Source organism: Streptomyces sp. NPDC053513, from assembly GCF_044544765.1.
In the GTDB taxonomy this organism is placed as follows: Bacteria; Actinomycetota; Actinomycetes; order Streptomycetales; family Streptomycetaceae; genus Streptomyces; species Streptomyces litmocidini.
The window spans coordinates 229,594-278,134 of sequence record NZ_JBITXP010000008.1; the positions used below are offsets into that span (position 1 = coordinate 229,594).

Consider the following 48,541-nt stretch of genomic DNA (forward strand, 5'->3'; position numbering starts at 1 on the left):
GGCCCCCCCCCGCGCGGCCCCCCGGGGGGGGGGCCCCCCCCGGGGCCGGGGGGGGGGGGCGCCCCGGGGGGGGGGCGGGGGCGGGGGCGGCGGCCGGGGGGGGGGGGGGCCGCGGGCGCCCCCCGCCCGGAGGTGGGCCGGGGCTCAGGGGCAGCTGATGCGGGTGTCGCCCGCGTCGGTGGTGCAGGTGTCGGTGCCGGGGCCGCCGTTGGCGGTGTCGTTGCCGGAGACCCCGTCGGTGGTGGTGAGGCGGTCGTTGCCGTAGTAACCGGTCAGGGTGTCGTTGCCCGGCCCGCCGTTCATGGTGTCGTCGCCGAAGCCGCCGTCGAGGTTGTCGTTGCCGTAGTTGCCGTGGACGGTGTCGTTGCCGGAGTTCGCGCGGATGGTGTCGTTGCCGCCGAGACCGCAGATGACGTCGTTGCCGGAGCCGCCGTTCAGGGTGTCCGCGCCACTGGTGCCGATGATCGTGCAGCCGCGGGCGTTGTTCACCGAGGTGGTCGCGGTGGCGGTGTTGGGGGTCGACGGGTCGGGCTGGGTGGCGGTGACGCCGGCCGTGTTCGTGAGCGTGCCGGTGGTCCGGGGTTCGGCCGTCACCGTGACCGTCGCGCTCGCACCGGGGGCGAGGGAGCCGAGGGCGCAGTCGGCCGTCGTGGCGGTGGTCGTGCAGGTGCCCTGCGAGGGGACCGCCGAGACGAGGGCCGCTCCGCCGCCGGAGAGCGTGTCCGTGAGCGTGGCCCCGGTCGCGGTGGCGGTGGAGGACGCCGCGTTGGTGACGGTCACGGTGTAGGTGGCGCGGTCGCCGATGCTCACGGTCGTCGTACCGGACTTCGTCACCGACAGGTCGGCGTACGGCGGGGGCGGGGTCGTGCCGCCGCCCTGATAGCGGGCGAGGGCGAACTGGTGGCCCGCCCCGTAGCCGGCCGCGACGATCTTGCCGTCGGGCTGGACGAGCACCCCGCGGGCCTCGTCGAAGTCGTTGAAGCCGGTGACCACGAAGCCGTCGCCGCCGAAGCCGGTGTCGACGGTGCCGTTCGGCTGGAAGCGGACCAGGCCGAAGTCGTTGGCCTCGGAGCTGTCGGGGTCGTCGGCCTGGCCGGCGAGCACGATCTTGCCGTCCTGCTGGAGCGCCATGGCGTTCGCGAAGCCGCCGTCGCCCGGGAAGGCGACCGAGGTGCGTCCGTCGCCGCTGAAGGTGGTGTCGGGACTGCCGTCGGCGTTGTAGCGGAGCAGTGCGTAACCGGCGCCGCCGGCGCCCGCGGCGAGGATCTTGCCGTCGGACTGCACCGCGGCGGCGCTGCCGAACTCGGTGCCGCCGAAGTCGGCGGTGACCATGCCGTCGCCGCTGAAGGTGGTGTCGAGGGTGCCGTTGGGGTTGTAGCGGACCACGCCGATGTCGAAGGCGGTGCTGCCCACGTAGCCGACGGAGACGATCTTGCCGTCCGGCTGGAGGGCCATGCTCCGGGCGATGCCGCCGGCGTCCTGGGGCGAGGTGGGCGTGAAGCCGGCGACCACGGCCCCGTCGCCGCCGAGGGTGGGGTCGAGGTTCCCGCCGGTGGTGAGGCGGACCAGCGCGAATCCGCCGTCGGCGCCCTTGCCCGCGGCGACGATCCGGCCGTCGGGCTGCACGGCGACGTCGGCGCCGTCCGCCGAGCCGCCGAACTCGTCGACCCGCACCAGGCCGCCGTTGCCGAAGCCCGTGTCCAGGCTGCCGTCGGTGTTGTAGCGGGCCACGGAGAAGAAGCAGCAGCCCCCGCCCTCCTCCGCGACGACCTCGGTGGTGCCCGCCACGACGATCTTGCCGTCCGAGGGCTGGATCGCCACCGCGTTGGCCGAGTGGAAGCCGGCGCCGAAGTCGCTGGTCACGATGCCGTCGCCGTTGAAGGTCGGGTCCAGGGCTCCGTTGGTGCCGTAACGGGCGAGCGCGAAGCCCGCCTCGCTCATCCCCACCACGACCAGTTTGCCGTCGGCCTGCCGCGCGACGTCGTTGCCCTCCGCGGAACCGGTGATGGGGGTCGTCACCCGGCCGTCGGACCCGAAGGCCGGGTCGAGGTCGCCGGGTGCCGCGAGGGCGGCGCCGGGCAGCGCCAGGACGAGCGCGAGCCCGAGCGCGACCGGCACCCCGGCCCTCCTGACCGGTCCGCCGCGCCGTGCCGCGGGTCTGAGGAGTGCGTGGGTCATGGGTGGACGAACCTCCGTCTTCGCAGGTGAACAGGGAACGGGCGACAGCTTCGGCCCCGTCCCCTCCGTGCCCGCGCGGACCGTGCCGTGCTGCGCCCCACTGGCCCCGGGGAACCACCCCCTAGAGGGAGCGCGCGGGGGCGGGCGCCCCCGGCTCGGGGCGTGCCCCGCCCACCGCGTACCCTCGCCACCGACGGTTGCGGGACAGACGGTGGGCGGGGTACGGACGATGACTGAGGCGCCCGGACGGGGTACGGAGTCGGGCGACGGGGCGCGGACCGCGACCGTGCGCGTCTTCGTCGCGCTCGCCCCGCCCGACGACGCGAAGGACGAGCTGGCGCGCGAGCTGGGCCCCGCGTACGAGGCGTACCCGCGCATGCGGTGGAACCGGATCGAGGACTGGCACATCACCCTGGCGTTCCTCGGGGAGCTCCCGGTGGAGACCGTTCCCCTGCTGCGGCCGCCGCTGGCGGGGATCGCGGCGGCCCGGCGCCCCGTGGAGCTGGCGCTGCGCGGGGGCGGGCACTTCGACGACCGGGTGCTGTGGAGCGGGATCGACGGCGACCTCGACGGTCTGCACGGGCTCGCCGCCGAGGTGCGGGCCGTCGTGAAGGAGTGCGGCATCCCCTTCGAGGACCGGCCGTTGCGTCCCCATCTGACGCTCGCCCGGGCCCGCCGCGACGATCCGACGTCGGTCCTGGAGGCCGCCGCCGGGCTCGCCGGCTTCACCGGCCGCCGATGGGCGGCCGAGCGCCTCCATCTCGTCGGCAGCAACTACGGTCGCGGCCCGGGCCCGATCCGTTACCGCGACATCGAGGCGTGGGAGTTCGCACAGCGGTAGCCCGATCGTCTGCGGGCGGGCGGTAGCCGGTCCGGGCGGCTGGGCGTCGGCGGGCAGGCGGCGACGGCCGGGGCGGTGCACGGTCAGCGGCCGTACAGGCTGCGGCAGAGGTCGGCCGCGCCCATGGGGGCCTGGATGTCCTCGGCCTGGTGGCAGAGGCGGCGCATCTCGGGCGGCCGTGCGTCCGTCCGAGGCCGCGGGCGGACCGGGGCGGGCCGGTTCCTGTGCGAGGAGCGGGGCGCGGTCCTCGTCCCGGAGCTCCTGTGCGCGGGCTTCCCGGGCCTGTCCGCCGTGGTGTGCGGCCGGTGCGGGGCCGTCCCGCGAGTGCCGGGACGGCGGGCGGCCGGTTCCTCGGCAGCGGGGACGGCGGCCTTCCGGGCGGGGGGCCGGGCCGGCCGGGGGTCGGTGGTGGTGAGGGCCTCGCGAGGGGCGGGCTCCGTGGGCGCGGGCCAGGCCGGGAGCGGGGCGGGCGGCCGGTCCGCGGCCGGTGCGAGCCCGCCGGGACGGGCCGGTGGCCCCGGTGCGGAACCGTGCGGGACGGCCACGCATCCGGTGGTGAGGAGCGCGACGAGCAGCAGGAGCGTGGTGCGGCGGGCGTGCATGGAGTCACGGTGCCCGAGCCCCGGCCTGCGCGGACGGCGCCGCGGCCCGAGTCCACCGTGACGAGTGAACCGCCGCCGTGCGTGGACGGGGTGGTGCCCGCCGTCGGCGGTGACTCCCGCAGCGGCGTCAGCGGCCTCGCGTACGAGGGGCGTTCGGCGGACGGGGGCGGGGTGAGCGCCCTGGTCGTGCACGACGACAAGAGGCCCGAACAGCCGCGGCCGTCCCGGATCGCCCACACCGAGGGCTCCACCGTCGTCACCCCGCTCGTCCGGGACGGCCCGGAGCGGGGCGGGGCGGCCCGCCACGCCGTACGCGGCGTCCTCGGCGTTCACCCCGTGGGGGCAGCCCTTGTCCGGTGCCGTCTCGCGGCGGAGCTACCGGGCCGCACACCCGACGGGCGACGGCACGCGGCACGTCTCCGACATCGCGGTGACCGACTCCGGCCGGATCCTGGTCGGTTCGACGGGGACGCGGGAGACGGCGGGCCGTTCGTCTCCGCGGTGAGCGAGGCGGGCCGGGTGGCCCTCTCGGCGACGCGAGCCGGGTGGCCCTCTCGGCGACGGGCGGCCGGCCGACCCCCTCGGCGACGGGCCGGGGGCGGATCACGTGGGCGGCCTCCCCGACCGTGCTCGGCCCGTTCCCCGGCCGCAAGGTCGCGGCGCGGCCGGGCCGGGGTGTTCATCGGGCCGTGAGGACGCTCGCCAGCGCGTCGGCGGTGGCCGGATGGGCGGCGAGGAGCGCGGCTCCGGTTCCGGCCCGGGCCGATGTGTCCGGCGTGGTCCAGCCGTCCGCGCCGCCCAGGAGCTCCGCGAGGGCGTCGCAGGTCGCCGGGTGGGCGGGGAGGAGCGCCACGCCCCGGGGGGCGCCGGCCGCCGGGAGGGCGCGCGGGCCGGCCGGCCGGTGGTGCCACGGCGGGACCCAGGCGTCCAGGGCCGCGAGCCGGGCGGGGAAGACCCGTCCCGCCTCGCGGATGAGCAGCGGGGCGAGTTCCGCGGCGTTCGAGCGGAGGGTCGTGATGAGGACCGGGAGCCACGGCAGCAGTACGGCGTCCGGCAGGCGCCCGAAGGCGTTCGACACGGCCTCCACCACCACGTCCGCGAGGCCCGGCACCGGCTCCAGGGCGTGTACGAAGCCGCTGAGGTGGCGCGGATAGGAGGGCACGGTCAGGGGGTTGGCGAGGAGTTCGTCGCAGCGGGCCCGCAGCTCGTCCCGGGAGAGCGTGCCCAGCTGGACCTGTGCCGCCCACAGCAGGGCCGTCTTCGCCGGGTCCCGCGGGTGCGCCTGGGCGACGGCCAGTTCCAGCTGCGTCCTGTCGCAGCCCAGCGAGAGCGCCAGGCTCTCCATGCCGAACAGGAAGCCCAGCATCGCCGCCACCTGTCCCACCGTGGCGTCCTCGTCGCGGAAGGCCGTCGGCAGCAGCGTGCAGTAGTGCGCGTACCCGGCCCTGACGAACGACTCGATCCACGACGGGAGCACCGGTTCGCTGGTGCGGTGGTACGCGAGGAGTCCGCGCACCCGGCGCAGGACCTCCGGCGCCCCGTCGACCGTCCGCTCGCTCGCCAGGACCTCCAGGGCGCGGGTGCCGAGCTCGTCGGCGAGGCGCCGGCCGCCCAGGTACAGCGTGGCGTCCTCGACGGCCGCGAGGACCTCGGCGGTCGTCGCCCGCGGCCCGTAGGCGGTGCGGCGCAGGCGCTGCTCCAGGACCTGTTCGAGGCTCACGCCCTCGTAGCCGAGCTCGATGAGCGCCCGCTGGTGGGTGCCGAGGGCGAGGTCCCAGGACTCCTGGATCGACCGCTCGCCGAGCCGCCGCTCCCCCATGACGGGCCGGGCGGCGCCGGGCGGCAGCAGGCGGCGCAGCATCCACAGGACGTCCGAGCAGGCCCTCAGCTCCGGCCGGGAGGTCATGTCGAGCAGGGCCCGGCGCACCCCGCGCTGCTGGAGGTTCAGTTCCAGGGGCGCCAGCCGGTCGTGGACGTCGCGGGCGAGCGGCGGCAGCGCCTCGTAGCCGACCTGGCCGATCCGGTCGCCGCCCATCATGATCTCGACGAGGCGGCGCACGTCCCGGCGTCCGGGCACGCCGTCCTTCTCGATGCAGGTGACCGCGGCGTCCTGGAAGTCGTACGGCGTGGGCTTGGCCCGGTCCCGCATCCCGGCGAGCAGGATCGACGTCTCGAAGACGGCGATCGCGTCGGCGGTGGAGGCCAGGTAGCCGTTGCGCCGGGCGGCGCGGACGATGTCCACGGACCAGCCGAGGAGTTCGGTCTCGTCCAGGGTGTCGAGGACGGGCGGCTGCCGGAGGAAGCCGGAGAGGCAGTCCTCGGCCGGTGCCGCGGCGGGGAGGGCGGCGGGCGGGACGGGGGGTTTCGTCGCCGTCTTCTTCGTGCCGGCCTGTCCTTCCAGACGGTACGGCTTCACCCGGGTGCGCCTGAGGTTCTTCGTCCACTGCGTCGCGGCGATCGACACGGAGCCGGAGGCGAGGCCGAACTGGGTCTCGATGGCCGCGTTGCTGGAGGGGATCAGACCGTACTGCCAGGTCGTGGCGGTGCGCGGCGGAATCGTGAAGGTGTCGCTGCCGCGCACGCCGAACTCGTCGACGCGGCTGGCGGCGTGGAAGGCGCCGCAGACGTACAGGCAGTCCGCCGGGTCGCTGCCGGTGGCCGCCAGGTGCTCGCGCATCCGGGTCCACATGTGGCGCTCGCGGTCCTCGTCGACGCGGACGCGGTCGCCGTCCCCCGGCGCGAGCCGCCGGAACAGGCTGCCGATGAGGAACATGACCTGGCGGTAGGTGTCGTGGTCGCTGTCGCCGAGGGGCACCTCGACGTACTGGTGCCACCATTCCGACCAGTGCCGCACCTTGCCGTGGCGCAGCAGGTGCTCCTCCAGTTCGGCGAAGCGCGGGCGCAGGTCGCCGATCTCGACACCGACGGCCTCGCCGTGGAGCGCGGCCCCGGTCTCGGCGCCGGTCGCCGTTCCGACCGCGTCGTCCTGTGCCGGGTCGTCGGTGCGGTCGTGCCGCGTGTCCCACTGGAAGACGTGGTCGGAGGAGCGGTCGACGAGGACCAGTTCGACTCCGGGGGTGTCGAGGGCGTACGCGATGGCCTGGTACTCGGCGGAGGCCTCCGTGATCGGGGCCACCACCGACAGCGGCGCCCAGTCGGGCGGGAAGCCGTCGATGTCGCCGGCGAACGCCTGCACCGCCACCGGCAGTCGGCAGTTGCGCAGCTCGGTCAGGAGCGGCGCCATGTCCTCGCACAGCTCCAGGTAGACGACCTTGGGCTGCTTCTCGCGCAGCCGGCGGGCCATGGCGAGGGCGGAGGCCGGCGAGTGGTGGCAGACGGGGAAGATCTCCAGCGGTTCCGCCACGGCGCGGTCGACGTCGTCGACCAGTCCGAGGAGGATGTCCTCCAGGGCGTCCGGCCCACCGGCGAACTCCGCCGCCGCCTCGTGCAGTTGACCGCGCAGCGCGGTGAACGGGGTCCCGGTCACGACAGCTTCGCGATCGCTTCGCGGCCGCCCTCGAGGAACTCGGGCCAGGCCCCGCCCTCCTCCTTGCCGCGCGGTTCGACGACGCCGTGCAGGTACTTGTTGAGGATGGCCAGGTCCTCCGGCTCGCGCCGGGCGAGCGTGCCGACCAGGGAGGCCGCGAGGGTGCGGGCGGTCAGGGTCCGCTCGCCGAAGAAGTTGCCGTGCAGGATCGAGTCCTCCAGGACGCCGATCTGTTCGGCCGTCGAGAGGGCGGACTCCAGCTTCTCGTCGTCGCTACCGGCCGCGGCGGCGGAGGCCCGCAGGTCGGCGAAGCTCTGGAGGAGGACGTCGAGGAGGGTGGGCGGCACGTCCAGTTCGATGGCGTGCCGGCGCAGCAGCTCCTCGGTGCGGAAGCGGACGATCTCGGCCTCGCTCTTCTTGTTCGTCACGACCGGGATGCGGACGAAGTTGAAGCGGCGCTTGAGCGCGGAGGAGAGGTCGTTGACGCCGCGGTCGCGGCTGTTGGCGGTGGCGATGACGGAGAAGCCGGGCTTGGCGAAGACGATGTTCCCGCCGTCGGCGCCGTCGAGCTCGGGGACCGAGATGTACTTCTCGGAGAGGATCGAGATGAGCGCGTCCTGGACGTCGCTGGTGGAGCGGGTCAGCTCCTCGAAGCGGCCGATGGTGCCGGTCTCCATCGCGGTCATGATCGGCGAGGGGATCATCGACTCGCGGGACTGGCCCTTGGCGATGACCATCGACACGTTCCAGGAGTACTTGATGTGGTCCTCGGTCGTGCCGGCCGTGCCCTGGACCACCTGGGTGGAGTTGCGGCTGATCGCGGCGGCGAGGAGTTCGGCGAGCCAGCTCTTGCCGGTGCCGGGGTCACCGATGAGGAGCAGCCCGCGGTCGGAGGCGAGGGTGACGATGGAGCGCTCGACGAAGCTGCGGTCGCCGAACCACTTCTGCGCCACCTCCCGGTCCAGGCCGTCGGCGCGCTCGGAGCCGAGGACGAACAGGCGGACCATCTTCGGGGACAGGCGCCAGGAGAAGGGCTTGGGGTTGTCGTCGATCGATTCCAGCCAGTCGAGTTCCTCGGCGTACTTGATCTCGGCGGGGGCGCGGAGCAGGTCGGACATGTGCGAAGCCTTTCGGTCTCAGGTGAGGAAGGTCTTGAGTTCGTGCACGAGCTTGTCGATGTGGCCGGAGATCACGGGGGTGCCGAGCGCCTTGAACCGCTCCCGGAACCAGGGGTTGACCTCCTGCCGGCCGGAGCTGGTCACCGAGCCCACGGGGATGAACCGCACCCCGGAGCGGTGGACCTCCTCGATGCCCTCGAACAGCGGCTGCGAGCGGTCGAACTCGTAGAAGTCGGAGATCCAGACCATCACGGTGTTCTTCGGCTCGGCGATCTTCGGCCGGGCCATGGCCATCGCCACGGGCCCGTCGTTGCCGCCGCCGAGGTTGGTACGCAGGAGCACGTCGAAGGGGTCGCGCACCCAGGGCGTGAGGTCGATCGCGCGGGTGTCGTACGCGATGAGGTGGACGTCCACCTTGGGCAGCCCGGCGAAGATCGAGGCGAGGACGGTGCAGTTGACCATCGAGTCGACCATGGAGCCGGACTGGTCCACGACGACGATCAGCCGCTGGGGCGTGGTGCGGCGGACGGTGTGCCGGTAGTAGAGGCGGTCGACGTAGAGCCGCTCTTCCTCCGGGCTCCAGTTGGTCAGGTTCTTCCAGATGGTGCGGTCGAGGTCCAGGTTCCGGAAGACCCGCTTGGGCGGGACCGAGCGGTCCAGCTCGCCGGCGGTGGCCTTCTCGACCTGGGTGCGGAGCACTTCGGCGACCTCGTCGACGTACCGCCTGATCAGCGCCTTGGCGTTGGCCAGCGCCACTCCGGAGAGGTTGCCCTTGTCCCGCAGCAGTTGCTCGATCAGGGACATGCTGGGCGTGAGCCGGGCGGCCAGCGCGGGATCGGCCAGCACTTCCCGCAGGTGCATGCGGTGGACGAGGTCGGCCTCGATGGCGCCGAGCTCGGCTCCGAGGCCGCCGCCGGTGAGGCCCGCTCCCGCCGCCCGCCCGCCGCGCGGTCCGCCGGGCGGGGACCCGAGCGCGCGCTCCAGCCGGTCGGCGTCCGCCTGCCAGCGGGCCAGCTGCCCGGCGGAGACGGTGCCGGAGCCGGTGGCGAAGACGTTCAGCAGCAGCTTCGACGCGAGCGCGGCGCGCCGCACCTCGGCGGCCCGGTCGCGCGCGCCGTCCGGGTCGGGCTCCGGGGCCATCAGTCCGTCGAACTCGTCGGCCAGCTCCGGGTGGCGCTGGACGACGGAGTCCACGGAGACGCCCGGGTCGAGCAGCGCGGACGGCAGCCCGACGTCCTCGACGACGGCGAGGCTCGCCGCCTCCAGGGCGGCCTGCTCCTCGGGGTCGAAGAGCCGGGCGAGCAGCCGCCAGTAGAGGACCTGACGCCGGTTGTCGTGGGGGTCGGGGCCGGGCGGGAAGGTCGCTTCGGTCATGAGCGCAGCAGCCTTCCCGCTCGCTCGCGCAGGACGGCGACCGCGTCCGTGGCCGCCTTCTCCGCACGCGCTCCGGCCTTGTCGGCGGTGCCGCCGGCCCACGCGCCCGCGTGGACCGCGGCGGTCTTCTTCCGGACGGTCGTCTCGACGGCGAGCGGCTGGAGGAGGAACCGCCCGGAGTCCCAGCGGAGCAGGCCCAGGCACGCGCCGGACGCGGCGATCACCTCCGGGGTGAGCGGGCCCGCGGCCGGTACGCGGTCGGCGTCGACGGCCAGCCGGTGGCCGGCGACGGCGAACGTCACCGCTCCGTCGTCCTCGCGCTCCGCCGCGTACCCCTCCAGGAGGACGGGCGCCGCGATCCGGACCGGGTGGCGGTCGAGCGGGGCGGCGACCGGGTCGGTCGCGCCGGCGAGGGCGACCCGGGCCGTGGCGAAGGGGTCGGCGGGCTCCCCCGCGCGGGCGCGCCCGTCGTCCCAGAGGAGGTCGCCCTCGGCGGTGAGGGGCATGGCGTCGAGCTCCATGGCGCGGCCCTCGCTCACGGCGGTGAGGAGCGACATGCGGGGTCGCAGCAGCTGCCAGAGTCCGGCGCCGACGACGGTGTCCGGCTTGGGCGCGGACACCGCCGCCCGGACCAGGCGCGGCGGCGCCCCGTCGGCCGGTTCGAACACCGCGTGCACCTGGGCCTGTACGGCGGTGGCGTGCTCCTGGACGTCGACGCCGAGCGGCAGCAGACGGCCGGTCGCGGGGGAACGGGTGGGCGTGCGGGCGGCTCCCGGCAGGGTCAGCAGCAGGGCGCGCGACCACAGGTCGGCCCAGCGGCGCACCGGGATCCTCTCCAGGCCGGCCCCGGGGCAGGATGCGGCGAGTTCGGCGGAGAAGCCGTCGAGGAGCGCCGCCTGGCGGCGGAGCGCCGGGTCCCGCAGCAGCGCGGAGACGACGGGTGCGGCGCCGCCGACGAGTTCGTGGTCGAGGCCCCGCCAGCCCGTGCGGGCGAGGTCGCAGAGCCAGGCGCGGGCGGCGGCGAGCACGTTCGCGGCGGGCTCCTCCTCTCCTTCGGCCGGCGGTGCGGTCTCCTCCGCGACCGGGCGGCCGGTGACGTCGGCGACGCGGGCCGTCAGGGCGTCGTGGACGGAGCCCATGAGCGCGGTGCGGGCGGCGGCGAGCGCGACGAAGTGGTCCTCTCCGGCGGCGCCGGCCGCGGTCTTCTCGGCGGCCTCGGCGACGAGGGAGGCGAGCGGTGTGCCGGCGAGGGCGTCCGCGAGGGCGGCGAGGCCGTCGGTCTGCGCGGGCCGCGGGCGGAGCAGGCCGGCGACGAGCGCGTCGTCGAAGGCGTCCACGGCGGCCAGCGCCTCGTCGAGTCCGTCGACGGGGTCGTCGAGCAGGTCCGTGCGCATCAGGCGACCGCCCTCGTCGGCGGGAACCACTGCATCTCGGGCAGCGGCGCGGTGACCGGCTCCAGTTCGAGGTAGGCGAGGTGCCTGAGGAACCGGCTGAAGACGGGGGCGGCGGCCGAGGTGTCGCCCTGTGCGGGGCGCGTGGCGGTCATCGTCGAGAGGAGCGTCGGGGCGTCGGCCTCCCCGGCGGGCGTGTCGGCCTTCAGGTAACGGGCGACGCGCTGCGCTCCGTACTGGAGGACGGCCTCGGTGACGAGGGCGCGGATGTGGTTGCAGAACGAGCCGCGCGCGCCGCCGCAGGGGCGGTTGTTGTTGGTGCTGCACGCGAACGCGTACGTCCCCGCGACGATCGAGGACACGTACACGCGCCCGATGTCGGACCCGCTGGACACCACGCCCTGCACGCGTCCGTCGGCCAGCTCGACGAACGGCACCTTGGCAAGTTTCCGCGGTCGCGCGGGCGGTACCACCCGCGCCGCGCTCGACCTCTCCCAGACCGGCAACGCACTTCTCCCATGCACGTCAAAGGGGATGTTCACGCCGGAGCGGCGGAACATCGACAACGTATCCCCGCCCACTGACAACGCCTCGGGGACGGCGTCGCGCGAGGCTTCCGACGGGTCGTCACGACCGGGCCCGGAGCCGGTTTCCGGGCCGTCCGGGGAGCGGGGGGCCGGCGAGCAGGGGGGCCGGGGAGCGGGGGCCCCTGGGAGCGGGGGGCCGGGCGCTCGGGTGCCCGGCCCCCGGAGGTCCTAGTAGGGCTTCACCAGGACGTGGGCGGCTCCCGGGACGCCGATCTCCAGGAGCGCGTCCTCCTCGGGGGTCGTGGGCGCGCCCATCTCCTGCTTGAGGACCGCCCGGGACATGGCCTGCACCCACAGGGCGCGGGGCCGGCGGCGCGCCTCCCAGGCCTCCAGGGCCTCGGGGACCGAGCCCGCCGCGTCCAGGGACTCGGCGAGGACGAGGGCGTCCTCGACGGCCATCGCCGCTCCCTGCGCGAGGTGCGGGGTGGAGGCGTGGGCGGCGTCGCCGGCCAGCACCACCCGGCCCACGTGCCACGGTTCCTCGACCGTCACCTGGGAGATGCGGGAGTACACCACGGCCGCGGGGTCGGTGACCGCGCGGAGCGCCTCGGCGACGGGGCCGGAGAAGACCGCGAGCCGCTCGGCGAGCTGCTCGTGGGCGCGCCCGGGGTCCGGCCGGTGGTCCTCGGCCTCGGCGAACACGGCGCCCAGGTACATCAGTTCGTCCGTGATCGGGGTGAGCAGGGCCTTCGCCTCCCGGCCCGCCGTGGCCATGACCACGCCCCGGACGTCGGGGTGCCGGGGCACGGTCACGCGCCAGTTGGCGAATCCGGTGTACGCGGGCGCGTACCGGTCGCCGTAGAGGCGGGTCCGGAGCGGGGAGCCGATGCCGTCGAAGCCGACGACCAGGTCCCAGCGGTCGCCGGAGCCGTCGGAGAGCGCGACGGTGACGCCCGTGCCGTCGTCGTCGAGTCCGGTGACGGTCACTCCGAGGCGGACCTTGGCGCCGGCGGCGACGGCGGCGTCGCCGAGGACCCCGGCGAGGGCGGGCCGCGGAATGCCGTTGGCGGCCGGCAGGCCGTCCATGCGGGGCTGGGGTATCCGCGCCAGCGTGTTCCCCGCCGGGTCGGCGATCGTCAGGACCTCCCAGGCGAATCCCGCCGCGAGGCAGTCGTCGAGCACTCCGAGCTCCCGCATCACATGCAGGGCGTTGGACGGCTGGATGATGCCCACGCCGAGGGCGTCGAGCTCCTCGCGGATCTCGGCCACCTCCACGGTGTGGCCGCGCCGGGCCAGAGCGGTGGCGAGGGTGAGGCCGCCGATGCCTCCGCCGTGGATCAGGACGCGCAGGGGTGATGCCATCTCGGATGTCTCCAGAACGTGATCGAACAGGGCGGAGGAGTGTAACCCTCGGGTGGGGACCCGGGGTTGTGCCGCCGTGCCGTCGCGTCCCCGGCCGCGCCGCGCGAAGGCGGATGCCCGTACCGCTCCGTACGAAACGGCGGTCCCGCGAGGATTCACCGGGATCACCGGCGCGCCGACGCGCCCTCTCGGCGGGGCGTCGCGATTCGATGGCCTCGGGGCGGGCAGGCGTCCACAGGTCCGCGACCACCGGAGGAGGAATACGCCATGCCGCACCCGTGGCGCCGATGGAAGTGGTGGCAGCGATGGGGTCGGGACCCGGTGGTGGTGCAGACTCTGCGCTCCACCGCCGCCGCCACGATCTCGTACGTCGTCGCGCTCCGGCTCAGTTCGGAGCCGGCGCCGCTGACCGCCCCGCTGACCGCCCTGCTGGTCGTACAGGTGACGCTGTACTCGACGCTCACGACGAGCCTGCGGCGGGTGAACTCCGTCGTCGTCGGCGTCCTCATCGCCATCGCGTTCAGCGTGCTCGTCGGGCTCACCTGGTGGAGCCTCGCGCTGATCATCCTGGCGTCGCTGGTCGTGGGCCGGTTCGTCAAGGTGGAGGAGTTCGTTCCCGAGGTGGCCATCAGCGCGATGCTGGTCCTCGGCGTCACGCAGGTGACCGACACCGCGTGGGACCGCGTCCTGGAGACGCTGATCGGCGCGGTCGTGGGCCTGCTCTTCAACGTCGTGCTCGTGCCGCCGGTCTGGGTGGACACCGCCGGGGACTCGATCGTCGACCTGGCCCGGCGGATGCGCCGGCTGCTCCTGGACATCGGCGAGGAGCTCGCGGCCCCGGAGGCGCGGCCCGAGCACGCGCCGGTCCCGGAGGAGATCTCCCCCGCCCCCTTCGAGCGGGCCGCGGCGCGGCTGCACGAGGCACGGCGCCTCGACAACGACGTCGCCGACGTCGACGCGGCACTGCGGCAGGCGGAGGACAGCCTCCGGCTGAACCCGCGGGTGAAGGAGGGGCTGCTCCACCGCATCGTGCTGCGCACAGGCCTCGACACCCTGGAGATCTGCGCGGTGGTGCTGCGCGTCCTCGCCCGTTCCCTGACCGACCTCGCGAAGGAGCGGGAGGGGAACCCGCTCGTGCGGCGGGAGACGGGCCTGGCCCTCCGGGAGACGCTGCGGCACCTGGCGGACACCCTCGTGAGCTTCGCCGACCTCGTCACCTCGCATTCGAGCGCCGGAGCGGAGACGGCCGAGGACCGCCTCGGTGAGGAGCTCGGGGCGGCCCGGGCCGCCCGTGACCACGCCGCCGGGCTGCTGAAGGACGAGGCGGCGCACGATCCGGAGCGCTGGCAGCTGTACGGCGCGCTGCTCGCCGAGATCGACCGGGTCCTCGACGAGATCGATCCGGGGCACCGCGGCCGGCGGCTGATGGAGGAGCTGGACCGGCACACGCGCATGCGTGCGGAGCGCCGCCGCCGCGTCACCTCCCTCGCGGCCCGGGCACGCCGTACCCCGTGACGGGCCGCAGGGCGAAGATCCCCGCCCGTTCCAGGACGGCGGCGCGCGGGTCCTCCTCGGGGGTCTTGGCGAGGCGTGCCCGGAAGACCGGGTCCGAGGTGCAGTGGGCCAGGCAGTGGCCGCGCAGCTGCGGGAAGTCGCCGGTGGCGAGGTCGCGGCGACCCGGACGAGCCGCAGCCCGGCCAGGAGCTCGGCCCGCGCGGCCCGGTGGGCCCCGTCCACGGTGGTCGTTCTCGCCAGGCCCGGCGGTCGGGTGAAACAGGGGTGCGGGGTCCGCCGGCTCCCGTGATCATGAGGGGATGACACGCACCTTCGAAGAGCTCGTCGCGGAAGCCTCCGAAGCCCCGGTCGACGGCTGGGACTTCTCCTGGCTCGACGGGCGGGCGAGCGAGGAACGGCCCTCCTGGGGCTATCAGCGGCTCCTCGGCGAGCGGCTGGCGGCCGTCTCGGCCGGGCTCGACGTCCAGACGGGCGGCGGCGAGGTCCTGGACGGGGTCCCGGTGCTGCCGCCGACGATGGCGGCGACCGAGTCGTGGCCGCCGAACGTCGCGCGGGCCACCGCGCGGCTCCATCCCCGGGGGGTGGTGGTCGTCGCCGATCCCGACGAGCCGCCGCTGCCGTTCGGCGACGCCGCCTTCGACCTCGTCACCAGCCGGCACCCGGCCACCGTGTGGTGGGCGGAGATCGCGCGCGTCCTGCGGCCGGGCGGCGCCTACTTCGCCCAGCACGTGGGCCCCGCCAGTGTGTGGGAGCTGGTCGAGTGGTTCCTCGGGCCGCAGCCCGAGGCGGCCCGGCACCGCCGTCCCGACGACGAGGCCGCCGGGGCGCGCGCCGCCGGGCTCGACGTCGTGGACCTGCGCTCGGAGCGGCTGCGCATGGAGTTCCACGACATCGGCGCCGTCGTCTGGTTCCTGCGGAAGGTCGTCTGGATCGTGCCGGGGTTCACGGTGGAGGACCGACTGTCCCGGCTGCGCGAGCTCGACGCGCGGATCCGCGCGGAGGGGCCGTTCGTGGCGCACTCCGCGCGGACCCTGATCGAGGCGAGGAAGCCCCTCGTACCGGCCGCGTAGGCCTGTCAGCCCGCCATGGGGTCCGGTTTCCGAGCCGGTGCGCGGTGTTCCCGGGCGGCGGCCCGGGCGTCCGTCAGCCGCGGTCGTTCGGCACCGGCCGGTCCGGCGCCGGGGCCGCTGTTCCGGTACTCGGCGAAGCGGTCGCACTTCCCACGGGCGGGCAGCCCGTGGTCGCCGCCGGCGCCGGGAAGGCCGCCGCCGTGCGCCGCCGTCAGGCCGGTCCGGGTGCGATGACCACGATCTGGTCGTCCGGATGCCAGTACCGGACGTGCGCTTTGGGCGGGTTGACGCGCAGTCCGTGGCCGGGGGCGGTCGTGGAGCGGTAGCCGATGGCGCAGGCGCCCTGGCGGGCGGCCGATTCGACGACGGTGGCGAAGGACGTGGTGCGTCCGGTGTGGACGTAGTGGGCCGCCGGGCGGAGGTGGAGGGTGTTGCCGTCCGGGCCGAGGAGTTCCTCGAACACAGCGGTGAGGTGGGGGTTCTGGGAGATCTGGCTCATCAGGAGTCCGATGAGCCTGCCGCTGACGACGTGGTCGGCGCCGGGGAGCGGCGGTGCGATGAGCCGGTTGCGGTCGTCGGTCAGCTCGGTGACGACGGGGAGGGGTCGGCCGCTCGTCCGTCGTCCGGCCCGCAGGTGGAGGAGGGTGACGAGGGTCCGGTCGTCCGGGTCGGCGCGGCCGGGCCGGTGGTCGGGGCCGAGCACGATCACCGCGTCGTACCGGTCGAGGTCCAACGCGTCCGTGGTCCCGCCCAGCGCGGGGTCGCCGGGCCGGTGGAGCACCGCCATGCGCCCGCCGACGGCTTCGGTGACGGTCCGGATGCCGGTGAGGGTAGCGGTGCGAGCTTCGGCCAGGACGTCGAGGGAGGAGCCGGGCGGGGTGCGGCCCGCGAGCCGGGCGGCGATCCGGGGTGCCCGGCGGTTCCACCCGAGGAGGAGGACGTGCTCGGGGCGCCGGGGGGTCTCGGGCGGGGCGTGGGTGAGCGCGGTCGGGTCGTAGGGCGTGGGGGTGGCCGACAGGCGGGTCGCGTGCTCGTCCTCGGCGATCACGAGGAGGGTGTCGTCGGCGAGCAGCGGGGTGGGGCGGGGCGGGTTGAGCGCGACGGTGCCGTCGCCGTGGACGATGCCGACGGCGGTCGACACCGGGCAGGCGCGGGCGGCCTCGTCGAAGGTGCGGCCGGACAGCGTCGGTTCCCGGAGGATGTGGAACTCGTGTCCGGCGAAGTCGAGGAGTTCCTGGTGGACGAGGGAGAGGCCGGGCTGTCGTACGCAGTCGACGAGGAGGCGTGCCGCGATGTCGTCCGTGTCGAGGACGGTGGCGCCGGGTCCCGCGGCCAGGCGGGCGGCGGCGAGGTGGCGGTCGTCGCGTACGGCGGCGACGACGCGTACGGGCTCCGTCTCCTCCACGGCCGCCGAGAGGGACAGCAGGGTCTTGACGACCTCGGCGTCGTCACGGGGGTCGTCGCGGGGCAGGACGAGGACGCAGTCCGCGGTCGCCGGGCTCACACGTGCGAGGGCGGCGGGGTCGGTGGGCCGGCCGGTGCGGCAGAGGATCCTGGTGCGGCCCGTGGCACCGACGGAGGCGCGGAGCTCCTCCTCCATGGCGGGTTTGTCGCGGTCGGCGAGGACCGCGATGATCCGGCGGCGGCGGTCGGTGCGGGCGGCGACGAGTTCGGAGAGGACGGTGGGGGTCTGTTCGGACCAGCCGAGCACGACGGTGTGTCCGTTCTCCAGGATCCTGGCGTGGCCTCGGTTGAGGGCGATGAGGCGGTCGGTGAGGCCGGTGGTGATGAGGCTGACCAGGGTGGAGACGTAGACGAGCGCGATGAGGGCGAGGAGCACGGTCAGGGCGACGCGCAGCGGGGGGCCGACCTCGCCGCCGAGGCGCATGGTCTGTCCGGTGTTGCGCCACACCGCGGCGATCCTGGAGCCGAGGGAGGCGGGGGCGTGCCGGTCGGTCCAGACGAGGGCGGTGCTGACGGGGACGACGAGGGCGAGGCAGACGAGGGCCAGCCAGCCGCAGAGTGCGGCGGTGCCACGGGTGAGGACGGCGTCGAACCGGTAGCGGAGGCGTTCCTCGACGGAAGGGTCGCGAGGGCGCGTCCGGTCCGTCGGTACGTTCCCGGGGACCCGGGGAGCCCTGGCCCGGCCGGGGCCGGGCACGGCACCCCGCTGCCCGGGAACGACCTTTTTGTCTTCTTTTCGCACGTCAGCAGGGTGCCGCCCCGCCGAGGACGGCGGGGCGGCATCGGGGCAGGTTCATCCCTTCGTGATCGGTCCGCGCCGCACGGGTGGGACCGGCCGGTCAGGCGTACGGATCGAAGGGGATGCCGGCCGGCTTCGCCTTGGCCAGGTGGGAGGCGAGGTTGCCGTCCTTGAGGCCGAAGACCGCGCTGCCGAAGTCGGCCTGGACGAGCTTCTCGCGGATGCCCGCGGGGTAGCCGTTCCAGCCGACCAGGCCGGGGAACTGCCAGGTGTGCTGGTGGTTCTCGGGCGGTTCGTCGTTGGAGTTCGCCGGGCGGAAGCAGTGGGTGCCGATGCCGTCCTTGTGGTAGACGACCTTCGGGTGGGTGCCGTCCCAGCGGATCCGGTCGCGGCCGTAGACGTCGAAGTCGCCGTGGGCGGAGGTGGAGACGTACTGGGCCTGGTCGTTCTGCACCCAGACCACGACGTGCTCCCAGTCGTGGCGGTGTCCGCCGAGGCTGCTGCCGGGCAGCGCCTGGTCCTTCTCGAAGTAGAGGCCGTAGATGATCGCGCACCAGCCGTTGTTGCACTTCGCGCGCGCGTACCCGTTGGTGTTGGTGAGGTCGGAGGCGTCACGGCACTGGCCGTTGAGGGCGCCGGAGGGGTTGAGGCCGCCGTTGAGCGTCCCGTCGGGGCCGATGGCCGGGGTGGGGTAGCAGCCGTCGGTGTCGTAGTCGTAGGCCGGCTGGAAGGTCTGTTCCAGGACGTCGGCGTGGGCGGGCAGGGCGGTGGGTGGTGCGGCGAGCGCGCTGCCCGGCAGGGCGATGATCAGCGCGAGGGCGCCGGCGAGGGCGAGCGTGCCCCTGGTGGCGTACGCCTGTGTCTTCAACTGCGTCCCCCTGGGTCGGTGGGCGGGAGCCGACCGCATCTTGACATGCACACCCCATGGGCGCGAGGGTGCCGGGCCCCCCGGAAAAGGCTTCACCGGCCGGTCGCCCCGGGTTCACCCCTGCCGCAGCGCGGCCGCCACCAGCCGGCGGACCTCCTCGGCGGGGACGGTCCCGCCGTTGACCAGGCGGTCGAAGACCAGGCCGTCCACGCAGGTGAGCAGGGTGACCGCGCGCCCGCGGGCGTCTTCGAGGCCCTGGGCCGCGAGGAACTCCTCGACGGAGCGCCGGGCCGCGTTGTCGCGCGGGACGAGGATCTCCCGCAACTCGGGGTGGTGCACGCTCTCCAGGGCGCACGCGTAGCGCGCGAGGGAACGGCGGCGGCCTTCCCCGGTGAGCCGGAGCGCGGTGAACGCCGTGAGTCCGGCGACGAGTTCCTCGGCGTCGCGGGGCGCTCCGGCCCGTCGGCCCGCCTCCTGGATCTCGGCCTGGTCGCGTTCGACGAGGCGGCTCACGAGCGCGGTCAGGAGCGACTGCCGGGTGCGGTGGTACGCGGAGGTCGTACCGGGCGGCAGGCCGGCGGCCCGGTCGACCGCGCGGTGGGTGAGCCCGCGCATGCCGTGCTCGGCGAGGACGTCGATGGCCGTGTCGGCGAGGAGGGCACGACGGGCGGCGGAAGAGGCGGGCATCCCCCCTTTCTACACCTGTAGAGAGGGGGAGTACGGTTCTTCTACATCCGTAGAAGAACCGTGGAAGGGACATCCGGCATGGACGGCGGCAACGCGGTGGTGGTCGGCGGCGGGATCGGCGGCCTCGCGGCGGCGATCGGACTGCGACGGGTCGGCTGGGAGGTGACCGTCCTCGAACGCGCCACCGCCCTCGGGGACGCCGGGGCGGGCATCTCCCTCCACGCCAACGGCATCCGCGCCCTGGACGCGCTCGGGATCGGCGCGGGGGTGCGCGAGGCCGCCCGGCCCCAGTACACCGGCGGCACCCGCGTCCCGGGCGGCGGCTGGCTGGCCCGGATGGACGGGGCCGCCCTGGAGCGGGCGCTCGGCACGCCGATCGTCGGGATCCCGCGGGCCGTCCTGCACCGGCTGCTGCGCGAGGCGCTCCCCGCCGAGTGCCTGGCTGTCGGGGCGGGGGTGACCTCCCTGGACCTGACGGCCCCCGACCGGGTGGGGGTGGTCACCGGGGAGGGGGTGCGGGAAGCGGACCTGGTGGTGGCCGCCGACGGCGTGAACAGCGCGCTGCGCCGGCTGCTGTTCCCCGGCCACCCGGGACCGGCGTACAGCGGGTCCACCGTCCTGCGCGCCGTCACCGAGGCCCCCGTACCGCTGGCGACCGACTTCGAGCTGACCTGGGGCCGGGGCGCCGAGTTCGGGCACATCGCCTTCACCGACGGCCGGGCCGAGTGGCACGCCGTGCTCAACTCCCCTCCGGGCGTGCGCCATCCGGACCCCCTGGCCGTCCTGCGCCGCCGCTTCCGGGAGTGGCACGAGCCGATCCCGTCCCTGCTCGCGGCGACCCGCCCCGAGGCCGTGCTGCACCACGACATCCACGAACTGGCCACCCCCCTGCCGACCTTCGTCTCCGGCCGGGTCGCCCTGCTCGGGGACGCCGCCCACGCCATGACCCCGAACCTCGGACAGGGCGCCTGCCAGGCACTGGAGGACGCGGTGTCACTGGCCGCCGCGCTGGCCGGCGCGTCGGAGGTCGGCGCGGCGCTGGCCCGGTACGACGCCGAGCGGCGTCCGCGCAGCCAGTCCGTCGCCCGGGCCGCCCGTCAGGCGGGCCGGATGGGCCAGCAGCTCTCGCATCCGGTCGCCGTCTCCGTGCGCAACACGGTCCTGCGGGCGGCGCCGGACCGGGCGACCCTGCGCGCCATCCTGCGGCACGCCGACTGGACGCCGCCGGCCCTCCGCGCAAACAAATAGACGATACGTATCGTCTCGCCTATGGTAGTCGTCATGACCACCACCTCCCCCGCGCACATCGCCATGTTCTCCATCGCCGCCCACGGCCACGTGAACCCGAGCCTGGAGGTCATCCGCGAGCTCGTCGCCCGGGGTCACCGCGTCAGCTACGCCGTCCCCGCGTCCTTCGCCGAGAAGGTCGCGGAGACGGGGGCGACCCCCGTCGTCTACACCTCCACGCTGCCGACCGACGACGACCCGGACGCCTGGGGCACCGAACTGATCGACAACCTCGAACCGTTCCTCGCCGACGCGACACAGGCTCTGCCCCAGCTCGCCGAGGCCTTCGACGGGGACCGGCCGGACCTCGTGCTCCACGACATCACCTCCTATCCGGCCCCCGTCCTCGCCCATACCTGGGGCGTGCCCGCCGTCTCGCTCTGGCCGAACCTGGTGCCGTGGGAGGGGTACGAGGAGGAGGTCGCCGAGCCGATGCTCGCCGAGCTCAAGGCCTCGCCGCGCGGCAAGGCGTACTACGCGCGCTTCGAGGAGTGGCTCGGCGAGCACGGGATCGACACCCACCCCGACCGGTTCGTCGCCCGCCCGCGCCGCGCGATCGTCCTCATCCCCCGGGCCCTCCAGCCGCACGCCGACCGGGTCGACGAGTCCGTCCACACCTTCGTCGGCGCCTGCCAGGGCACCCGCGCCGAACAGGGCGAGTGGCGACGGCCGGAGGGGGCGGAGCGGGTGCTCCTCGTCTCCCTCGGCTCCTCCTTCACCAAGCAGCCCGGCTTCTACCGGGACTGCGTCGAGGCCTTCGCCGGCCTGCCGGGCTGGCACGTCGTCCTGCAGATCGGCAGGTTCGTCGACCCCGCCGAACTGGGCGCGCTGCCGCCGAACGTGGAAGCGCACTCCTGGGTCCCCCAGTTGGCGATCCTGCGCCAGGCCGACGCGTTCGTCACCCACGCGGGCGCGGGCGGCAGCCAGGAGGGGCTCGCCACCGGCACGCCCATGGTGGCCGTGCCGCAGGCCGTCGACCAGTTCGGGAACGCCGACATGCTCCAGTCCCTGGGCGTGGCACGGCACCTGCCCATGGAGGAGGTCACCCCCGAGCGGTTGCGGGAGGCCGTGCTCGCGCTCGTCGACGACCCCGAAGTGGCGCGCCGCGCGCGGGAGATCCAGGACTCGATGGCCCGCGAGGGCGGCACGTCCCGCGCCGCCGACCTGATCGAGGCGGAGCTCGCCTGACGGCCCCGCACGGCTGACGCCCCGCACGCCCGGCGGCCGCTCCCCCGTCGACCGCCTCCTCGCCGACCGCCTCCCCGTCGGCGGCGACACGACGGAGCCCGCAGGGGCGGGTCGCACCCCTGCCGCCGCCCTCGCGGGTACGGTGCGTCCTGATCCCGACACGCACCGTCACGGCGGCGGTGCGGAGGGCCGATCCGTGAAGGAGATCTCGATGGCGATTCTGGTGAAGAGCGAGCTGCCGGGCGTGACGACCGACCAGTACGACGCCCTGAACGGCAAGCTGCAGGCGCTGCCCGGCAACACCTTCCAGGGCTGTCTGTCCCACGCCTGTGTGTCGACCGGCTCGGGCCTGGTGATCCACGACCTGTGGGAGTCGGAGCAGGACATGCAGAAGTTCATGGGCCTCGTGATGCCGCTGGCCGAGGAGATGGGCCTCCCCCAGGGCCCCCAGCCCGAGATCCACCAGGTCCACAACTACTGGACGCCGTGACCGGAGCCGCCGGGGGGCCGTCCGGCGAGGCGTAGGGTCGTGTCATGTCCAAGACCGAAATTGACCGGGTGACCGCCGAGTTCTACGGCGCCTTCGACAACCGGGATGGCAAGGCCGCCGACGTGGACCGGATCCGGCGGCTCGTGCTGCCCCAGGGGGTCATCGTCTGCACCGCCCCCACGTTCACCGCGTACTCCGTGGAGGAGTTCATCGCACCGCGCGAGCGGCTGCTCTCCGACGGACGGCTCGTCGGGTTCTCCGAGTGGGAGACCTCCGAGGAGACGCGGATCGAGGGCGACATCGCCTCCCGGTTCGGCACCTACCGCAAGTCCGGGGTCTTCGACGGGAAGCCCTACGAGGGCGAGGGCACCAAGACGCTCCAGTTCGTCCGGACGCCGGACGGCTGGCGGATCGCGGCCCTCTCCTGGTTCGACCACTCCTGACGACCGGTCGGCGCGGCCCGTCGCCCCCTCGTACGGATCGTACGGAGAGGGGCGACGGGCCGTCTCCGTCAGACCACCGCCCCCGCGCCGCTCCGGCGCGGCGCGGGGGCGGCCGGCGCCGGGTGGCGGGTCTCCAGGGCGACGGCCAGCGGCATCGCCGTGAACACCGTGGACGCCATGCCGAGGACGACGCCCGCGAGCAGCGCGACGGAGAAGTCGGTGAGCGAGTCCCCGCCCAGCACCGCGAGCGCCACCAGGACGAAGAGCGCCCCCATTCCCGTGTTGACCGTACGGGGCAGGGTCTGGGCCACCGCACGGTCGGCGAGGTCCGCGAGCCCCACTCCCCCGCCCCGGCGGCGCAGCTCCCGCAGCCGGTCGAGGACGACGACGGAGTCGTTGACCGAGTAGCCGACGACGGTGAGCAGCGCGGCCAGGAAGACGCTGTCCACCGGCTTGCCCAGCCACGCGAACAGGCCGACCACGAGCACCACGTCCTGGGTCATCGCCGCCACGGCCGCCGTCGCGTACGTCCAGCGGAACCGCAGGCTCAGATAGGCCAGTTGCGCCGCCACGGCGAGGCCGAGCGCGAGGAGGGCGTGGGTGCGCAGCTCTCCGCCCAGGCTCGGGCCGATCAGGTCGTCCCGCTCCACCTCCACCGGGCCCGCGACCCGGGTGAGCGCCTCCCGGATCTCCCGCTGTTCGCCGTCCCCGGTCTCCCGGACGCGCACCGAGACGTCGCCGTCGCCGGTGGTCTGCACGGCGGCGTCGGGGAAACCGGTGCCCACGACGGCCGTACGGGCCGCGTCCGCGTCCACCGGCCGCTCGGCGGTGTACCGGACGACCCGGCCGCCGGTGAACTCGACGCCGAACTCCACGCCCCGCACGCCGATTCCGGCGAGGGCCACGAGCAGCAGTCCGGCGCATCCGGTCAGCCAGCGGCGCCGGTTCGCCATCAGACGGGGCACCCGGCGGGTCAGCCGGGTCCGCAGCCTGCCGAGCGCGGCCATCCCGGTCACCGCCGGCCGCCTGCGGACGGCGGGCAGGCCCAGCGTCAGGTCGGCGAGGAGCCGGGTGATCACCATGGCGGTGACCAGGGAGGCGAGGACGCCGATCGCGAGCGTCACGCCGAAGCCCTTGACGGGTCCCGTGGCGAGGGCGAACAGCAGGCCGGCCGCGAGCAGGGTGGTGACGTGCGAGTCCGCGACCGCGCTCCACACCCGGTCGAACGCCGTCGCGACCGGCCGCCGCAGATCCCGCCCGGCGGCCCGGCCGAGCGACGCGTACTCCTCCCTGGCCCGTTCGAAGACCAGGACGTTCGCGTCGACGGCGATGCCGACGGCGAGGACGAAGCCGGCGAGGCCGGGCAGGGTGAGGGTGGCGCCCAGGGCGACGACGGCGGCGTACGAGACCAGCCCGTACAGCAGCAGGGCGATCGTGGCGAGGACTCCGAGGAGCCGGTAGACGACGATCACGAAGAGCCCCGTGCAGGCCAGGCCGATGGCGGCGGCCAGGGCACTGGCCCGGATCGCCTCGGCGCCGAGCGTCGGGCCCACGGTGCTCTGCTCGACCGTGGTCACCGGCACGGGCAGCGCGCCGCCCTGGACGAGCGCCGCGAGGTCGCGGGCCTCTCGCGCGGAGAAGCCGCCGGTGATCTGCGCGGAGCCGCCGCCGATGCCCGCCCCGCAGTCCACGCCGGCCTGCATGCCGGGCGCGGAGACGATCCGGTCGTCGAGGACGATCGCGACCCGGCGCGCCGGGTCCGCCGGGGCGGCGCAGGCGGCGGCGCCGGTCAGCCGTGCCCAGCCGTCGGCCGCGTGGTCACGGAAGGCGAGGTCGACGGTCCAGCCCCGGCCGGTCGCGGTGTCGAGGACGGCCTCGGCGCTCTTGACGCCGTCGCCGGTGAGGGCGGGCGCGGCGAGGGCGAGGAAGCCGCCGGGGGTGTCGGGGTCGGCCAGGACGCGCGTCCCGTCGGCGGCGGCCGGTCCGGCCGGCCCCCGGGCCGCTCCGGTGACGGCGTGGAAGGTGAGCTGCGCGGTACGGCCGATGGTCTCGGCCGCCCGGCGCGGGTCGCGCAGGCCCGGCAGTTCGACGACGATGCGCCGTTCGCCGGAGCGGACGAGGGACGGCTCCGCGACGCCGAGGCCGTCCACGCGCTTGCGGAGCACCTCCAGGGCGCGGTCGGTGGCGGCGGCGTCGGCGCGGGTGGTGGGTCCGTCCTCGGTCTGCAGGACGATGCGGGTGCCGCCGCGCAGGTCGAGTCCGAGGCGGGGCGGGGTGGTGAGGGTGATCCAGAGGGAGAGCGCGACGACGGCGAGCGCGAGGAGCGCGCGCCGGAGCGAGGCACGAGAGGACATGGGGTCTCCACGGGCGGGCGCACGGCTCGGCGGGCGCCGCCTCGATGAAGGGCGCCCGTGGTCCGTGCGGGGACGTGCGGTCGGATGCGCGTCGAGGGCCGTCCGCGGGCACGTCGAGGGCCCGGACGGCGACGCGGGGTGACGTCAGCCGTGCCGGGTGGAGGGTGGACCGCGCGGCTCGCGCGGGCCGCGGGGACCGCCGGGCGGCGCCCGCTCGCGGCGCGGCTCGCCTTCGAGGAGACCGCGCGCGGGTACGGAGGGGTCGGCCGACGCGACGGCCGGGGCGACGGGCGGTACGGGGATCCGTACGGGGTTCTCGACGGCGGCCGGTCGCCCCACGACGGCGGCGGGCGCGAAGCGCGGCTCCCCCGGGTCCGCTCGGTGAGCGGTGCTCGCCGGGAGGTCCCGCGCGGACGCGGCCGCCGCCCGGGCGTCACGCGCCGGCGCGCCGGGCGTCGGTGCGTCAGGCGCCGGGGTCAGCAGCAAGGACCAGAGCACGCAGAGCACCGCGGGCACGAGGGCCGCGAGTCGGCGTACGGGACCGCTCATCGTGCCGCCCCTCCCCGTCGCCCGTGATCCCCTGTCAGGCCTCAGCCTAGACGGAGTGCGGAGTGCGGTTGAGTACGGGGGCGCGCCCGGTGGTTGAGTACGAGCGCTCATGTCCGGGCCGCGGCGCCCCCGGACGATGGTTCCGTCACCGTTCCGCCTCGGAGCCAGGGGGCTTCCCGTGCTCAGTCGTCTCGCCGCCCGCGTCGTCCCGTTCTTCGGGCGACTGACCGTCACCTCGGACCCCGGGGCCCGTGTCGAGCCGGGCAGCATCCTCGTCGTGAACCACACGTCGCTCGCCGACCCGGCGCTCGTGCTCGCAGCGCTCCGCGGACGGCTGGCCGTCGAGCCCGTCCTGCTCGCCACCTCGGGGCTCTGGCGGATCCCGGTCCTCGGCCGGGCACTGACCCGCGAGGGGCACGTCCCCGTGCACCGCGGCTCGGCGCACGCCGCGGCGGCCCTGGACCACGCGGCGGTCGCGCTCGCCTCTGGGCGGCACGTGATGCTGTACGCGGAGGGGCGCATCCCGCCGCGCCGGGACGCCGCCGAGAACCCGCCGGAGGCGTTCCGCACCGGTCTCGCGCGGCTCGCGCGGGCGACGGGGGCGCCGGTCGTGCCGATCGGTCAGGCCGGGGCCCGGCGGATCACCTCCGGCGGGCGGGCGAAGCAGCTCGCCGGGGTGCTGACCGCGCCGGTCCGCAGGCCGTGTCTGCACGTCCACATCGGCGCGCCGCTGCGGCTGCCCGACGACGTGGCCGCCGCGACGGAGCTCGCGCACGGGGCCGTGACCGAGGCCTGGCGGACGGCGGCCGGGGCCCTGGGCGAGCCCGCGGCGCTCGGCGGCGGGCCCCGGCGCCGGGACTGAGCCTCCGCCTCCCCGTCAGACGGCGGCCTCGCCCGCGGCCCGTTCGTCCGCGGCCCGTTCGTCCGCGTCCGCCAGCCGGAACAGCAGCGGGGAGAGGGCGAGTTCGAGGGCGGCGAGCGCCAGCTGGAACCAGTGCGGCCGCCCTTCGACGGCGAGGGAGAGCAGCCGTCCGAGGGCTCCCAGCAGGAAGACGGCGGTGAGGCCCCGCACGGCCGCGGCGGGGACGGGCGACCGTCGTGCCGCCCAGAGCCAGGCGAGGCCGTATCCGGCGAAGATCGCTCCGAGGAACCGGCCGAGGCTGTCGACCGTGGGCCCCGCGGACGTGGCGCCCGGAATCGCGGCGTTGCCGAGCAGGACGTGGAAGAGGCCGATCGCCACGCAGGCGTACCCCATGGTCCGGGCGAGTCCCCGAAGCGCCTTGGCTCTGGTCATGTGCAGGGCCCCCATCCAGTAGACACACATCTAGTAGCGGTGCCCGTCAGCGTACGGCCGCTTACTGGACACATGTCAAGTACCATGGCGGGGTGCCGCCCCGCAGACGCCTCAGCCCCGCCGAACGCCGCGCCCAGCTCCTGGACGTCGCCGCACGCCTCTTCGCCGCGCTGCCGTACGACGAGGTGCGAATGGAGGAGGTCGCCGAGCGGGCCGGGGTCTCCCGGGCGCTGCTCTACCAGCACTTCCCCAACAAGCGGGACCTCTTCGCCGCGCTCTACCGGGAGGTCTCCGCGCAGCTGCTCGCGAAGACGCGGCTCGACCCCGCCGACACCCTGGTCGAACAGCTGACGCAGGGCCTGGACGCGCACATCGAGTACTTCGCGGCGAACCGCAACACGGTCCTCGCGGCGAACCGCGTCCTCGCCGGCGACCTCCTCGTCCAGACGATCATCACCGACGAACTGGACGCCCTGCGCGAGCGCCTGCTCGGTGTGCTGCCGCTCGCCGACGACCGGACGCGGGCGGCCGTGTCGGGCGTCCTGAAGAGCTGGCTGGTCTTCGTGCAGGTGCTGTGCGTGGACTGGCTGACCCACGAGACCTGTACGCGCGTCGAGCTGCGCGACGTGTGCGTCGGCGCGGTCGTGGGCGCCCTCCGGCCCCTCCTCGACGAGGACCCGGCCCCCGACTGGCCCCGCTGACCGTCGAGGAACCGGCCGCGCCGACCGCCGGGGAGGCGGGCTCCCGTCAGAAGACCGACAGGCCCGTGATGGTCGTGAAGCGGTCGAGCGCGGCCACTCCCGCCACCGAGTTGCCCCGGCTGTCCAGACCCGGGCTCCAGACGCACAGGGTGCAGCGGCCCGGGACGACGGCGACGACGGCTCCGCCGACGCCGCTCTTGCCGGGGAGTCCCACGCGGTAGGCGAAGTCGCCGGCCGCGTCGTAGGTGCCGCAGGTGAGCATGACGGCGTTGACCTGCTTGGCCTGGCTGCGGGTCAGCAGACGGCTGCCGTCCGCGCGGAGTCCGTGCCGGGCCAGGAAGCCGGTGGCGAGGGCCAGGTCGGCGCAGGAGGCCTCCAGGGAGCACTGGCGGAAGTACTCGCGCAGCAGCTCGGGGACGGGGCCCGTGATGTTGCCGTAGGAGGCCATGAAGTGGGCGAGGGCCGCGTTCCGGTCGCCGTGGGCGGCCTCGGAGGCGGCGACGCCGGCGTCGAAGGCGAGGTCGGGGTTGCCGCTCTCGGCGCGCAGGAAGGCGAGCAGGTTCCCGGAGGCGTCGCCGGTCAGGCGGTGCAGCCGGTCGGTGACGACGAGGGCGCCGGCGTTGATGAACGGGTTGCGCGGGATGCCGTGTTCGTACTCCAGCTGGACGAGGGAGTTGAACGGGTCGCCGGAGGGTTCCCGGCCGACGTGGGTCCAGAGCGCCTCGCCCTCCCCGGCGAGGGCGAGCGCGAGGGTGAAGACCTTGGTGACGGACTGCGTGGAGAAGGGGCGGCGCCAGTCCCCCACCCCGTAGACCGTGCCGTCGAGTTCCGCCACGGCCATGCCGAAGTCGCGCGGGTCGCCGGCCGCGAGGGCCGGGATGTAGTCGGCCGGGGCGCCCCGGTCGGCGAGCTCCGCGATCTCCTCGGCGATGCGGTCGAGGACGGGCTGGAAGGAGGTGTTCGTGGTCACGCGCCGCCTCGCGCCCCCTGGCCGGCGGACGCGGCGGCCAGGCCGAGGTCGCCGTCGTCCGGCGCGGCGAAGTAGCGGGCGACGTCGGCCTCCGTGACCTCGGCGAGGGTGGCCGGGGTCCAGCGGGGGTCGCGGTCCTTGTCGACGACCTGGGCACGGATGCCCTCGACGAGGTCGGGGGTGGTGAGGGCCGCGCGGGAGACGCGGTACTCCAGGTCGAGGACCTCTTCGAGGGTGGCGAGGGCGCGGGAGCGGCGGAGGGTGGCCAGGGTCGCCTTGAGGGCGGCCGGGGAGCGCCCGAGGAGGGTCTCGGCCGTCTCCTTGGCGGCGGGCACGCCGGTGTCGAAGAGGCGCTCGACGATCTCCTCGACGGTCGGGGCGGTGTAGCAGGCGTCGATCCACTCCCGCTGTCCGTCGAGGACGCCGGCGGGCGGCGCGACGGCGTGGCGGGCGAGTGCCTCCCCGGCCGGCAGCTCCGTCAGGTCGCGGGCCAGGGCGGGGAGTTCGGAGGAGGGCACGCAGGCGTCGGCGAGGCCCGTGAGGATCGTGTCGGCGGCGCCGACGTGGCTGCCGGTGAGGGCGAGATGGGTGCCGAGTTCGCCGGGGGCGCGGCCGAGCAGGTAGGTGCCGCCGACGTCGGGGACGAAGCCGATGCCGGTCTCGGGCATGGCGACCCGGGAGCGTTCGGTGACGACGCGGACGGAGCCGTGCGCGGAGATCCCCACGCCGCCGCCCATCACGATGCCGTCCATGAGGGCGACGTAGGGCTTCGGGTAGCGGGCGACGCGGGCGTTGAGCCGGTACTCGTCGCGCCAGAAGGCCGCGGAGGTGGAGCCGCCGGCGCGGGCGTCGTCGTGGATGGCGCGGATGTCGCCGCCGGCGCAGAGGCCCCGCTCCCCGGCGCCCTCGACGACGACGGTGGTGACGGCCGGGTCGTGCTCCCAGTCGGTGAGCGCGCCGTCGACGGCGAGGACCATGGCGTGGGTGAGCGCGTTGATGGCGCGGGGCCGGTTCAGGGTGATGAATCCGGCCCGGCCCTCCGTCCGGAGGAGCACGTCGGGGGTTCCGGTCGGCACGGTCACTCGGTCCCTTCGGGTGGCACGACTTCGTTGTCCCGGCCACCGTACCGGGGCGTGCCGCACCCCCTGGGACGGGGTGGAGCGAAGGGGCGGGAAGGACTCATCCGCTTCTCGCGGATCCTGATTGCACGGTGCGCGGTCCGGTGAGGGCCGCTACCCCGCGTCCTCACGCCGAGTCCTTCCCGTCACCTCCATGGAACCACCGGCGGGCCGCGGACGCGAGTGCCGGATCAGGGGCGGGGGGACCGGGCCGGGGAGCCCGATCGCGCGCCGCCCCGGCCCCGCCCGGCGGGGGTCCGTCGGGAGGGGCCGGGGCGGCGGGGGCCCGCGGGCCTCAGGCGGGCAGCAGGTCCTGGGGGACGCGCACCTGCCGGGGGGTGGAGAGGCGCAGTTCGATGATGTCCCGGACGGTGGGCCACTCCTCGTCGAGGATCGAGTAGAAGGCCGTGTCGCGGACGGCGCCGTCGAGCCCGCGGGAGTGGGCGCGGCGGATGCCCTCGCAGGTCGCCCCGAGCCGTTCGATGGCGATCCTGGAGCGGGTGTTGCGGGCGTCGGCGCGCATGGTGATGCGGCGCACGCCCCAGGCCTCGAAGGCGTGCCGGAGCATGAGGTACTTGGCCTCGGTGTTGATCCCGGTGCCCCGGGCGTCGCCGGCGATCCAGGTGTTGCCGATCTCGGCGGCGTCCGGGACGGCGGTCAGCGGATCGCCGTGGGGCATGCCGGGCACGGGCGGCCACACCAGCGGGCCCCGCCAGTAGTCGAGTTCGAGGAAGCGGGTCGAGCCGATGACTCTCTCGTCGGCCGTACTGACCAGGGCGAAGGGCAGGCAACGGCCTGCCGCCTGATCGGCGAGGGCGCGGGCGATGTAGTCGAGGGCCGATTCGAGGCCATCGGGTACGGGGGTGAAGGCGTAGGCCGATCGGTCCGCCCCGCCGGCCCGGGCGAGGGCTTCGGCGTGCCGCATCGCCAGCGGCTCCAGGCGCACGGAGCGCCCGGTCAGGAGAACAGGTACTGGCACGGAACCTCGGGTCTTTCACGGGCAGGGACGACTCCCGCCGCGGGGAGTCCGCGGCGGCAGCAGGAGGGGGTTCTCGTCCGGTGCCGAAGGTGTCGTGAGAACGACAAATGAGCAGGTAAAACGGTTCGCCACCGGATGCGAGGAGGATCAGTATGCAGCCACAACCGCTCCGAGAACAGAACCCAGGGAGAACCGGCGTCCACGCGAGGGTGAAGGCTGTCGCGCGGGCGGCCCGAGCGGTCTCACGGGCCGGACGGGGCCGCCCGCCAGTCGGACGGCCCGTCGGTTCAGACGCAGGTGGGATGGCCCCAGCCGTCGGAGTTCTTGGCGATGCTCTCGCCCTTGTCGTAGGCACGACCACAGCGGCAGCGGCCCGGGAATTTCGCGTTGAGGGTGCGCCCGGACGGGCGAGTCCCACGGGCGGAACCCCCGCCGGAGCCCGCGGAGCCCTTACGGGGCGCAGAGGAGCGCGCCCGGGGCGTGGAGGTGCGCGCGGCAGGGTCGGCCGCGGGCAGTTCGGCTCCGTCGGCGGAGGCGAGGGGCTCCTGGGTGCGGGCGGAGTGGCTGGCCGCGCGGTCGGCGGCGTCGTTGAGGGGGTCGCCGTCGACCTGGTGGGCGGGGACGTACACGAAGTCGACGTCCCGGCCCGTGAGCAGCTCGTCGATCCGTACGACCAGGTCCTTGTTGGCGACCGGGGTGCCGGCGGCGGTCTTCCAGCCCTTGCGGCGCCAGCCGGGGAGCCAGGTCGTGACGGCCTTCATGGCGTACTGCGAGTCCATGCGGACCTCGGCGGGCAGCGCGGGGTCCAGGGCCTCCAGGAGGCGCTCCAGGGCCGTGAGTTCGGCCACGTTGTTGGTCGCCCGGCCGAGGGGGCCCGCCTCCCAGCGGTCGATCGCCCCGTCGGCGCGTCCGATGACCCATGCCCAGGCCGCGGGGCCGGGATTTCCCTTCGACGCGCCGTCGCACGCCGCGATGATCTTCTCCACCATCCCACGATCCTGACACGCCGACGGGGGTGGGCGGTCCCACCCCCGTCGGCGTCCGGTCGGACCGGTCAGAAGGCGCCGTAGTTGACCTGCCAGGTGGGGAGGCCCATCCGGCGCCAGAGGGCGACGACGCGGTCGCGGTCGTCCAGGGAGACCCGGACCGCGTACCGGTGGCGCACGTGGGCGTCGAAGAGCTCCGCCTTCACGAGGTCGTCGCCGCGGCCGTCGCCGGAGGCGCGCATCCACAGCTCGTCGTACGGCACCTCGTGCCGGGCGAGCCAGCTCTCGGTGAGGGCGCGGTGGTCCTCGCTGCGCCCGGAGAGGAGGACGATCCGGTCCCGCTCGGAGTGCCGGAAGGCACGCAGGGCGTCGCGGACCGAGGGGTTGATCAGGTCGCGGTCGCAGCGGCTGAAGTCGTACGGGCCGCGGTCGACGCGCAGCGCGAGGGTGCCGTCGATGTCGCACATGACGGCGGTGGGGAGCGCCGGGTCGGGGACGTACGGCTCTCCGACGGTGGGGCGGTCGTTGAGCCAGTTCGCGGTGAGGCGCCAGCCGCCCCGGGTGGCCTTGGCGTGCTTGTCGGCGAGGATGCGGATGATCTCCTCGCCGACGGGCCGCTCGCGGGCGGCGTCGCGGCGGACGCACTCGTCGACGGGCACGCCGGTGAAGTCGTGGACGGCGAAGGTGGCCAGGCCGCCGACGGCAGCCTTGAGCCGCTTGGGGACGTGCGGGGTCAGGTGCGTGTTGTCGACGACGACGTCGAAGCCGTCGTCGACGGCGGCGCGGACCGCCGCGTCCTGGATGCCGAGCACGGTCTGCTCGTGCTTGTGGGACCGGCCGCGCTCCGGCGAGGGGACGTCGAGCATGGCGCGGAGGTCGTCGAGGTTGACGCGGCGCATCCGCCCCTCGGCCTCGGCCTGGAGGGCGCGGGCGGCCGTCGTCTTCCCGGAGGCCGGGAGGCCGGTCATGAGATGGACGACAGGCACGGTCAGTTCTCCTCGTCGTGGGCGAAGGGGTCGGTGGCCTCGGGGCGCAGCCCGCGCCAGACGAGGAGGTCGGTGGGGCGCCCGTCGAGGCGAAGGAAGAGGAGGGCGCGCAGGGCCCGGTCGCCGAGGTCCCCGGCCGCGCGGGCGAAGGCGGCCCGGTCGTCGGCGAGGTGGGCGAGGCGGGCGTACGCCTCGTCGACGGCCCGCTCGCGGTCCGCCGCGGCCGTCTCCAGCTTCACGATCACCTCGCGCACCCAGGCGTCGAACTCGTCCGGGACCTGTTCGAGGAGGGCGTCGAGGGGCTTGCCCCCGGAGGCCTCGACGTCGGTGACGGCGCAGCCGAGGCCCTTGGCGACCTCGCCGGCGGGGAGGCCGGAGAAGCGCTGGATGCCGTGGCCGCGCCAGATGTCCCGCTCGGTGACGCCGGTGAGCACCTTGTGCAGGCGCACGTACTCGCTGAGCTTGGCCTTGGCGCGCAGGCCCGAGGCGAAGCGCAGGACGAAGCCCTCGGCGTCGGTGCCGGTGGCCGGGGTGCCGCCGGGGAGGGTGTTGGACTCGGTCAGGGCGACGAGCTCGTCGACGCCCATGGCGGGCCAGGTGCGGACGACGGAGCCGAGGGGGCGCCAGCCCTCGGCGGCCTCGGCGAGGGGCAGTTCGGTGCCGTCCGTGCGGAAGGCGGCGAGCAGCACGAGGTCGCGGCGCTCGCCGTAGTTCACGACGATGCGGTTGCCCGGGTAGAGCATCTCGGCGAGGTAGGTGACGCCGGGGGTCAGGCCCGTGGTGTCGGCGGCGTCGAGGCGGCGCTGGGCCCAGGTGGCCTGGCCGCTGGTGAAGGAGCCCTTGGAGGCGACGTGCCAGCGGTCGGCGTAGTGGAAGACGACGGCGAGGCTGCCGTCGACCTTGTCGTACACCTCGAAGGGTTCGTCGGGCAGCGGGGGCGCGTAGGGGCGGTCGCCGGTGTGCTCGGAGAGGTTGAAGAACTTGGGGAGGGGCAGCGCGACGATCCGCCCGGTGACGTCGTCGGCGACGAGTCCGCGGCAGCGTGTGGTGGCCCGGTTCCAGTGCTGGGCGTACTGGCACGCGCGCGTGTACGTGTAGATCGACAGCGGCAGCTCGGGGTGGTGCTTGCGCGTGACGTGCCCGCTCGCGAGGGCGTCGGCGAGTTCGTCGGACGGCATCAGGTCGTGCAGAGTCAGGGTCGCCTGGCTCATGGGGTCCCTCCCGTGTGTTCGGTGATCCATTCTGAGGGCGGGACGGTCGGACACGACATCGAATTTCGCGGTGGGACGAGCGCGCGGGGGTGCCGAGCGGGCTCCCGATCCCGGGCGTGTCGGTGGTGCCCCGTAGACTCGCCGTCTGCCCGTCGGTGACGGAACCGGCCCAGACGAAGGAAGCGAGCCCCATGAACCACGCGGACGGCACGGCACCGATCTACGCCGAGCTCATACGGGAGCGGGGGGACGTTCCCGGTGACGTCCGTCAGGTCGCCGAGGAGGTTCTGCGGGATCTGAGCCGGGTGATCCAGATGCCTCCGCAGGGGATCCCGCAGCAGGGCGCCGTCGTGCACGCCGGTGCGCCGCACCCCGGTGTCGGCGGCCCCATGGGCGTCGGCGGTCCCGGGGGCATGGTCGGGCAGGCGGGCGCCGTCGTCCCGCACCGGCCGATGCTCTGATCCCACGGACCCCTGCCCCCGGGACGCCGTCGGGGCGTACGCCCCCCCGCGCCGGAGGCGGCCGTGCCGTGCGCCGAGCGGGCGCCGCGCTTCTTGGACGCCTTCGAGGCCCGAGGCCCCGGACGGCGGGTCGACCGATCGGTGGACCCCTGGGTCGGCCGTCCCGCCGCCCGGGAGGGGACGGGCGGCGGACCCGGCGGGCGCGGGCGCGGGCGGAGGATCGGGACAGGGCGCGGACACCCCGGCGGGGCCGTCCGCGCGGCCGCCGCACCGAGGAGTCCGTCATGCCGAAGTTCCGCCGTCCGTCCCGCGCCGCCCGGGTGCTCGTGCCCGGCGCGGTGGCCGCGGTCCTGCTCACGGGCTGTGCCCAGGGCTCCGGAGGAGCGGCTTCCGCCGCCGGTACGACGCCCGCCGGGGCCGGTACCACCCCCGCCGGGGCCTCCCCCACGGCCGGACCGTCCACCACCGGCTCCCCCGTCACCGTGACGCCGGGTCCGGCCGGCACGGTCGCCCCGGGCACCCTGCTCGTCACCGACTTCGGCTCCGACACGGTCACCTTCGTCGACCCCGCGCGAGGCGCCACCGGCTCCGTGAAGGTCGGCACCGCGCCGTACGGTCTGGCCGTCGGCGAGGACGGGCGCGCCTGGGTGGCGACCGCCGAGGGAGTGGCGGTCGTGGACACGGCGAGCCGCGAACGCCTCGCGCTGATCCCGTACCGCACGGACACCGGGCCGGTGACCACGGGCGAGTACCGGGGCGGCGGCATGGGCATCGCGCTCTCCCCGGACGGGCGGCGGGCGTACGTGGGGGTCAACGTGCCCGGCGGGAACGGCGCCCTGGAGGTCGTCGACACGGCGGCGCTGAAGGTCACGGACACCGTCCCGGTCGGCCGGCGCCCCTTCGACGTGGACGTGTCGCGGGACGGCACCGAGGTGTACGCGACGGACCACGACTCCTTCGACGTCACGGTCGTCACTGCGGGGACGCTGGAACCGCGCCGGATCGAGGTCGCCCCGTACGGCACGGAGGGCGGGCTCGGCTCCTGGCTGAAGCCGCACTACACGGCCGTGCGGCCCTCGGACGGGAAGCTCCTGCTGCCCTTCGAGGGCGAGCGGCTCGCGGTGGTCGACCCCGAAACCGGCCGGACCACGATCGAGCCGATGACCGCGAACACCCATCAGCACGGCGCGACCGTGACCGCCGACGGAACGCTGCTGACCGTCGGCACCGGGCCGATCGACCCGGACGCGGACCGCGGCCCCTCCCTGACGGTGCGCACGCCCGACGGGGCCGAGCGGGTCCACCCCCTGGAGGGTCCGCACGAGAACGTGGCCGTGTCGCGCGACGGCCGCACCGCCTACGTGACGGGCGGCTTCACCCGGGACGGGTACTGGGACGGCCTGACCGTCGTCGACCTCGACACGGGCGACACCCGCCGTCTTCCGGCGGGTTCTAGGCCGCTCGGGATCGCCGTCCTCTGAGGCGGTTCAGCGCCGGGGCGGCAGGACGGTGAGGACGCGCTCCACGAAGGCCTTGAAATCGGCCATGAAGTCGGTCAGGAACTGCTGGGTCGTCGGGTCGGTGACCTCGCCGTCCTCGCCGAACAGCCCCGGGGTGAACTGGATGTACGCCTCGGGGGCGTTCATCTGCGGGGAGTTGCAGAAGCTGAGCACGGACCGGAGGCTCTGCTGGGCGACGGCCGTGCCGATCTTGCCGGGCGAGGCGCCGATGACGGCGGACGGCTTGTGGGTGAAGGAGTTCGTGCCCCAGGGGCGGCTGGCCCAGTCGATGGCGTTCTTGAGGGCGCCGGGGATGGACCGGTTGTACTCCGGCGTCACGAAGAGGACCGCGTCGACGGCCGCGATGGCCTCCTTGAGCGCCGTGCCCTCGGGCGGGTAGTCGGCGTCGAAGTCGTGGTTGTAGAGCGGGAGGTCCTTGATGGGGATCTCCCGGAACTCCAGGCCGGGGGGCGCGACGCGGATCAGGGCCCGGGACAGGACCCGGTTGATGGACTTCGTCGAGAGGCTGCCGACGAAGTAGCCGACCTGGTAGGTGCTCATGCGCGCTGTCCTGCCTTCCGCTGGGCGATGACCTTCCGGAGGCCTTCCGTGGGGGCGTCCGCGGGACCTTCACGGGGCCTTCCCCTGGGCCTTCCGCAACGTAACCCGATGAGCAATATGTCACCAATCACGATAGAAAGGGTGGACCACGACTCATACGGAAAGGCGGACAGCGTGACGCGACCGAGGATCCTCGTGGTGGGTGCCGGTTTCGCCGGGGTGGGCTGCGTGCGGCGGCTCGAACGGCGCCTGGCCGAACGGGAGGCGGTGATCACGCTCCTCTCGCCGTTCTCGTACCAGCTGTACCTGCCGCTGCTTCCCCAGGTGGCCGCCGGCGTGCTGACCCCGCAGTCGGTCGCGCTGTCCCTGCGGCGCAGCCGGCGGCACCGCACCCGGATCGTCCCGGGCGGTGTGGTCGGCGTCGACACGGCGGCGAAGGTCTGCGTGGTGCGGACGATCTCCGGCGAGTTCGTGACGGAGGAGTACGACCACCTCGTCCTCGCGCCCGGCAGCGTGACCCGCACCTTCGACATCCCGGGGCTCGCCGAGCACGCGCGCGGCATGAAGACCCTTGCGGAGGCCGTCTACATCCGCGACCACGTCATCGCCCAGCTGGACCTGGCGGACGCGAGCGACGACGAGCGGGAGCGGGCCGCGCGGCTGCAGTTCGTCGTGGTCGGCGGCGGGTACGCGGGGACGGAGACGGCGGCCTGTCTCCAACTGCTCACGCACAACGCGGTCAAGCGGTATCCCCGGCTCGACCCCGCCCTCATCAAGTGGCATCTGGTGGACATCGCACCGAAGCTGATGCCCGAGCTGGGCGACAAGCTGGGCGCCGCCGCCCTGGACATCCTGACGAAGCGCGGCATCGAGGTGTCGCTCGGCGTGTCGGTGGCCTCGGTGGACGAGGAGGCGGTGACGCTCACCGACGGGCGGGTGCTGCCGAGCCGGACGCTGATCTGGACGGCCGGCGTGGCCGCGAGTCCGCTGATCGGCACGCTCGGCGCGGAGACCCTCCGCGGCCGGCTCGTCGTCTCGTCCGAGATGGACGTGCCGGGCCTCGACGGGGTGTGGGCGCTGGGCGACGCCGCGGCCGTCCCCGATCTCGCCAAGGGCGAGGCCGGCGCGATCTGCCCGCCGACCGCGCAGCACGCGATGCGGCAGGGCAAGGCCGTCGCCGACAACCTGGTCGCGACGCTCCGGGGCGAGCGGACCCACCCGTACACCCACAAGGACCTGGGGCTCGTGGTGGACCTGGGCGGCATGGACGGGGTGTCGAAGCCGCTCGGCGTGGAGCTGCACGGGGCGCCCGCCCAGGCCGTGGCCCGCGGCTACCACTGGGCGGCGCTGCGGACCAATGTGGCCAAGACCCGGGTGATGACGAACTGGCTGCTCAACGCCGTCGCGGGCGACGACTACGTACGGACCGGGTTCCTGGCCTCGAAGGCGGGGACGCTGCGGGACTTCGAGTACACCGACGCGTACCTGACGCCGGAGCAGGTCCGCAAGCACACCGGCTCGTTCCGCGGGGCGGTGGGCTCGGGCGGCGGGCACTGACACCGCGCGGCGCCGGGTGGTCCGTTCCCGGCGCCGCGCGGAGCGTCACCGTGCGAGTTCGGACGCCGGACCCATGACGACGACGGGTTCCGCGGCCGGATCGAGGGCGCGCAGGAGTTCGCGCAGCGCCTCCCGCTCCAGGGCGACGCAGGCCTGGGTGGGGCCGCCGTGGTCGACGTGGATCCAGACGCCTCCGCCCTTCTCGTCGCCGAGGGGGCGCTCCTTGTCGAGCGGGGTGCGGCCGGGCACCCGGTTGTAGTCGATGGCGATCACGTGGTCGAAGGACCCTTCCAGCGGTTCGCCCATGAAGCCGGTGCCGCTGATGTCGAACTGCTCGTCCTCGTCGTACGGGAGCCGGGCGCCGGGGTCGGGCAGCCGCCCGCCCGCGTCGCCGATCCGGAAGACCCCGATGGGAGAGCGCAGGTCGCCGGCCGTGTGGTCGGCGGTCCAGCCCTGGAGGGCGTTGCGGGCGGGCCACGGCCCGGCGGCCGCGATCCAGCCACGGGCCGGGTCGCGCCGGTAGAGGGTGGCGGTGGCCTTGTTGGAGTCGGCGGTGGCGCCGGTGACGAGGAAGGCCTGGGTGGTGCCGTCGGGCACATGGGCCTGGGTGGCGGGGCCGACGCCGGGGATCCGGGGGACGGGGACCGGGGCGGAGGCGAGCTCGTTGGCGGCCCTGGCCGGCGGACCCGGGGCGGGACGGCTGTCGCCCGAGGTGGACGCGGACGTCGGGGCGGAAGGGTTGGGCGCGGACGGGGCGGGGCTCGCGCAGGCGGTGAGCAACAGGGCCGCGCACAGCGTGCCGGCGCTCAGCAGCGCGGGGGCGCCCTTGCGGACGGGCATGGGACGGCATCCTCCTGACCGGGGGGCAATGCAGCGATCCGTACCCGTTCGACGGGCGGCGCTGCCACCACGGCCGTGCCCTCACCCGTACGGCCGCTTCCGCGGCGGTCGCACCCCGTCGCGCCGGCGTCCGGAGGACCGTGTCGCCCGCAGGGTCATGGCGCCCGGAGAGCCGTGGCGCCTGCAGGGCCGTGGCGTCCGGGCGGGCGCCGACGGTCCGGCCGGGTGCGTGCCACGGAGGGCGATCGGCCTGCTGACGGGGCCTCGCACCAGGCCTCGCACCAGGCCATTCCCTTCGGATTGGCCCCTGCGGGCGCCCTGACGGCCCGCCTACCCTGAGGCCATGCATCCCACGCTCGCCGCGGACCTCGCCCGGCTGCCCGAACTCCTCCAGTCCGCCCGCGACTTCGCGGCCCATGAGCTTTCCGGGGTCGGGGAGCGGCCCGTCGCCTCCCCGGCGAAGGCTCCCGATCCCGAACCGCTGCCGACGGCGGGCGTCGGCGCGCAGGGGGCGCTGGACCGGTTCGCGCGGCGCTGGGAGCCCGGGTTCTCCGGCTCGGCGGGCCCGCGCTACCTCGGCTTCGTGACCGGCGGCGCCACCCCCGCGGCCCTGGCCGGCGACTGGCTCACCGGCGCCTACGACCAGAACGGCTCCAGTGGCGGCGGCTCGACCGTGGACGCCCTGGAGCGCGAGACGGTGGGCTGGCTGCGGGAGCTCTTCGGGCTGGGCGAGGCGCACGGGGGCGCGTTCGTCAGCGGGGCCACGATGTCCAACACCGTGGGGCTCGCCGTCGCCCGGGAGTGGCTGGGCGAGCGGCTGGGCGTGTCGGTGTCCCGCGCCGGGGCGGGCGCGCTCGGCCCGGTCCACGTGCTGTCCGGCAGCCCGCACTCCAGCGTCGCCAAGGCGCTGTCCGTCCTCGGCATCGGGCGGGACCGGCTGCGGCCGGTCCCGCTGCTCGGCGGGGAGCGCGAGGCCGTGGACGTGGCCGCGCTGGCCGAGGCCCTGGAGTCGCTGGGCGGGCGGCCCGCCGTCGTGGTCGCGAACGCCGGGACGGTGAACATGGTCGACTTCGACGACCTGCGGGCGATCGCCGCGCTCAAGGAGCGGTACGACTTCTGGTTGCACGTCGACGCCGCGTTCGGCGCGTTCGCCGCGCTCTCGCCCGCCCGTGCCGGGCTCGTCGACGGGCTCGACGCGGCCGACTCGATCTGCGTGGACCTGCACAAGTGGCTGAACGTGCCGTACGACGCCGCCGTCCAGTTCACCCGCCGTCAGGACCTCCAGGTGCGGGTCTTCCACAACGAGTCGCCGTATCTCGGCCTTCCCGCCGGGACGCCCGACTTCCTCCATCTGACGCCGGAGAACTCCCGACGGCTGCGCGCCCTGGCCACCTGGTTCTCGCTGACCGCGTACGGGCGCGAGGGGCACGCCGAGATCGTCGAGCGCTGTGTCGCGCTGGCCGGACGCCTCGGTGAGGGGATCGCGGCGGTGCCCGGGCTGCGGCTCCTCGCGCCGGTGCACCTGAACGTCGTCTGCTTCACCCTCGCCGACCGTCCGACGGCGGAGCGGCTCGCCGCCGTGGCGCGGGCGGTCGCCGACTCCGGCGAGGCGTTCCTGACCCCCACGGTCCTGCACGGCACGCCCGCGCTGCGCGCCGCGTTCAGCAACTGGCGTACGACGGAGGGGGACGTGGAACGGGTCCGGGACGCGCTGGCCCGGGCGGTCGAGGGGCTCTCGGCGGCGGGGGGCGTGTGAGCACGGATCGCCGCGACCCCGCGGGCCGGACCGGAGACGGCCGGACCGGAGGCGGTCGGGCCGCCCGGCGGGGCACTGTCTCCCGCGCGGGGGCTCGTCGGCCTGACGGACACCACTCCTGACGGCCCGTCAGAAGTTTGCGTCGCGGGTCTGGGAACCTCCGGGGCCCGGCGCTACCCTCCGCGCATGATTCGGACGGTGGTGTGGGGTACCGGGAACGTGGGGCGCGCGGCCGTTCGCGCCGTGGACGCCCATCCGGGCCTCGAGCTCGCGGCCGTGCTCGTGTCGGACCCGGCCAAAGTGGGCCGTGACGCGGGCCGGCTCGCGGGGCTCGGGCGCGATCTCGGGGTGGCGGCCGTCGACGACGTCGGCGCCGTACTGGACGGGCGGCCGGGGGCGGTGGTGTACGCGGCCTCCGGCGACACCCGGCCCGACGGGGCGCTCGCCGACGTGGCGCGGGCCGTGGCGGCGGGCGCGGTGGTGGTGACGCCCGCCCTGTATCCGTTGTACGACCAGCGCAACGCGCCGCCCGAGTTCCGGGACCCGGTGCTCGCGGCGGTGGCCGAGGGCGGCGGTTCGCTGTTCGTGTCGGGCGTCGACCCGGGCTGGGGCAACGACGTGCTGCCGCTCCTGGTGAGCGGGCTCGCCGCCACGGTGGACTCGATCCGCTGCCAGGAGATCTTCGACTACTCGACGTACGAGCAGGAGGAGTCGGTCCGGGAGCTGGTGGGCATGGGCCGGCCGATGGAGTACGAGCCGCCCATGCTGTGGCCCTCGGTGCCCACCATGATCTGGGGCGGGCAGATACGGCTGATGGCCCGCGCGCTCGGGGCCGAGCTCGACGAGATCCGCGAGACGCTGGAGCGGCGCCCGCTGGAGTCCACGGTGAAGACGCGGACGATGGGCGTCTTCGAGGCGGGGACGCAGGGCGCGGTCCGCTTCGAGGTGCAGGGGATCATCGGCGGGGAGCCCCGCATCGTGATCGAGCACGTCACCCGGATCCACCCCTCGTGCGCGCCGGACTGGCCGGTGCCGCCGGACGGGGCGGGCGCGCACCGGGTGATCGTCGAGGGGAGCCCCCGGATCGAGGTGACGGTGGCGGCGACCGACGAGGGCGAGAACCGTTCGGCGGGCGGGAACGCCACGGCGGTGGGGCGGCTCGTCGGGGCGATCGAGTGGCTGGTGGCGGCGGAGCCGGGACTGTACGACGCGCTGGACGTGCCGCTGCGGCCGGCGGTCGGCAAGCTGGGAAGGAGACCACGGTGATCATCGACATTCCCGAGGGCCAGGAGCCGATCGGGTACGTGTGGGGCGACATGGTCCCGGAGATCGGGACGGCGGCGGCGAACTTCTCGCTGTCCGTGTACGCCCATACGACCCTGGGGCTGCGCGAGTTCGAGGCGGCGCGGCTGAGGATCGCGCAGATCAACGGCTGCGGATTCTGCCTGGACTGGCGCACCGACCGGGACGGGGTGAAGGTCGAGGAGGGGTTCGACGAGCTCGTCGCGGCGTGGCGGGAGACGGAGGTCTCGGAGGCCTTCGACGAGCGGACGCGGCTCGCGGCCGAGTACGCGGAGCGGTACGCGCTCGACCACCACGGCCTCGACGAGGAGTTCTGGGCGCGGATGACGGCGCGGTACAGCCAGGCGGAGATCGTGGAGCTGACGATGAGCCTGGGATCGTGGCTGGCGTTCGGGCGGCTCAACCGGGTGCTCGGGCTCGACACGGTGTGCGTGCTGCCGACGCGCTGAGGGCCGTCGAGAGGGGCCGGCCGGGGTTCCGGCCGGCCCCTCTCCCCCGTACCGGCGGTCAGAAGTCCTCGGCGACGATCCGCTCGATGTTGCGTTCGGCGAGGGCCGTGATGGTGACGAACGGGTTGACGCTGGTGTTGCCGGGGATCAGGGACCCGTCGATGGCGTAGAGGCCGGAATAGCCGTGCAGCCGGCCGTAGTTGTCGGTCGCCCGGCCGAGGACCGCGCCGCCGAGCGGATGGTACGTGAGGTGGTCGCCCCAGATCTTGTACGCGCCGAAGAGGTCGGTGCGGTAGATCGTCCCCTCCTTGCTGTTGATCCTGTCGAAGATGGACCTGGCCATGTCGATGGACGTCTGCTTCCAGGACCGGTCCCAGCTCAGGTCGACCTTGCCGGTGGCCGGGTTCCAGCTGAACTCGGCGCGGCGCGGGGTGCGGGTGATGGAGAGGTAGAAGGAGGCGTAGGTCTCGATGCCGGTGGGCAGCGGGGCGACCTCGGCGAAGGCGCCGCCGGCGTCCCAGTTGTCGATGCCCGCGGTGGGCATGGAGGACTGGAGGCTGCCGGTGGGGTCCCACATGTGGTTGGCGCGCCCGCACATGACGTTGCCGTTGTCGCCCCAGCCCTTGCCGATCTGGTCGCTGAGGGCGGGCAGGGCGCCGGTGGCCCTGAGGCGGGTGAGGAGCTTGCTGGTGCCGACGCTGCCCGCGGCGAAGAAGACCCGGTCGGCGCGGACGGTCTTGGTGACGAGGGTGGCGCCGGTGGTGTCGATCTGGTCGATGACGACGGTGTAGCCGCCCGCGGCGGCCGGGCTGACGGAGGTCACCCGGTGGAGCGGGGAGACGCTCACGCGGCCGGTGGCGGCGGCCTGGGCGAGGTAGGTCTTCTGGAGGCTCTTCTTGCCGGCGTTGTTGCCGTAGATGACCTCGCCCTCCAGGGCGGACTTCTGGACGGCCCCGGCCGCCTCCTGCTTCATGTAGTCCCAGTCGTAGACGTTGGGCACGAAGACGAAGGGGAAGCCGGAGCGCTGGGCGTGCTTGCGGCCGACCCGGGCGTACTGGTAACAGTCCGCGTTCTCCCACCAGTTCACGTCCACGGACGTGACGCCCAGGCCCGCGTTGGCGCGCGGGTAGTAGGTGGAGTACATCTCGGCCGGGTCGACGGTCGGGAGGATCTCCGGGAAGCGCTCCCGGAGCGGGGTGACGGCCATGCCGCCGTTGACGAGGGAGCCGCCGCCGACGCCGCGCCCCTGGTAGACGGTGATGCCGGCGAAGTCCTCGGCGTCGAGGATGCCGGTGTGCACGGGCACGTCCTTGTCGAGGGGGAAGCCGAGGAACTGGCTCAGCGGCTGCTTGGTGCGGGTGCGCAGCCAGAAGGAGCGGTAGTCCGGCTTGGTGGTGTTGGCGAAGATCTTGCCGTCGGGTCCCGGCGTGTCCCAGGCCGCGCCCATCTCGATCATGTGGACGTCGACACCGGCGCGGGCGAGCCGCAGGGCGGCGACGGAGCCGCCGTAGCCGGTGCCGATGACCAGGGCGCGCACCTGGGAGCCGTCGGGGATGGGGGTGCAGTTCAGGCCGGGGACTTCGGCGCGTGCGGGGGCCGTGATCGTGCCGGCGAGGGCGGCGGCACCGAGAACGGAACCTGTTCCCGCGAGAAAGCGGCGTCGGCTGACTCTGTGATTTCCCTGGGCGGACAGGGGATGTTCACTCATGTGATCTTCCTCACTCGCGAGTGAATGGGAACACGTTCTACGACTGCCCGCCGAGGAAGTCACGAGAAACTGCCGGGTAACTTCAGGCCGGAGAGGCCCTCTTGCGCATCAGAGGACGGCGGGGCCCGGGGCGCCCGTGAGGCGTTCGGGGGTGAGGAGTTCGGCGAGGCGGTGCGCGGGCAGCAGGCCCTTCTCCACGGTGAGTTCGACGACGCCCCGGCCGGTGGCGAGCGCCTCCTGGGCGATGGCCGTGGCGGCGGTGTAGCCGAGGTGCGGGTTGAGCGCCGTGGCGAGGCCGATGGAGTTCTCCACCGCCGCCCGCAGCGCCTCGGTGTTGGCGGTGATGCCGGTGACGCAGCGGTCGGCGAGGGTGAGGCAGGCGGCGCGCAGCGAGAGCAGGCTCTTCGAGAGGGCGTGGAAGATCACCGGCTCGAAGGCGTTGAGCTGGAGCTGTCCCGCCTCGGCCGCCATGGTGATGGTGATGTCGTTGCCGATCACCTCGAAGGCCACCTGGTTGACGACCTCGGGGATCACCGGGTTGACCTTGCCGGGCATGATGCTCGAACCGGCCTGCACCGGCGGCAGGTTGATCTCGCCGAGGCCCGCGCGCGGCCCCGAGGAGAGCAGCCGCAGGTCGTTGCAGGTCTTGGAGAGCTTGACCGCGATCCGCTTGAGGACCCCGGAGAGCTGGACGAAGGCGCCGCAGTCCTGGGTGGCCTCGATGAGGTTGGCGGAGGTCACGAGCGGCAGGCCGGTCAGCTCGGCGAGGTTGCGCCGGGCGGTCTCGGCGTAGCCGGGGGCGGCGTTGAGGCCGGTGCCGATGGCGGTGGCGCCGAGGTTGATCTCGTGGATGAGCTCGATCGCCTCGGCGAGCCGGCCGCGGTCCTCCTCCAGCATCACGGCGTACGTGGAGAACTCCTGCCCCAGCGTCATGGGCACCGCGTCCTGGAGCTGGGTGCGGCCCATCTTCACGACCTCGCGGAACTCCACGGCCTTGGCGGCGAAGGCGTCCTGGAGGACCGCCATGGCCTTCAGGAGCTCGCGGGCGGCGCCGATCGCCGCGATGCGGATCGCGGTGGGGTAGACGTCGTTGGTGGACTGGCCGAGGTTGACGTCCTCGTTGGGGTGGAGCCGGCCGTAGTCGCCCTTGGCGTGGCCGAGGAGTTCCAGGGCCCGGTTGGCGACGACCTCGTTGGCGTTCATGTTGGTGGAGGTGCCCGCGCCGCCCTGGACGACGTCCACGACGAACTGGTCGTGCAGGTGTCCCGTACGGATCTCCCGGCAGGCCCCGGCGATGGCGTCGGCCTTGTCGGAGGGCAGCAGACCGAGCTCCTCGTTGGCGCGGGCGGCGGCCTCCTTGACGGCGGCGAGCGCGTCGATCAGCAGCGGGTAGACCGAGATGGGCGTGCCGGTGATGGCGAAGTTCTCGGTGGCGCGCAGCGTGTGGACGCCCCAGTAGGCGTCGGCGGGGACGTCCCGGTCGCCGAGCAGGTCGTGCTCGCGGCGGACGGGGGCGTCGTGCGGGGCCGGTGCGGGAACCATGAGGGGCCGTCCTTGGGGAGGGGAGGAGGGTGGGTGCAGTGGTGCGGTGGTGCGCGGCGCCGGAGGGGCGCGCCGGGTGTGCACGCGTGCGCGTACGGCCCCGGTGGCCGTTTCCGGGCACGGCGGAGCCGCCGGACGGGCCCGGCGGGCGCGGTGCGCCGGTGGGGGGAGGTTGATTCCGGCTCGCGGGCGGCCGGGGGGATGCTCCGTCCGCGAGCCGGGGCTGTGGGGAGGGCGCCTGCCGGACTCCGGTCCGACAAGACACCCCCTAGGCGCGGGCGGCGACCGCCGAGGCGGAGCGGGAGTGGCCGGTGGCGAGGGCCGGCTCGGCGCGCACCGGTCCTTCGAGGAGCCGGCGCAGGAGGGCGGTGCCGCCCGCGCCGGTGGTGCCTTCGGCGAGGAGTGTGGAGAGGAGGGCGATCCGCGCCTGACCGGCCCGGAGGGTGCCGGTGAGGAGCGCGCCCGCGGCGACGAGGTCGACCGCGCCGCCGCCGGTGTATATCTCGGCCAGCGGTCCCGCGGGGACGCGGGTGGTCACGGCGACGAGGACGCCCCGGGCGACCGCCTCCGCGACGGCGGCGGCGATCTCGGGCGTGGCGTTGCCCGCGCCGGTGGCGACGAGGACGATGCCCCGGGCTCCGGCGGAGACGGCCGCGTTCAGGAGGAACGGGTCGCCGTCGGAGTGGTGCGTGATGATGTCGACGCGGGGCAGCGGGGCGGCGTCGGCGGCTCCGGGCGCCGCGGTCCGCGCGGCGGCCGGCAGGGGCAGCGGGGCGGGGCGCTCCGGCTGCCGCTCGATGTCGACGCGGGAGAACCCGACGCGGCCGAGGCGCTCGGCGGAGGGGTCGGAGAAGGCGTCGGCGGCGAGGGTCTGGGTCTTCACGGTGCCGCGCGCCGCGTGGACGCGCCCGTCGAAGACGACGAGGACGCCGAGGTCGCGGACGGAGGCGGCGACCTGGAGCGCGTCGTAGAGGTTGCCGGGGCCGTCGCCGTCACCGGTGCCGAAGGGGCGCTGGGCGCCGGTGAGGACGACCGGGCGGGGGTCGGCGTGGTGGAGGTCCAGGAGGAAGGCCGTCTCCTCCAGGGTGTCGGTGCCGTGGGTGACGACGATGCCGTCGACGCCGGGGTCGGCGAAGGTCTCGTGGACGGTGCGCAGGAGGGCGAGCTGGTGGGCCGAGGTCATGCGGGAGCTGTTCACGTTGAACAGGTCGACGACCTCGACGGCGACGCCCTCGGGCAGGGGGGCGGTGGCCAGGACGTCGTCGCCGGAGGCGTCGGCCGCGTACCCGGTGCCCTGCCAGCGGCTGGCGATCGTGCCGCCGGTGCTGATGACGACGATCCGGCGTGCTCCTCCGTCATTCGTCCGCTTCATGCCTGCCGTCCTCACTCCGTACCCAGATGTCTTGCGGCCGCAACGATAGGACAGGAGACGCGCAAGACGATTGCGAAATCAGCCCCCTGTTTGTTTCATCGTGGTGGATAATTGCGCCATGGACCGGATTGATCTCCACATCTTGCGCGAGCTCCAGAACGACGGCCGGCTGAGCAACCAGGAGCTGGCCCAGCGGGTCGGGCTCAGCCCCTCCCCCTGTCTGCGGCGGGTGCGCCAGCTGGAGCAGGACGGGGTGATCCAGGGCTATCGGGCGATCATCGACCCGGAGGCGGTGGGGCGCGGCTTCGAGGTCCTCGTCTCGGTGGAGGTGAAGCGGGACCGGAAGACGGTGGAGGCCTTCGAGGAGGCGCTCCAGGACGTGCCGGACGTGATCGAGGCGTACCGGCTGTTCGGGAGCCCCGGCTGTCTGCTGCGGATCGCGGTGGCGGACCTCGCGGCGTACGAGCGGCTGTGGATCGAGCGGCTGACGACGCTGGCCGGGGTCACCGAGGTCAACTCCCAGATCATCATGAAGCGGATCAAGGAGCCGAAGGGGATGCCGGTGGACGTGCGGGGCGCCTGAGGTTCCTGCGAACCCCCGGTGAACGGGCGGTTGTTCCCTGTGCGAGAACGTCATGGAACAGCCTCCTCCCCGTTACATGACAGGTACCTGACGTGTGCCACTCTCCCGATGACACGAAGTCAACACGCGTAGACAGCGGCGGAATCGAGCCTCCGCCCGCCGTCCCGCGCGTGCCGTCCCCGGGAAAGGGCCCCCCATGTCCGTTGTGCGGACCGGCAGCTGGAAGGTGTGGGCGACCGCCGTCGCCGCCACCCTCGTCGGCGTCACGCTCCCCACGGTCACCGCGACTCCCGCGAGCGCCACGACCACCGCGTACGACACCACGTACTACAAGAACGCGATCGGCAAGACCGGCACGAGCCTCAAGTCCTCGCTGCACACCATCATCAGCAGCCAGAGCAAGATCTCGTACGACGCCGTCTGGAACGCGCTGAAGGTCACCGACCAGGACCCGAACAACACCAACAACGTGATCCTGCTCTACAGCGGCGTCTCGCGCAGCAAGTCCCTCAACGGCGGCTCCGTGGGCGACTGGAACCGCGAGCACACCTGGGCCCAGTCCCACGGGAACTTCGGCACCTCGGCCGGCCCCGGCACCGACCTGCACCACCTGCGCGCCTGCGACGTGCAGGTCAACAGCACCCGCGGCAACAAGGACTGGGACAACGGCGGCAGCGCGGTCGGCGGCGCGCCCGGCAGCTACACGGACGCCGACTCCTTCGAGCCGCGCGACGCCGACAAGGGCGACGTGGCCCGCATGATCCTCTACATGGCCGTCCGCTACGAGGGCGGTGACGGCTTCCCCGACCTGGAGCCCAACGAGTCCTCCACGAACGGCAGCGTCCCCTTCCACGGCCGCCTCTCGGTCCTGAAGCAGTGGAACGAGCAGGATCCGCCGAGCGCCTTCGAGGAGCGCCGCAACGACGTCATCTACAACACCTACCAGCACAACCGGAATCCGTTCATCGACCACCCGGAGTGGGTCGAGGCGATCTGGTAGTCCGAGCGCCGCGGAGGTGACGGAGCCGGGGGGGGGGGGGGGGGGGGGGGGCCGCCCCCCCCCCCCCCCCCCCCCCCCCCGCGGTGGTGTCTTCGGTGGTGCGTGCGTCAGACAGCGAGCGCCTGGGCGCGG

General features: G+C 74.3%; 41 protein-coding genes and 2 pseudogenes. 17 read left to right on the forward strand and 26 right to left on the reverse strand.

Translation table 11 applies throughout. The features are described 5' to 3' along the window. Positions 1-144: 144 nt before the first annotated feature. Positions 145-2,178 carry a calcium-binding protein gene (locus tag ACIGW4_RS16560; protein ID WP_399581116.1) on the reverse strand — a complete coding sequence of 678 codons (2,034 nt, stop codon included), beginning with the start codon at positions 2,176-2,178 and terminating at the stop codon, positions 145-147. A gap of 229 nt (positions 2,179-2,407) precedes the next feature. Here ACIGW4_RS16560 and thpR point away from each other — a divergent pair, with 229 nt between their 5' ends. Next, a complete protein-coding gene (gene thpR / locus ACIGW4_RS16565; RefSeq protein WP_359587676.1) occupies positions 2,408-3,019 on the forward strand; it encodes an RNA 2',3'-cyclic phosphodiesterase in 612 nt (203 codons plus the stop codon). 83 nt (positions 3,020-3,102) lie between these two features. Here thpR and ACIGW4_RS16570 read toward each other — a convergent pair whose 3' ends face one another. The 7 genes from ACIGW4_RS16570 to ACIGW4_RS16600 form a co-directional block, all read right to left on the reverse strand. After that, positions 3,103-3,621 carry a hypothetical protein gene (locus ACIGW4_RS16570; RefSeq protein ID WP_123458328.1) on the reverse strand — a complete coding sequence of 173 codons (519 nt, stop codon included), beginning with the start codon at positions 3,619-3,621 and terminating at the stop codon, positions 3,103-3,105. 679 nt (positions 3,622-4,300) lie between these two features. Next, a complete protein-coding gene (locus tag ACIGW4_RS16575) occupies positions 4,301-7,108 on the reverse strand; it encodes a hypothetical protein (RefSeq protein WP_399581118.1) in 2,808 nt (935 codons plus the stop codon). Next, positions 7,105-8,226: an AAA family ATPase gene (locus ACIGW4_RS16580; protein WP_123458331.1), complete on the reverse strand. Its 1,122-nt coding sequence runs from the start codon at positions 8,224-8,226 to the stop codon at positions 7,105-7,107. Before ACIGW4_RS16580 ends, ACIGW4_RS16575 begins: the two co-directional genes overlap by 4 nt. Before the next feature lie 18 nt (positions 8,227-8,244). Next, positions 8,245-9,600, reverse strand: a complete 1,356-nt coding sequence (locus tag ACIGW4_RS16585; RefSeq protein ID WP_398709829.1) for a VWA domain-containing protein — start codon at positions 9,598-9,600, stop codon at positions 8,245-8,247. Next, positions 9,597-11,024: a hypothetical protein gene (locus tag ACIGW4_RS16590; RefSeq protein WP_399581121.1), complete on the reverse strand. Its 1,428-nt coding sequence runs from the start codon at positions 11,022-11,024 to the stop codon at positions 9,597-9,599. Before ACIGW4_RS16590 ends, ACIGW4_RS16585 begins: the two co-directional genes overlap by 4 nt. Beyond that, entirely contained in the window at positions 10,994-11,497 is a 504-nt protein-coding gene (locus tag ACIGW4_RS16595; protein WP_399581124.1) for a hypothetical protein, read from the reverse strand. The genes ACIGW4_RS16590 and ACIGW4_RS16595 overlap by 31 nt, the downstream gene beginning before the upstream one ends. A gap of 249 nt (positions 11,498-11,746) precedes the next feature. Beyond that, on the reverse strand, positions 11,747-12,880 hold the full coding sequence (locus ACIGW4_RS16600; protein WP_399581126.1) for an FAD-dependent monooxygenase: 1,134 nt from the start codon (positions 12,878-12,880) through the stop codon (positions 11,747-11,749). Positions 12,881-13,147: 267 nt separating this feature from the next. Between ACIGW4_RS16600 and ACIGW4_RS16605 the strand changes: the two genes are divergently transcribed. Beyond that, positions 13,148-14,395 (forward strand): aromatic acid exporter family protein, encoded by a 1,248-nt coding sequence (locus ACIGW4_RS16605; protein WP_399581129.1) that lies wholly within the window; start codon positions 13,148-13,150, stop codon positions 14,393-14,395. Here the strand turns inward: ACIGW4_RS16605 and ACIGW4_RS16610 are convergent. Beyond that, positions 14,391-14,552: pseudogene (locus tag ACIGW4_RS16610) on the reverse strand (lactate 2-monooxygenase); the annotation flags it as partial. The gene ACIGW4_RS16605 and the pseudogene ACIGW4_RS16610 overlap by 5 nt on opposite strands. Positions 14,553-14,694: 142 nt before the next feature. Between ACIGW4_RS16610 and ACIGW4_RS16615 the strand changes: the two are divergent. After that, positions 14,695-15,465, forward strand: coding sequence for a class I SAM-dependent methyltransferase (locus ACIGW4_RS16615; protein ID WP_399581132.1), 771 nt, complete (start codon positions 14,695-14,697; stop codon positions 15,463-15,465). Between the two features lie 211 nt (positions 15,466-15,676). Here ACIGW4_RS16615 and ACIGW4_RS16620 read toward each other — a convergent pair whose 3' ends face one another. The 3 genes from ACIGW4_RS16620 to ACIGW4_RS16630 form a co-directional block, all read right to left on the reverse strand. After that, on the reverse strand, positions 15,677-17,671 hold the full coding sequence (locus ACIGW4_RS16620) for an NAD-binding lipoprotein (RefSeq protein WP_399581133.1): 1,995 nt from the start codon (positions 17,669-17,671) through the stop codon (positions 15,677-15,679). A 97-nt stretch (positions 17,672-17,768) separates the two neighbouring features. Further along, positions 17,769-18,536, reverse strand: a complete 768-nt coding sequence (locus tag ACIGW4_RS16625) for an NPP1 family protein (RefSeq protein ID WP_123458339.1) — start codon at positions 18,534-18,536, stop codon at positions 17,769-17,771. A gap of 114 nt (positions 18,537-18,650) precedes the next feature. Beyond that, entirely contained in the window at positions 18,651-19,223 is a 573-nt protein-coding gene (locus tag ACIGW4_RS16630; protein WP_399581137.1) for a TetR/AcrR family transcriptional regulator, read from the reverse strand. Between the two features lie 78 nt (positions 19,224-19,301). On the opposite strand from ACIGW4_RS16630, the gene ACIGW4_RS16635 reads away from it, so the two are divergent. From ACIGW4_RS16635 to ACIGW4_RS16650, 4 genes and pseudogenes are all read left to right on the forward strand, one after another. Then, positions 19,302-20,471, forward strand: coding sequence for an FAD-dependent monooxygenase (locus ACIGW4_RS16635; RefSeq protein WP_399581140.1), 1,170 nt, complete (start codon positions 19,302-19,304; stop codon positions 20,469-20,471). Then, a pseudogene (mgt, locus tag ACIGW4_RS16640) lies at positions 20,438-21,698 on the forward strand (macrolide-inactivating glycosyltransferase). Before ACIGW4_RS16635 ends, mgt begins: the two are co-directional and overlap by 34 nt. Before the next feature lie 211 nt (positions 21,699-21,909). Then, positions 21,910-22,188: a hypothetical protein gene (locus ACIGW4_RS16645; RefSeq protein ID WP_123458910.1), complete on the forward strand. Its 279-nt coding sequence runs from the start codon at positions 21,910-21,912 to the stop codon at positions 22,186-22,188. A gap of 44 nt (positions 22,189-22,232) precedes the next feature. Next, entirely contained in the window at positions 22,233-22,631 is a 399-nt protein-coding gene (locus ACIGW4_RS16650; protein WP_123458342.1) for a nuclear transport factor 2 family protein, read from the forward strand. Between the two features lie 68 nt (positions 22,632-22,699). Here the strand turns inward: ACIGW4_RS16650 and secD are convergent, their stop codons facing one another. After that, positions 22,700-24,985: a protein translocase subunit SecD gene (gene secD / locus ACIGW4_RS16655; RefSeq protein WP_399581142.1), complete on the reverse strand. Its 2,286-nt coding sequence runs from the start codon at positions 24,983-24,985 to the stop codon at positions 22,700-22,702. 144 nt (positions 24,986-25,129) lie between these two features. Continuing rightward, positions 25,130-25,534, reverse strand: coding sequence for a hypothetical protein (locus tag ACIGW4_RS16660; RefSeq protein ID WP_399581144.1), 405 nt, complete (start codon positions 25,532-25,534; stop codon positions 25,130-25,132). 178 nt (positions 25,535-25,712) lie between these two features. Here ACIGW4_RS16660 and ACIGW4_RS16665 point away from each other — a divergent pair, with 178 nt between their 5' ends. Next, complete coding sequence (locus ACIGW4_RS16665; RefSeq protein WP_359587692.1) at positions 25,713-26,396, forward strand: lysophospholipid acyltransferase family protein; 684 nt, start codon at positions 25,713-25,715, stop codon at positions 26,394-26,396. Between the two features lie 15 nt (positions 26,397-26,411). Here ACIGW4_RS16665 and ACIGW4_RS16670 read toward each other — a convergent pair whose 3' ends face one another. Further along, positions 26,412-26,828, reverse strand: a complete 417-nt coding sequence (locus tag ACIGW4_RS16670; protein WP_399581148.1) for a DUF4345 domain-containing protein — start codon at positions 26,826-26,828, stop codon at positions 26,412-26,414. Between the two features lie 92 nt (positions 26,829-26,920). Here ACIGW4_RS16670 and ACIGW4_RS16675 point away from each other — a divergent pair, with 92 nt between their 5' ends. Then, positions 26,921-27,529: a TetR/AcrR family transcriptional regulator gene (locus tag ACIGW4_RS16675; protein ID WP_398709852.1), complete on the forward strand. Its 609-nt coding sequence runs from the start codon at positions 26,921-26,923 to the stop codon at positions 27,527-27,529. Between the two features lie 46 nt (positions 27,530-27,575). Here ACIGW4_RS16675 and ACIGW4_RS16680 read toward each other — a convergent pair whose 3' ends face one another. From ACIGW4_RS16680 to ACIGW4_RS16705, 6 genes are all read right to left on the reverse strand, one after another. Continuing rightward, on the reverse strand, positions 27,576-28,499 hold the full coding sequence (locus ACIGW4_RS16680; RefSeq protein WP_399581151.1) for a glutaminase: 924 nt from the start codon (positions 28,497-28,499) through the stop codon (positions 27,576-27,578). Beyond that, positions 28,496-29,575: an enoyl-CoA hydratase/isomerase family protein gene (locus ACIGW4_RS16685; protein WP_399581153.1), complete on the reverse strand. Its 1,080-nt coding sequence runs from the start codon at positions 29,573-29,575 to the stop codon at positions 28,496-28,498. The genes ACIGW4_RS16680 and ACIGW4_RS16685 overlap by 4 nt, the downstream gene beginning before the upstream one ends. A gap of 337 nt (positions 29,576-29,912) precedes the next feature. After that, positions 29,913-30,596: a GNAT family N-acetyltransferase gene (locus ACIGW4_RS16690; protein ID WP_093877685.1), complete on the reverse strand. Its 684-nt coding sequence runs from the start codon at positions 30,594-30,596 to the stop codon at positions 29,913-29,915. Between the two features lie 287 nt (positions 30,597-30,883). Further along, positions 30,884-31,585, reverse strand: a complete 702-nt coding sequence (locus ACIGW4_RS16695; RefSeq protein ID WP_123458349.1) for a ribonuclease H — start codon at positions 31,583-31,585, stop codon at positions 30,884-30,886. 65 nt (positions 31,586-31,650) lie between these two features. After that, positions 31,651-32,568, reverse strand: coding sequence for an AAA family ATPase (locus ACIGW4_RS16700; protein ID WP_399581156.1), 918 nt, complete (start codon positions 32,566-32,568; stop codon positions 31,651-31,653). A gap of 2 nt (positions 32,569-32,570) precedes the next feature. Continuing rightward, positions 32,571-33,779, reverse strand: coding sequence for an RNA ligase (locus ACIGW4_RS16705; protein ID WP_398709859.1), 1,209 nt, complete (start codon positions 33,777-33,779; stop codon positions 32,571-32,573). A 191-nt stretch (positions 33,780-33,970) separates the two neighbouring features. Here ACIGW4_RS16705 and ACIGW4_RS16710 point away from each other — a divergent pair, with 191 nt between their 5' ends. Continuing rightward, the gene (locus tag ACIGW4_RS16710; RefSeq protein WP_123458352.1) at positions 33,971-34,240 is read left to right on the forward strand and encodes a hypothetical protein; all 270 of its coding nucleotides are present in this window, start codon (positions 33,971-33,973) and stop codon (positions 34,238-34,240) included. 284 nt (positions 34,241-34,524) lie between these two features. Continuing rightward, complete coding sequence (locus ACIGW4_RS16715) at positions 34,525-35,721, forward strand: hypothetical protein (protein ID WP_399581160.1); 1,197 nt, start codon at positions 34,525-34,527, stop codon at positions 35,719-35,721. A gap of 6 nt (positions 35,722-35,727) precedes the next feature. On the opposite strand, the gene ACIGW4_RS16720 is transcribed toward ACIGW4_RS16715, so the two are convergent. Further along, positions 35,728-36,300, reverse strand: coding sequence for an NADPH-dependent FMN reductase (locus tag ACIGW4_RS16720; RefSeq protein WP_123458354.1), 573 nt, complete (start codon positions 36,298-36,300; stop codon positions 35,728-35,730). Between the two features lie 174 nt (positions 36,301-36,474). Here ACIGW4_RS16720 and ACIGW4_RS16725 point away from each other — a divergent pair, with 174 nt between their 5' ends. After that, positions 36,475-37,857 carry an NAD(P)/FAD-dependent oxidoreductase gene (locus ACIGW4_RS16725; RefSeq protein WP_123458912.1) on the forward strand — a complete coding sequence of 461 codons (1,383 nt, stop codon included), beginning with the start codon at positions 36,475-36,477 and terminating at the stop codon, positions 37,855-37,857. Between the two features lie 45 nt (positions 37,858-37,902). Here ACIGW4_RS16725 and ACIGW4_RS16730 read toward each other — a convergent pair whose 3' ends face one another. Next, positions 37,903-38,697 (reverse strand): L,D-transpeptidase family protein, encoded by a 795-nt coding sequence (locus tag ACIGW4_RS16730; RefSeq protein WP_359587700.1) that lies wholly within the window; start codon positions 38,695-38,697, stop codon positions 37,903-37,905. 343 nt (positions 38,698-39,040) lie between these two features. On the opposite strand from ACIGW4_RS16730, the gene ACIGW4_RS16735 reads away from it, so the two are divergent. The 3 genes from ACIGW4_RS16735 to ACIGW4_RS16745 all read left to right on the forward strand — a co-directional run bounded on the left by ACIGW4_RS16735 (position 39,041) and on the right by ACIGW4_RS16745 (position 42,204). Next, a complete protein-coding gene (locus ACIGW4_RS16735) occupies positions 39,041-40,453 on the forward strand; it encodes a pyridoxal phosphate-dependent decarboxylase family protein (protein ID WP_399581165.1) in 1,413 nt (470 codons plus the stop codon). A 186-nt stretch (positions 40,454-40,639) separates the two neighbouring features. Then, positions 40,640-41,719 carry a dihydrodipicolinate reductase gene (locus ACIGW4_RS16740; RefSeq protein WP_399581166.1) on the forward strand — a complete coding sequence of 360 codons (1,080 nt, stop codon included), beginning with the start codon at positions 40,640-40,642 and terminating at the stop codon, positions 41,717-41,719. After that, positions 41,716-42,204 carry a carboxymuconolactone decarboxylase family protein gene (locus ACIGW4_RS16745; protein ID WP_391910773.1) on the forward strand — a complete coding sequence of 163 codons (489 nt, stop codon included), beginning with the start codon at positions 41,716-41,718 and terminating at the stop codon, positions 42,202-42,204. The genes ACIGW4_RS16740 and ACIGW4_RS16745 overlap by 4 nt, the downstream gene beginning before the upstream one ends. Before the next feature lie 58 nt (positions 42,205-42,262). Here ACIGW4_RS16745 and ACIGW4_RS16750 read toward each other — a convergent pair whose 3' ends face one another. The 3 genes from ACIGW4_RS16750 to ACIGW4_RS16760 all read right to left on the reverse strand — a co-directional run bounded on the left by ACIGW4_RS16750 (position 42,263) and on the right by ACIGW4_RS16760 (position 46,826). Further along, positions 42,263-43,912 carry a GMC oxidoreductase gene (locus ACIGW4_RS16750; protein ID WP_359587704.1) on the reverse strand — a complete coding sequence of 550 codons (1,650 nt, stop codon included), beginning with the start codon at positions 43,910-43,912 and terminating at the stop codon, positions 42,263-42,265. Positions 43,913-44,020: 108 nt separating this feature from the next. Then, on the reverse strand, positions 44,021-45,454 hold the full coding sequence (locus ACIGW4_RS16755; protein ID WP_123458360.1) for an aspartate ammonia-lyase: 1,434 nt from the start codon (positions 45,452-45,454) through the stop codon (positions 44,021-44,023). Positions 45,455-45,722: 268 nt separating this feature from the next. Then, positions 45,723-46,826 (reverse strand): asparaginase, encoded by a 1,104-nt coding sequence (locus tag ACIGW4_RS16760; RefSeq protein ID WP_399581170.1) that lies wholly within the window; start codon positions 46,824-46,826, stop codon positions 45,723-45,725. 118 nt (positions 46,827-46,944) lie between these two features. On the opposite strand from ACIGW4_RS16760, the gene ACIGW4_RS16765 reads away from it, so the two are divergent. Next, a complete protein-coding gene (locus ACIGW4_RS16765; RefSeq protein ID WP_123458362.1) occupies positions 46,945-47,409 on the forward strand; it encodes an Lrp/AsnC family transcriptional regulator in 465 nt (154 codons plus the stop codon). Between the two features lie 196 nt (positions 47,410-47,605). Next, complete coding sequence (locus tag ACIGW4_RS16770) at positions 47,606-48,409, forward strand: endonuclease I family protein (RefSeq protein ID WP_123458363.1); 804 nt, start codon at positions 47,606-47,608, stop codon at positions 48,407-48,409. Positions 48,410-48,541 lie beyond the last annotated feature (132 nt).

Excerpts from the sequence above, each read along its gene's own strand:
- ACIGW4_RS16755 (WP_123458360.1), bottom strand. The coding sequence starts at position 45,454 with ATGGTTCCCGCACCGGCCCCGCACGACGCCCCCGTCCGCCGCGAGCAC.
- ACIGW4_RS16670 (WP_399581148.1), bottom strand. The coding sequence starts at position 26,828 with ATGACCAGAGCCAAGGCGCTTCGGGGACTCGCCCGGACCATGGGGTAC.
- thpR (WP_359587676.1), top strand. The coding sequence starts at position 2,408 with ATGACTGAGGCGCCCGGACGGGGTACGGAGTCGGGCGACGGGGCGCGG.
- secD (WP_399581142.1), bottom strand. The coding sequence starts at position 24,985 with ATGTCCTCTCGTGCCTCGCTCCGGCGCGCGCTCCTCGCGCTCGCCGTC.
- ACIGW4_RS16740 (WP_399581166.1), top strand. The coding sequence starts at position 40,640 with ATGATTCGGACGGTGGTGTGGGGTACCGGGAACGTGGGGCGCGCGGCC.
- ACIGW4_RS16735 (WP_399581165.1), top strand. The coding sequence starts at position 39,041 with ATGCATCCCACGCTCGCCGCGGACCTCGCCCGGCTGCCCGAACTCCTC.
- ACIGW4_RS16710 (WP_123458352.1), top strand. The coding sequence starts at position 33,971 with ATGAACCACGCGGACGGCACGGCACCGATCTACGCCGAGCTCATACGG.
- ACIGW4_RS16570 (WP_123458328.1), bottom strand. The coding sequence starts at position 3,621 with ATGCACGCCCGCCGCACCACGCTCCTGCTGCTCGTCGCGCTCCTCACC.
- ACIGW4_RS16635 (WP_399581140.1), top strand. The coding sequence starts at position 19,302 with ATGGACGGCGGCAACGCGGTGGTGGTCGGCGGCGGGATCGGCGGCCTC.
- ACIGW4_RS16770 (WP_123458363.1), top strand. The coding sequence starts at position 47,606 with ATGTCCGTTGTGCGGACCGGCAGCTGGAAGGTGTGGGCGACCGCCGTC.
- ACIGW4_RS16715 (WP_399581160.1), top strand. The coding sequence starts at position 34,525 with ATGCCGAAGTTCCGCCGTCCGTCCCGCGCCGCCCGGGTGCTCGTGCCC.
- ACIGW4_RS16645 (WP_123458910.1), top strand. The coding sequence starts at position 21,910 with ATGGCGATTCTGGTGAAGAGCGAGCTGCCGGGCGTGACGACCGACCAG.
- ACIGW4_RS16695 (WP_123458349.1), bottom strand. The coding sequence starts at position 31,585 with ATGGTGGAGAAGATCATCGCGGCGTGCGACGGCGCGTCGAAGGGAAAT.
- ACIGW4_RS16650 (WP_123458342.1), top strand. The coding sequence starts at position 22,233 with ATGTCCAAGACCGAAATTGACCGGGTGACCGCCGAGTTCTACGGCGCC.
- ACIGW4_RS16585 (WP_398709829.1), bottom strand. The coding sequence starts at position 9,600 with ATGACCGAAGCGACCTTCCCGCCCGGCCCCGACCCCCACGACAACCGG.
- ACIGW4_RS16605 (WP_399581129.1), top strand. The coding sequence starts at position 13,148 with ATGCCGCACCCGTGGCGCCGATGGAAGTGGTGGCAGCGATGGGGTCGG.
- ACIGW4_RS16750 (WP_359587704.1), bottom strand. The coding sequence starts at position 43,912 with ATGAGTGAACATCCCCTGTCCGCCCAGGGAAATCACAGAGTCAGCCGA.
- ACIGW4_RS16765 (WP_123458362.1), top strand. The coding sequence starts at position 46,945 with ATGGACCGGATTGATCTCCACATCTTGCGCGAGCTCCAGAACGACGGC.
- ACIGW4_RS16630 (WP_399581137.1), bottom strand. The coding sequence starts at position 19,223 with ATGCCCGCCTCTTCCGCCGCCCGTCGTGCCCTCCTCGCCGACACGGCC.
- ACIGW4_RS16660 (WP_399581144.1), bottom strand. The coding sequence starts at position 25,534 with ATGAGCGGTCCCGTACGCCGACTCGCGGCCCTCGTGCCCGCGGTGCTC.
- ACIGW4_RS16720 (WP_123458354.1), bottom strand. The coding sequence starts at position 36,300 with ATGAGCACCTACCAGGTCGGCTACTTCGTCGGCAGCCTCTCGACGAAG.
- ACIGW4_RS16615 (WP_399581132.1), top strand. The coding sequence starts at position 14,695 with ATGACACGCACCTTCGAAGAGCTCGTCGCGGAAGCCTCCGAAGCCCCG.
- ACIGW4_RS16760 (WP_399581170.1), bottom strand. The coding sequence starts at position 46,826 with ATGAAGCGGACGAATGACGGAGGAGCACGCCGGATCGTCGTCATCAGC.
- ACIGW4_RS16580 (WP_123458331.1), bottom strand. The coding sequence starts at position 8,226 with ATGTCCGACCTGCTCCGCGCCCCCGCCGAGATCAAGTACGCCGAGGAA.
- ACIGW4_RS16600 (WP_399581126.1), bottom strand. The coding sequence starts at position 12,880 with ATGGCATCACCCCTGCGCGTCCTGATCCACGGCGGAGGCATCGGCGGC.
- ACIGW4_RS16730 (WP_359587700.1), bottom strand. The coding sequence starts at position 38,697 with ATGCCCGTCCGCAAGGGCGCCCCCGCGCTGCTGAGCGCCGGCACGCTG.
- ACIGW4_RS16705 (WP_398709859.1), bottom strand. The coding sequence starts at position 33,779 with ATGAGCCAGGCGACCCTGACTCTGCACGACCTGATGCCGTCCGACGAA.
- ACIGW4_RS16560 (WP_399581116.1), bottom strand. The coding sequence starts at position 2,178 with ATGACCCACGCACTCCTCAGACCCGCGGCACGGCGCGGCGGACCGGTC.